Raw genomic sequence first — 57,671 nt, 5'->3', positions numbered from 1 at the left:
CGGCGCGGCGACCACCAGCACAAGGTGGTCATCGGCAAGGATACGCGCCTTTCAGGCTACATGTTTGAATCTGCGCTCACTTCCGGCCTGTGCGCCGCCGGCATGCACGTGATCATGACCGGCCCGCTGCCCACTCCGGCCATATCCTTCCTTACCCGCAGCATGCGGGCCGACCTTGGGGTGGTTATTTCCGCCTCGCACAACCCCTTTCACGACAACGGCATCAAGTTCTTTGATGCCGATGGCTACAAGCTGCCCGACCTGACCGAAGACGAGATATCGGCCATGGTGCTGGATTCGGACTTTAAATGGCCCTATCCGGAAGCGCGCGGCGTGGGCCGCGCCACCAAGATTGAAGACGCAGGGGGCCGCTATATTGTTTACACAAAAAGCTGCTTCCCCCCCCAGTTGACGCTTTCGGGCCTGCGCATTGTGATTGACTGCGCCAACGGCGCCAGCTACAAGGTTGCCCCGCTGGCTCTTGAAGAACTGGGAGCCGAAGTTTTCCGCATCGGCACAAGCCCTGACGGCACCAACATCAACGAGCACTGCGGCTCGCTCTATCCCGAAGTGGTGGCGGCCAAGGTGCGCGAGGTGCGGGCCGACGTGGGCCTTGCGCTGGACGGCGATGCTGACCGCCTCATTGTTGTGGACGAACACGGCGACATCATTGACGGCGACCAGCTTATGGCCATGTGCGCCCAGGCCATGATGGCCCGGGGCGAACTGCCGGGCAATCTGCTTGTGGCAACCGCCATGAGCAACATGGCCCTGGAAATTTTTATGAAGGATCACGGCGGTTCGCTGCTGCGCACCAAGGTGGGCGACCGCTACGTTATGGAAGCCATGCGGCGCGAAGGCGCCATGCTGGGCGGCGAGCAGTCGGGCCATCTTATTTTCCACAAGTACAGCACCACTGGCGATGGCCTGCTGGCGGCCCTGCAAATTCTGCGCATCATGCGCGAAAAGGACAAGCCTCTCTCCGAACTGGCGGGCAGGCTCAAACCCTTCCCGCAGAAGCTTATCAACGTGCGGGTGGAAAAACGCCTGCCCTTTGAGGAACGCCCCGCAATTGGCGAGGCTGTTGCCAAGGTCGAGGCGGAACTGGCAGGGCGCGGGCGTGTGCTCTTGCGTTATTCCGGCACGGAATCTCTTTGCCGCGTCATGGTGGAAGGCGAAAACCCCGAAAAGGTCAAAACTTTCGCCGAAGATCTGGCCGTTGTGGTTGAGCGCGAACTGCGCTGATTTGACTGTTGCACATCGTGGCGGCGCTCCCGGATCGGGCAGGAACTGCTTGCAGTATGGCCGCTATCCGTTTATTGCTTGCATCGGTTTGCCGCTAATAAAAATTGTTTTGTCTACCCCCCTTGGAGGCATGCATGAAGGATATTCGTAAAGTCGTCATTCCTGTGGCCGGATGGGGCACCCGTTCCTTGCCTGCAACAAAGAATATTCCCAAGGAAATGCTGCCCATCTACAACAAGCCCGTCATCCAGTATGTGGTTGAAGAAGCGCAGCGCGCCAATATTGAAGATGTAATTTTCGTCACCAACCGCGACAAAACGGTTATTGAAGATCACTTCGACTACAACCTCCAGCTTGAGGGCGTGCTTGAACGCGCTGGCAAGCTCGACAAACTGGCTGAAGTGCGCAAGGTGGCCGAGATGGTCAACATCATGTCCGTACGGCAAAAGCGCCAGCTTGGCCTTGGGCATGCGGTGCTTTGCGCGCGCGAACTTGTGCGTGATGATCCCTTTGCCATCATGGTGGGCGATGACCTCATGTTTGGCGGCGCTCCCGGCATCGGCCAGCTCATTGAAGTGGCCATGGCCGAAAAAATGCCGGTCATCGGCGTGATGGAAGTACCGTGGGAGAAGGTCAGCCGCTACGGCATCATTGATGGCGATGAAGTGACCCCCGGCGTGTTCCGCGTCAAAAACATGGTGGAAAAACCCGCCCGTGAAGACGCGCCCTCGCGCATGGCTATTGTTGGCCGTTATGTGCTCACACCTGATATTTTTGACTATCTTGAAAAGGTCGAGCCAGGTCACGGCGGCGAAATCCAGCTTACCGACGCACTGCAGGCCATGGCTCAGGAAAGGGGCATGATGGCTGTGCGTATGTCCGGTATGCGCTTTGACGCTGGCGACTGGGCGGAATTTCTCACCGCCAACATCTACTTTGCCCTTCAGGACGAAGAACTGCGCTACGATCTGCTCAAGCTGCTCAAGAATTTTGTGCAGTTCCATTAAAACCCGCTGCACATACGTATTGCCCCAAGCCTCCTCTGGTTCGCCAGAGGAGGCTTGCCATTGGGGCCGTATTACGTAACTCTGCCCCACATGTACGCCACAGTCGCCCTGCTCACTCCGCCCTACGCCAGCCTTACCTACACGCTGCCGCCCGAATTTCCCGCCGATTTCTGGCAGCCCGGCTTGCGCGTGGCCGTGCCGCTGGGCCGGGGCGAGCGCACCGCCCTGCGCGCCGCAGTGCTTTTGCGCGTCAGCCCCACCGCCGACGTGCCGGAAGGCGTTGACTGCAAAAGCCTTGGCTGGCCGCTGGAAAACGCCCCCCTGCTCCCCGCTGTACTGCTGGAACTGGCTGAAGATCTGGCCCGCCGTCAGGGGCTGCACCCCGGTCATATTCTGGGGCATGTGCTGCCACAGGGTTTGCGCCTTGCACGGGTGCGGCTGCGCAATATTGAATCGGGCAAGGCTGTGGCCTGGACTCTGGCCCGCATCCGTGAAGCCCTGCCTGAACAGCGTCAGGCGCTCGCCGAGTCCCTTTGCAAAGGCACGGCCCGCATGCTGCCCCCCGGCACAGACGCCGCCAGCGAAGAATTTTGCCTGCTGCGCGTTGACCCGCCCTGGCCTGTGCGGCCCTCGGCCAAACGCCAGATTGAGGTTCTGGACTATCTGCACCAGCACGGCAGCGTGAGCCGCAGGCGGCTTGTGCAATCCCTCGGGCAGGCCGTAACCCCAGCCCTCCATACCCTGCTGGAAGCTGGGCACGTCAACCTAGCGCGAGACAACGGCGTTGACGATGATGACGCTCTGGACGCCACAGAGCAAAGCCTGTTGCCGCCCCCGCCTGCCCCCTTTGTCCTTAACGATGAGCAGGCACGTGCGCTTGAAAGCATGCTGGAGGCACTGCGGGCAGAGGAGGCTTCCTCCCGCCTGCTCTTTGGCGTGACCGGCAGCGGCAAAACAGCAGTATACCTTGAACTTGCCAAGGCCTGCCTGGCGGCGGGCAAAAGCGTCATGCTGCTCGCACCCGAGGTGGCTCTGGCCCACAAACTGCGGCGCGATGCCACCTGCGCGCTGCCCGATGCTCCGTTATTTTTCTACCACGGCTACCAGTCGCCCGCACGGCGGGAAGCGACCTTTCGCCAGATGGCGCAAAGCGACACCCCCTGCATCGTCGTGGGTACGCGTTCGGCATTGTTTCTGCCAGTGCCGCATCTGAACTGCATTGTGCTTGACGAAGAGCACGACGGCTCTTTCAAGCAGGACGAAAGCCTGGCCTATCAGGCCAAGGAAGTGGCATGGTTCCGTGTTGCCCAGGCAAAGGGGCTGCTGGTGCTTGGTTCTGCCACGCCAGACCTCAAGACCTTTTATGCTGCTGAAAACGGCCACCTGCCCATCCTGCGGCTGCCGCACCGCGTGGGCGGACGCGAGCTGCCGCCGGTGGAACTGGTGGACATCAGCTCCCTCGCGCCCGGCTCAACCAGCATGGACGGGCTGCTGGCCCCGCAGAGCGAGGCCGCACTGCGCGAGACCATTGAGCGCGGCGAGCAGGCCGTGGTGCTGCTCAACAGGCGCGGCTACGCCCCCCTGATGTACTGCCTTGACTGCAACCGCACCCTGCGCTGCCCGCACTGCGAAATTGGGCTCACCTACCACAAGGGACTGGAAAAACTCGTCTGCCACTATTGCGGCTATAGCCGCCCCTTTCCCTCGCCCTGCCCAGAGTGTGGCGGCATGAACTTTTTGCCCATGGGCGAAGGTACAGAACGCCTGGCCGAGCGCCTGAGCGTACTGGCCGGGGGGCCTGTGCTGCGGCTGGACAGGGACAGCACCCGCAGGCCCGGACGCATGGAAGAAATCCTGGCGGCCTTTTCCCGGCAGGAGGCCCCCATACTGGTGGGTACGCAAATGCTCTCCAAGGGGCATCACTTTCCGCTGGTGACGCTGGCCGTCATCGCGGATGCGGACCTTGGTCTGAATCTGCCGGACTACCGCGCCGCCGAGCGCACATTTCAACTGCTGGTGCAGTCTGCCGGGCGCGCTGGCAGGGGCGACAAGCCGGGCCGGGTGCTTATCCAGACGCGTGATGTGGAGCACTACTGCTGGCAGTACGTGCGCACCGCAGACTATGAGGGTTTTTATCAGGCGGAGCTTGCCAAACGGCGGCTGCGCCGTTACCCGCCCTTTGTGCGTCTGGCGCTCATTCGCATATCCTACGCGCTGAACGAACAGGGCGGCCCCCCTGCTCTCAACGATCTGGCTCTGGCCCTGCGCGGCAAGGCTGCGGAACTTGGCGTGCAGCTCCTTGGCCCCGCTCCCGCCCCACTGGCCCTGCTTCGTGGGCGTAAACGCTTTACATGTTTGATAAAAGGTCAGGACTGGCAGGCTCTGCGCTCGCTCTATTTCTTTGCTTTGTCACAAAAAGCTTCAAGACACTTGCGACTTTTCCTTGACCTTGATCCGATAAATATGTTGTGACAGCCCATTACTGTTGTCGAGGGCGGCCATACAGCCGCGTCCGTTTCTGCGACATCACAACCGTACCAGCGTGCTAAGGTATGCCGGGATGGGCTGTTGTGCGCTTTTTTTGCATCTTAGTGGAGGGGTGATGAAGGTTTTTCGTGCTGTATGTCTGGCGCTGGCTCTGGTGGCCTGCTGCGCGCCCGTAGCCTGGGGCGAAGGTTTCTCCCTGAATGAATGGAGCGCCAGAGGTGTTTCCCTGGCTGGCGGCATGGTGGGCCGCGCTGATGATGTTTCGGCCATTGCCTATAATGCCGCAGGCATTACGCAACTGCCCGGCACCCGCACGATGGGCGGCTTTGCCCTCATCAGCCCCTCTGGTGGTATTTCCACCAGTTATGGCGGCCGCGAAACCTCGACCTACACGAAGCCCGCCCTCTGGAATGCTCCGCACGCCTATCTGAGCCACCAGCTCAGCGACAACGCATGGGTCGGTCTGGGCGTTTTTTCGCGTTTCGGCCTTGGCAACAGCTATTCGGGTGACTGGGCGGGCAGGTACAATGTCTATGACATCGGCGTACAGACTATTTCCTTCGTGCCTACCCTTGCCATCAAGCTCAATGATACGGTCTCCTTTTCTGTAGGCGTGGAAGCCATGAACGCCCACATGTACATGGGCAACAAAATTCTGACCTACAACAACGGCAAAAAATTTGACAACGACATGCAGCTCGAGGGGAACGGATGGGGTTATGGCGCACACCTTGGCCTGCACATGCATCTCAACGACCAGTGGTCGGTTGGCCTGTCCTACAAGAGTCAGGTGACCATGAACATCAATGGCGACGTGGAATTCGCCTATCAGGGCAACAACGCCATCAGCAAGGCCAAACACCTGCCCGAGGCCAGAAACTGCGGCGCAAACACCGTGCTTCAGCTGCCCGATTCGGCAGCCCTGGGCGTTACCTACAAGCCGCTGGACAATCTGAGTTTTGAAGTGGGCACGGTCTGGACCCGCTGGTCCACCTACAATGCCCTGAACATCTATATGGACAGCGGCTACAATTCCATCAACAACAAGGAATGGCGCGACGGCTGGAACTTCAACGGCAGCGTGGAATACAAGCCCCTTGACTGGTGGACCCTGCGCGCAGGTTTTTCTTATGAGACGCCCGTGGTCAATGAAAGCCACGCCGACTTCATGATCCCCACCAATGGCCGCAAAACGCTCAGCGTGGGTACTGGCTTCAACTGGAATAACTGGACCGTGGACCTCGCCTACGCCCACCTGTGGATCAATTCGCTTGACTACGGCGGCACCGATGCCAAGGGCATATCGCCCGAGGTAGGCATTACTGGCGGCAATTCCAAGGATGTTTCCGCAAACATCTATATGCTTTCAGTGGGTTACACGTTCTAAAAAAACAAGCTGGCCAGACGCGCCCCGCTGATGTTGTGAAGACGGCGGGCGCTTATGGCGCAATAGCATATGAACCCGGTTGTTAAAAAACAGCCGGGTTTTTCTTTTTTGTACAGAATACATTTTGTTTCCAGTTGAATCAAAGCGTTGCAGCATACTGTTTTGCATGGTCAACACAGTAAATATACGTCATCACCGCTTCCAATATAGAAAAAATATTGACATTTTCTAATGTTTGTTTCAACTTTAAAGCTGCCTTCATTTTTTTGGAGGAAAGTACCTAGGAGGACTGTCATGAAACGCTTTATTCTTGCGTTGGCGCTGGTGCTGAGTCTGGCACTGCCCAACATTGCCGCTGCTGAAGGCAACGGCATGTATCTGGCCCCCAAATTCTTGATGAGCTTTCAAAATACCGGCCAAATTGAACGCTCCCGCGCCCTGGCTGGCTCAGGCGTAGACCAGTACAGCCAGTTCACCCTTGGTGGCGCCATGGCCCTGGGCTATGACTTCTGGCCCCAGCAGATGCTGCCCCTGCGTGCCGAACTTGAATTCGCCATGCGCGGCAACAATGAAAAGACCTGGAGCGATGGCGGCGCGGCGATCAAGCAGGTCAAGGGCACCTGGAACTCCTCGACCCTGTTTGCAAACCTGTTCTGGGATTTCCACAACGACAGCATCATGACCCCTTATGTGGGTGGTGGTCTTGGCATGGCCTTCAACTACGCTGGCTATGACTTTACCGCCAACAACGGCGACAAGTTCAGCGGCGATCAGCGCACCACCAACTTTGCCTGGAACCTGGGCGCTGGTGTTGCCTTCAACATCAACGAGCACTTCGCCATTGATGCTGGCTACCGCTTTGTGAGCCTTGGCTACAACGATGTGAGCGTCACCTCTGCTGGCAACAAGTACAACGTTGGCAACCGCCCCTACGAAAACGAGTTCATGCTCGGCCTGCGCTACGGCTTCTAGCCGTAGATAAGCACAGCGGCCTCCCAGGAGGCACAGCAACGTGCTGTGGACGGTAGATTCAGCGCTGGCCCTGCTTGCGCTGTCCGTCCCTCAGGAACAAAACCCCGGCTCAGGCCGGGGTTTTTTGCATTCTGGCGTCAGGCGTATTCATCTGCTGCCCGCATGCTCCGGGCAAGCCTGGATATTTTCTTAACTTTCTTTAATATCAACAGTTTTTATATAATTTTCGTGGAAATTCCGGTCCAGTTATGCGGCATGAAACCACCGAAAATTTCTTTTTCCCCCTTGACAATCTGCCTTGCCTTACGGTGCGCATAGTTTGCTGATGCCTAGTTAAAAAGTGAAGTATACATAAGAAAAACAGAGAAAAAACAAATTATAATTGTGTAAAACTTTTTGACCCTATGTTTAAATCTCCAACATACCCCATGAAAGCCTTGCGCTCAAAGGATATCCCATCATAGGGACTACAGGCCGAGTAACTAAAAAATATTAAAATTCAGGCCTATTAGATATAAACAAAGTTGGGGATAAGAAATTGGCCCCATGTCTCAAACAGCTCGGAATCATCAATTGCCCCCAAATCTGATTTTGGGCTACAAGGCGGCATGCGCGAACAATGGTCGGAAATTTCTGAAAATCTCAAGAAAATGCTGCATTCCGGCGTTTTCAAGGTCTGGATTGCACCCTTGCAGGCACAAGTGCACGCGGGGGGGCTTTTGCTTACCGCGCCCAATGCTTTTGTGGCCAGCTGGCTCGAAGGCAAGATGCTCTCCACCCTGCGTGAAGCAGCAGCCCCGGTGCTGGGACTTGACCCAGCTTCTGTTGACGTGCGCATTACCGCTGCAGGCGATACCGCCCACAGCAGCAAGCCTGCGGCTAACCTGCCAGCCAGCGACAACCGAAATAACTCGGCCTTTGCGGCCAGCCCTGCGCAGCAGCCCGCTTCTTTTGCCCTGCCCCATAATGCAGAAGCCCCCGCCAAACAGGCTGACACGGCAGAGCAGTTCGCGCACTCATCTTCCATACTGAACGCGACCTTTTCCGGCTTGGCGGCCAACGCCACGGAGGCTGCCAGCCGTCAGGACACTGCTGCCCAGCAGATGGCGCGCCCGCAGTTGCAGGCCACCCTGCCCATCAGCAGCACCCCGGCCTACCGTCTGGCGACCAACTGGCGCTATTCTTTTGCGGACTTTGTGGTTGGCCCCACCAATAATATGGCTGTTGCGGCAGCTCAGGATGTCAGCCGTAGCAGCGGCTGCGTACGCACCCTGTTCATGAACTCTGCCCCTGGCCTTGGCAAAACCCACCTGGCTCAGGCCGTTGGACGCGCCATTGCAGAAGAACGCAGCGGCGCGCGCGTGGGCTACCTGACGGCAGAAGATTTTGCCTCGCGCTTTGTGGCTGCCCTGCGCACCCACGACATCGAAAATTTCAAGACCCGTTTCCGCGACCTTGACGTGCTGCTGCTTGAAGACGTGCATTTTCTCCAGGGTAAGGAAAAAATGCAGGACATGGCACTGGCCGTGGTGAAAAGCCTTCAGGCCAAAGGCGGACGAGTCATTTTTACCTCATCGTTTTCGCCTCGCGAACTGCAACGCGTAGACAGCCAGCTTGTGTCGCATTTCTGCTCGGGCATCCTCACCGATATTGGCCGCCCCACAGAAGACATGCGCCGCCACATTCTTGAGCGCAAGGCCAAGAGTTTTCAGGTGCTGCTGCCCGACTCCGTTTGCGAGCTGCTGGCCTGCCGCCTCGACGGCGATGTGCGCCAGATGGAATCGTGCCTGAACAGCCTCATCTTCAAGGCGCGTCTGCTCAATTGCGGGCTGAACCTTGATCTGGCCATGGAAGTGCTCAGCCAGTATGCAGAGATCAGCTGCGGGCCGGATATGCCCACCATCGTGCGTCTGGTCTGTGAAAGTTACGGCCTCAACGAGCGCCAGCTCAGCTCCCGCTCACGCCGCAAGGAATGCGTGCTGGGCCGCAACACAGTGTATTATCTCGCGCGCAAGCACACGGAACTGACTCTTGAAGAAATCGGCGAAAAATTCAACCGCCGCCATTCCACGGTTATCAAGGGCATTACCAGCGTGGAACGTGAACTCTCCAAAGAAACCAGCCTTGGCCGCCAGATTGCCAGAGCCGTCAAACTTATCGAACGCAATGCGGGCATGGGCGCGTAAGCGCCCTTGACCCTGCTGACGCCCCTTGCCTCCTGCCCTGTCTGGGGGCCACAGAGCCTGCCTTCCATCCTTTTTTTCGCTTTGCATGCTTGCCTGAGGTGAGGCCCTTAGCCTTGTAGGCCTCTAGCTGTGTACCATGCAGCAAACGCACAAGCCTGCTCCGCTTCATCCCTCAGGGCATGCAGACTGCCCCTGCGACCGTGCCCAGACATTCACGCTTATAATCTAAACCGTGTATTTATTGATACATGGCTTCACTCTCCGTATGGTCTTAACGTTCGCTGGATATGACCCAACTGGCCGCACAAGGCGTCCGGTCATGTCCACCCCGCATTCAGGACAGGCCATGCTGCACGTAGATATCCATAAAAAACACGGCGAGTTTGAACTGCAACTTGCATTTACGCTTGCGGAGTGCGGCATTGCTGTCATCTTTGGCCCTTCCGGTTCCGGAAAAACAAGCCTTATCAATTGTATTGCAGGGCTGGAAACGCCCGATGCAGGGCAGATACTCTGTCACGGCATCACCTGCTTCAACGCGGAACAAGGCATAAACCTGCCGCCAGAAGGCAGACGCCTGGGCTATGTTTTTCAGGACGCCCGCCTGTTTCCACACCTTTCTGTCCGCGAGAACCTGCGTTTCGGCCTACGGTTTCATGCCGCCCACGCCAGCAAGGATGCGCCCGCCCTTGGTGACGTTGCCGATCTGCTCGATATTGCCCCGCTGCTGCACAGACGCCCGGCCCATCTTTCCGGCGGAGAAAAGCAGCGCGTTGCCATTGGGCGTGCCTTGCTCTGCCGCCCGCGCCTTCTTCTCATGGACGAACCCCTTTCATCGCTGGACATGAGCCTCAAGGATGGCCTTATGACCTACATTGCGCGCATTCCGCAGCAGTGGAACGTGCCAGTGCTGTATGTCACCCATTCGCCCGACGAGGCCTTGGCCCTTGGCAACAGCATGCTGCTGTTGCGCCATGGCCGCCTTGAAGCGCAAGGCTTGGTTGAGGTTACCCTTCGCAAGGCGCACGGTTTGGGCCTGTTGCCGTACCCCACCTTCTATTTGTCAGGAGCCGCACATGAAGCCTCTGGTATTGCCTGAACGTTTTCGCCTTTTGCTGATACTGACCGCATGCATCCTTGTTGTTGCGCAATCGGCCCATGCTGACGGGCCATCCATCACCACCGGGCTTGGATACAAGCCCATGGTGCAGCAGTTGTGCGCGGCCTATGCGCAGCAATCGGGCGTAAAACCCACAGAAATGTACAGCGGCAACATCGGGCAGATAATCGAACAGGCCAAGGCGGGGAGCGGCGTCAGCATTATTGTTTCAGAAAAAGGCACGTTGCAGGATTCCGGCCTGGCCTTTGCCGCCTATGAACCGCTTGGCGAAGCCGTGCTCGTGCTGGCGTGGCGTAAAGGGCTGCACCTTGCCTCGGCGCAGGATCTCACCAAACCGGAATTTGCCAAAATCGGCTATCCCGATGCCAAGGCGGCCATTTACGGCAGAGCGGCAGTGGCCTTCATGAAGGGCAACAACTTGCTGGAGCCGCTCAAGGCAAAGCTTTCCATGCTTTCCACTGTGCCCCAGGTCTTTTCCTACCTTGTTTCCGGTGATCTTGACGCCGCCTTTGTGAACGAGGCCATTGCCCGCAAGCAGGGCGACAGCGTTGGCGGCTGGATGGAAGTGCGCGAGGGCTATACGCCCATGCTGCTGGTGGCGGGTGTCGTGGCCGGGCAGGAGAACAAGGCCGAAGTGCGCTCGTTCATGCAGTTTCTGAAAACCCCTGAAGCGCAGCGCATCCTTGCGGGCAACGGCCTGCGCCTGTAGCCATGCAGCTTCATGAACTGTGGCGCGCCCTGTGTGCGCCTGAAGTCAGCTTTTCCGTGCTGCTGACCCTGCGGGTCTGTAGCGCCTGCCTGATCTTGCACGCGCTGACGGCCATTCCTCTTGCCCGGCTGGGCATGGCTAAAAATCCGCATCTGCGGCGGGTGATCAACTTTATCATCACCCTGCCGCTGGTTTTTCCGCCTATGGCCCTGGGCTTTTTGCTGCTCATGCTCTTTGGCCGCAACGGCTGGGGAGGCATTGCCCTGCGGGAGACACTGGGCGTCAGCCTGGTGTTTTCGCAGGGGGGCATCATTCTTGCCGCATGGCTGGCAGGGCTGCCCCTTGTGGTCAAGCCCGTGCAAACCGCGCTGAACAATCCCGATCTGCTGCGCTTTGAGCAGGCGGCGCGGGTGTGCGGCGCCTCACCCCGCAAGTGTTTTTTTCTTGTGACCTTGCCGCTCATCCGGCATGGCCTTGCCGCCGGGCTGCTGCTGGGCATCACGCGGGCCATGGGCGAGGTGGGCATCAGCCTCATGCTCGGCGGCAACATTGCAGGGCGCACCAATACACTCTCGCTGGAAGTGTTCAACGCCGTATCCACAGGCGAATTTCAGCGGGCAGCCCTGCTCTGCGCCATACTGGCGATAATCAGTCTTTTGCTGTACCTTGGCATTGACTGGTGTCAAAAAAGGTCATTCTAGAGCATTATCACTCCGCTGCTTCAGCGCAAATACACGATTCTGCGCCGTTGACGGAACATTCTCAACCGACATTGCTCTAGCCTGTATAGTGTTCTGCATTTACAAGGAGCATGTCATGCACTTTCCCTGTTCCGATACATGGCTGGAGGGCCTGCTGGCAGACGACTGCCCCGGCCTTGACCTTACGGTAGAACTGCTCGGCATTGCCGCGGCTTCTGGCGTCATGCGCTTTGCGCCCAAGGCGGATTGCACCATCAGCGGCGTGGAAGAAGCCGGATTGCTTCTGCGCAAATGCGGTCTTTCTGTCAGCCGCACCGCCGCCAACGGCGACAGGCTTGCAGCGGGCCGGCAATGTCTGGAGGCCACAGGCCCCGCCGCCGCCCTGCACCGTGGCTGGAAGCTGGCCCAGACCCTGATGGAATACATGACAGGCATTGCCACGCGCGCGGCGCACATGGTGGAGCAGGCCCACACCGCAAACCCCGCCGTGCGCGTTGCCGTGACACGCAAAAACTTTCCCGGCGCCAAGACCATCTGCCTGGAGGCCGCCATGAACGGCGGGGCCATTATTCATCGGCAAAACCTCTCGGACAGTATCCTCATTTTTGACCAGCACCGCGTTTTTCTGCCCGGCGAGCAGCAGACCTCGTTGCGCAGCGTGGCAGCAATGATGGATAAATTGCGAGCGAAAGCGCCTGAGCGCAAGGTCAGCGCAGAGGTGGACACCTTTGACGATGCCCTGCTGGTGGCGGAGGCAGGCATTGATATTGTTCAGTGCGAAAAATTCGATTGCGAGACCCTTGCCGCAACCGTGGGCGCTGTGCGCGCCCTGCGCGATGACATCGTCATTCTGGCCGCTGGCGGCGTCAACGGCGGCAACGCCGCCCAGTACGCGGCCACTGGCGTTGACGTGCTTGTCACAAGCTGGCCCTACTTTGGCAAACCGGCAGACATCAAGGTTGTGATGGAAAAAGCCCCCTAGGGCAATAATTGCGGAGGTACAGATGCCTTTTGTAAATATTAAGGTAACAGGTGGTGCAGAAGCCCCCACTGCGGAACAGAAAGCAGAACTTATCAGCGGCGTCACGGAGCTGCTGCAAAGGGTGCTGAACAAAAATCCCGCGACTACCGTGGTTCTTATTGAAGAACTCTCCACGGATAACTGGGGCATCGGCGGCGAAAGCGTTACCGTGCGCCGCCGCAAACAGTAGCAGCCATCAAATAAGCAAGGCGGCAGCCCGGACATGAAGCCCGGGTCGCCGCCTTTATTTTTTACTACAAAGATAAAGCCTTACAGCCAGGTGACATCCAGCGCCTTGCGCGGCGGCCTGAAGTGGGGGGCAAGCAGGGGAAAGCCCATCATCTGTGCGGCATAGACCTGCTCATCGTCCTTAACGCCTACAAAGGCCCGCAGAGCGTGGGCAGAGGGATGCCCCATGGCAAAGCATACGTAGCCGCCCCAGCAACAGCCCACCTTGTGCCCGTGAGCCAGCAGCTCCAGATAAGCGGCGGCAATGGAGGCATCCGCAGGCCCCCAATGCCCCTTGGGGGCAACAATCAGGGCAATCTGCGGAGCAGTGCGGGTGATGACGTCATACCCAGCTTCCCATGCCCGCACGAGGCTTTCGGCATGTACATCCTTGGCGGTGGCAGGGTCAATTTCCGGCAGGGCGCGCAACCAGTCAATGACCAGGGCTGCCAGCTTTTCCGTCCGCTCGCGGGTTTCCAAAACAATCCAGCGCAACTCCTGCGTGTTTTTGGCCGTAGGTGCAAAGCGCGCGCCGTCAAGAATCCTGTGCAACAGTTCGCGCGGAACAGGTTTGTTTTTGAAATTCCGCACCGAGCGGCGCGAAAATACGAGTTCTTCAACCTGCTCGGCCGAAGGTAGCTGATCACGCCGCAAGGGACGGCTGTCTTGCGAAGAAAGCCCCGGCGCGGAACAGGCATTGGCCGGGCAAAAGGCCATGCACTGCCCGCAACCAATACATACCCTGACCTTATGCAAAGACATGGAGGGGTATTCACCAACATTGCCATCAATAATCTGAATGGGGCACACTTTGGCGCAAATTCCGTCCTTGCGGCACAATTCTGTATCTACTATAAAAGAATTCATAGACTCCCTGGCGTTATAACGCATGGTCAAAAATGCAAAATGCCGCCTTTGCAGGCATGAGCCTGCTCAGGGGCTTGTATCCTGCACATAAAAGCGGCGGTTTACAGGCTGCCGTGGTACGAATACTACGGTAATGCCTGCCAAAAGGCAAAAATCCGCCAGCACACCCACGGCCCGGCCCTCAGCGGCAGGCGCCAGCAGAACCTCGGCCGCAGCTGCCGCCTCTGTTTTTTCAGCAATCCGCTGCCACCAGTTGCAGTGCCCTTCGACTATCAGTTTCCTGCTTTCAGATTTCCACTCTCATTTTTCCAAAAAAATGATCCCGCAAAATTATCGGAATGGCAATTTTGAGAATAATTTCCCATTATTAAACAATATCATCTTGGAACTTGTTTTTTTCACACTGCTATGGTATCATTTCTGCTTGTGTTCTGAACAAATATACTCCGCCTTATACTATTTGTTAGCAAATAGTGGCGCTTGAATCTATGCCTTGTTACACAACCTGTCACAAACCTAAAGTTTTTTCACAAGCAAGCGATAGTATTTTAAACTATTGCATATGGAGAACTTTGATGCAATTACGAGCAAAAGTCTGCATCCCCATAGCTGGTATTACACTTGCTATCGGCATTTGTTGTTATTTTGTCATTCAAAAGCAATTTGAAAGACTTAACGAAACAAATATACAGACTTTGGTCGAAGCCCGCTCCTCGCAGATGAAACAGGCCATTGAACTGTGCAGCGAACAGGCCATGCGCATGGCCGCGCTGGTGAGCAGGCTGCCCGAAGTTGAGGCCGCTTACAGAACAGCCATGGAAGGCGACATTAACGATGAAAACAGCGCCACCGCCCAAAGGGGACGGGAAATGTTGCGCGCTTCCCTCGCTCCCATGCTGGACGGATTCAAGGCGGTTATCGGCGAAAAACCCCAGATCCACTACCACTTCCCCCCGGCCCGGAGCTTTGCGCGCCTGTGGCGCGACAAACAGACCAAGCGGGGCGACAAGTGGGTTGATATTTCAGACGATCTTTCGACCTTCCGCCCCACTGTGCTTGAGGTAAACAAGAACGGCAAAGCCCTGTGCGGGGTCGAAATCGGCAGCGGCGGCTTTGAAATCCGGGGCCTTGCGCCTGTCACAAGCCTTTCTGGCAGCCAGTTGGGTTCTGTTGAAGTGCTGGTGAGCTTTACGCACGTACTGAGCGGCCTGAGCTCTGGCGAGGGAGAATCCTCGCTGCTGTACATGAATGCCGAGCACCTTAAGGTTGCCACGGGCCTGCAAAACAAGGAAAAGCATCCGATCGTTGCCGATTCATATATTCTTGTGAGCGGCACCAAGGACGGCAAGGTTGAGGGATTGCTGGACAAGAGCTTCCTGGATGCAACCCGTAAGGGATCGACAACCCGAATTGTCGGCTCCACCCTGCTTTCCGGCATGCCCATTACAGATTTCAAGGACAAGCAGATCGGCGTGCTCGTGTTCAGCACTGATCTGTCTGAACAGCAGGGCATCATGAGCCGCGCGGGGATCATCCTTGCGGCGGCCTTCCTTACCCTGCTTGTAGTGCCGCTGGTCATGACGTTCTTTGTGCTCAGCATAACAGTGCTGCGGCCAGTTCAGAGCATCCGTCAGACCATCCAGGAGATCGCAGAAGACAGGGCAGTGCTGGCCCATCGCCTGAAGTATTCCTCCGAGGACGAAATCGGCGCGCTGGCCTCATGGTTCAACCGGCTGCTGGACAAGATTGAAAGCATGCTCACAGAGGTGCAGGGATACAGAAACCTGCTGGATTCCGTGCCCGATCCTATCTTTGGCGTAGATGACGACTACCGCATTATCATCGCCAACAAAGCCACAGAAACCTTGCTCGAGAAAGACATTACAAAGCTTCGCGGGCAATTCTGCCACGACAACTTCAATACCGAAGTGTGCCAGAGCGACGACTGCCCCATTGCGCAGTCCAAGTGCAGCGGCAAGTCTGTGGTGGCGCGCATACTTGATATCGGCACTGCGGAAAATCCGCATTATATTCAGCCGTTCAGTGATGTGCTGCGCGACAACCAGGGTAATAAAATCGGCTATGTGGAAATTGCGCGCGATGTGACCACCCTGGTGCTAAAAGAACGCGAGATTGAAGCCACCATGAAGCATATGCAGGAAGTGAATACCTCCATAAGCGCAGCGGCTGACAGCCTGACAGAAGCTGTGGGCCTGATGAATGACCGCTTCCAGCAGGTTTCGGATGGTGCGGATGCGCAAAACGGCCGCGCGCAGGAGACCGCCACCGCCATGGAAGAAATGACTTCCACCGTGCGCGAGGTGGCGCAAAATGCTTCTTCCGCCGCTGACCAGACAGAAGACGCACGGCAAAAGGCACGGCATGGCGCGGAAATTGTTGACGAAGCTGTTTCTGCCATTGCAGAGGTCAACAGCCACACTGGCGCTCTGCTCAAGGAAATGGAATCCCTTGAAACCCATACCGAGGGCATTGGCAGAATCATGGGAGTTATCTCGGATATTGCCGATCAGACAAATCTGCTGGCCCTTAACGCTGCTATCGAAGCTGCCCGCGCGGGCGATGCCGGGCGCGGTTTTGCCGTAGTGGCGGACGAAGTGCGCAAACTCGCGGAAAAGACCATGCAGGCCACCAAGGAAGTCACAGAGGCCATCACAACCATTCAATCTGTGGCAAAGGGCAATATGCAGGAAATGCGCGATACTGCCGACACTGTCAGCAGAGCTACAGAAATGGCCAACCAGAGCGGCGCCGCGCTTTCCCAGATAGTGGAAATTGTCGCCAGTGCCAGTAACAGCGTGCAATCCATCGCCACGGCAGCGGAACAGCAATCCGCCACGAGCGAAGAAATCAACCGCGCCATTACAGATGTGAAGCATGTTGCAGAAACCACCAATGCCCTGACGCGTGAACTGCACGGCACCGTTGCCGAACTTTCACGCCTTGCCGCGCAGTTGAAGGCGCTGTCGCAAGGATAAGTTCCCGTAGATTCCGAACAGGCGCAGATATCACAGGGCCCGCATCAGTCATACTGTTTGCGGGCCCTGTAGCCTCTTCTTGACGTTTGACACAAGATGCCCTACCCACAGGCTATGTAGCGTTGAGTCAAGGGCTTGTTCAAGCGCCAGCACTGATCGCGGCAGCTCAGGCGGCAGGCACCAGAGCTGACCAGGCAAACTGCCTGCCCTACAGTCCAAAGTAAAAAGCCATAACCCGATTGCAAACAATCAGGCAGCCCCCCTTGCCGACAGTGGTGCAATACCAAGGTCTCACAAATTTCGCTCCCAAAAATCCCGCAACTACACACGCCCTAACCCAACAGGTTCATTGAGGTTATTTGATGAAGAACGTTGAACGCTTGCTTCAGGGGAATGAATTTTTTCAAAAAAACTATTTCTGCAAGCATGAAAATGAGCTTCTGGAACTGGTTTCCAGCGGCCAGCACCCCAAGGTACTCTATATCGGCTGCGCCGACTCAAGGGTTATTCCATCGCTTATCACCAACACACCTCCCGGCCAGCTCTTTGTGCTGCGCAACGTGGGCAACTTTGTAGCCCCTTACAAACCGGACGAAGACTATCACGCCATGGCCGCAGGCATTGAATATGCCGTAACAGCTTTGAATGTTGAAGAAATCATCATTTGCGGCCACACCTATTGCGGCGCCATCGCAGCCCTGTACAAGGACATTCATGACGAGGCCTTTGTGCACACGCAAAAATGGCTTTCGCTGGGCAAAAAAGCCAAGGAACTCGCCACGCTGGCACTTGGCAAGGAAGTTGGACAGGATAAACTGCTGCGCCTGACAGAGAAACTCTCCATCATTTTTCAGATAGAAAACCTCATGACATACCCGTGCGTGCGCGACAGAGTAAAATCGGGCGACCTGCACGTTCACGGCTGGCTCTACTATATTGAATCTGGCGAAATCAAATATTACGACCCGGACGAGCACGATTTTCTGGCCCTGAAAAAATAACGTTCCAGAGCGCAGGCCAACGCGCTTGTTTTTGTTGCGACATGCAGTGACAGCGGATTTTCCAGCCTTGGAAAATCCGCTGTTTTTTATACTCGTTCTAGCATTTCGCATTCTGTGGTGTGAATACAGGCATTGATGCCATTTGCCAAATACGTGCACGCATGCTCGCAAGACATCTGTAAACTGCTTTGAAGGCTCACTACTGTGGGCCTTTTACCATTCAGGCGTGCCTAGCAACCATCGCAGCCATATACTTATAAATTCATAACGATACAAAGATATTGCTTTATAAGAAAAATTCACATTTACACCAGATAAATTTTATATTTAACTAATTTGAAATACATTCCAAGCTAGTCAGCCTCAAGCAAGGGACTACTTCCATGAACAAAAATCTGACAGATCAATTCATGAAGTGGAATGGTTCAACAAATATTGCATGCTGTCTTTTAACTCGGATTGCAGGTAATACATTTTCCATTAGTGCCGCCAATACAAGATTTACTGAACGCCTAAAAATCACTGACTTTGAAAGCTTAGAAAAAATTATCGAAAACAGGGATCACCTGAACAAGTCGCTCTCCCATGATGCTGCGGAAGAATGGACAGTATTTTGCGAAACCATGCATTGCTTCCTTGATTGCCGCTGCCAGCGCATTGAAGACAACGTTTGCGTACTGTGGATTTCTGCAGCAGAACAGCAGCCGATTGATGTTCTGTCTGATATTCCGATCGGCATCATCCGCATGAAGGTCGCGCAAGGGCCTGCCAAACTTCACTGCACCTACATGAACAGCGAGGCGCTGGCCATGACAGGCACATCGGGCAATGAGGCGAGCAAGTGTTTCCACGCCAGCGATCTCATGCATGTTCACAGTGCCGACGCGTGCAGGATAGAACACATGCTGGCAATGTTCATCTCCGGCAAGGCCATGCAACCCCTGGAGTGCAGGCTGCGCCCGCAAGATGGGCACGTCAGATGGATTCGCGTCAGTCTCTCCTGGGTTATTCCCCAAAAAGTGCTGCAACTGGCATTTGTCAACATTTCTACTGAAAAAGAGACCCTGGCGCACAACCGGCAAAACCAGGTTCTGCTGCAAAAAATTCTGGATACTACGCAGGCTGCAATCTTCTGGAAAGACGCTGAAAGGCGTTTCACCGGCGTAAACAAGGCATTTCTGGAATATTACGGCTTTGATTCCGAGCAGGTGCTTTTGGGTAAGAATGATGAAGACATGGGCTGGCACAGCGACCCCGACCCGTACAAAAATGATGAACTGCGAGTGTTGCAGGGCGAGAGCACCACACGGGTTCCTGGCATGTGCTTTTGCAAGGGCGAAAACCGCCACATTGTAGCCAGCAAAAGCCCGCTTTATGAAGACGGAAAAATTGTAGGCCTTGTGGGCAGCTTTGAAGATGTCACAAGTGAATACATGTTGCGCAAAGACGTAGTGGATCTCAATGCCAAGCTGCACACAGCGCTGAAGAAAGAACGCCAGGCCAACCGCGCAAAGTCGGACTTTCTCTTGCGTATGAGCCACGACATGCGCACTCCCCTTGCCACCATTGTCGGCTTATCAGACCTTGAGCTGAAAAAGCACAGGGAACCTGACCTCACCAAGGCCTTCTCCACCATAAAGGCGTGTTCAAATTTTCTGCTTGCCATTCTTTCTGACATTCTTGACCTGCAGAAACTCTCTAACGGAAAAATAGACGTTACACCAACAATTTGCACTGGCGCACATAGCGCAAAAAACATTGAGTCCATCATCAGGCCCCAGGCCGAGGCAAAAAACATCACATTCATAACGCAATTCAACTGCACAGCAACCAACTGCCATGCGCAGATCGATACGCGCAAGGTTCAGCAGATCATTGTCAACCTCTTGAACAATGCCGTCAAATACACGCAACCCGGCGGCACCATAACATGGCGCAATGATATCAGCGGTGAAAATGCCGACAGTATTGTTGTGACCCACGTCATTTCTGATAACGGGCCGGGAATCAGCAAAAAATTTCAGGCCAGAATGTACTCCCCGTTCACGCAGGAAGATCATGTTTCCAGCGCAGGCAGCGGGCTTGGGCTGGCCATTGTAAAAAATCTGGTGGACATTCTTGGGGGCAACATCACCTGCAAGTCTGCGCCCGGCCAGGGAACGACCTTTACTGTGATTTTGCCCCACAAAAAAGCTACCGCAGCAGATATCACCGCATTCCACAAAAAAAATCGCACTCAGCACGCCGCCGTCCCACTTGAGGGAAGAAAGATCCTCATCTGCGAAGACAACGCCATCAACAGTGAAATCCTGAAAGAAATGCTTGAGAGTGAAGGAGCGCTGTGCGAACAGGCGTTCAATGGCAGAGAAGGTGTGGAAAAGGCCAGAGGCCGTAATTACGACATTGTCATGATGGACATTCGCATGCCTGTGATGGACGGCTATCAGGCCACCCGCGAAATACGGGAGTTTGATGTGGACACCCCCATTGTGGCACTTTCCGCCAATGTTTTTGCCGATGAAATACAGAACGCCTTTGAATCCGGTATGGATGAGTTTCTGGAAAAACCGGTAGTTATGAGCAAGATGTTTTCAGTTCTTGGCCAGCTTCTTTCCACCACGTCTGACGCGCCCTTGCACGGTCCGGATTAAAAACTCGCCAGCCCGCAAGCTCGCTTTTCAGAAAAAAGCCTTCATCCCTTCCTGCCAGCTTGCGTCTGAACTGTTTTGCACGCACAGTGCAAGCATAACTCACCTTGTTGTAAATATCACAACCACGCGGGGCGTATTATACAGATGCAACCTTTCCAAGCAGGCCTTGCACCTCCCGGAAACATGATTACCTGAAAAGAACTTAAGGTAGTCAACTACTATATTTCCCCCTCTTGCTGCTTTGCAGTCTGCCCATAGTGAGGTATTATGTACAGGACTGCACCATATGCGGCAAGCCACAGATACGGCTATGAACGGCTCTTCATACCCTTCCAACCGGAGGCTATCCCCCGAAGGAGGCCATGATGACAACTATTAAGAGCATCAGCGCGCAAGCCCTGCGGCAAAAAGACCTCAAGCAGGCGCTCATTGTGGATGTGCGCACCCCCATGGAATTTGCGGAAAAACGCCTCGTCCTTCCGACCACGCTGGCCCCGGTGACGGAGCTTGATCCTCACATGGTTGCCCTGCGCAGCGGGGCATTGGCAGATACCCCCATTTATACCCTTTGCGCCAGCGGCAGACGTGCGCAAACGGCGGCGGCCAAATTTGCCGAAGCCGGATTTACGGACATAACCGTTATTGAAGGCGGCCTTGCAGCCTGCAAGGAAGCTGGCTTCCCCACTGCGGGGCAGGCGCTGCCCAAAACAGGCGAAACCTCACCCACGCTGGACAGGCAGGTGCGCCTTGTGGCCGGGGCGCTCACGGCCCTGTTCGTTTTGCTGGGGCTTTTTGTGCACAAGGCTTTTCTGCTCGGCGCGCTCTTTATTGGCTGCGGGCAGGTATTTTCCGGCCTTACCAACTGGTGCGGCCTGGCCCTTCTGCTCACGCGCGCACCCTGGAACAAAAAGGGCTGCTCTGGCGGCGCTTGCCCCATTGGAGCTGGCAAAAGCCCCGGCGCAAGCTGCCAGTAATGCGCCTTCCCTTGATGCCGGAACTTTCACCCTAGCTTTTTTGCAAAGGAGTTCGCCATGTCTGCACCCAACGTGCGCGGATTTTTTGATCCCGTTACCGCTACCTGGACATATGTGGTCTGGTCTGCAACCGATGCCCAGAAGCGTTGCGCCATTATAGACAGCGTGCTGGATTTTGACCTCCACGCCTGCCGCACATCCACTGTTTCTGCCGATGCCGTTATTGATTTTGTCCGTCAGCAGGGCTTTGTGGTGGAGTGGATTCTTGAAACCCACATCCATGCCGATCACGTCACCGCAGCCAGCTATATCAAGGAAAAAATGGGCGGGAAAATAGCCATCAGCAAACACATGCTGGATATCATTTCCACCTGGACCCCCATTTTCCAAACGCAGGAGGACACACCCGCAGACGGCTCGGCCTTTGACCATCTGTTTGAAAATGATGAAGAGTTCACCATTGCCGACATGCCCGCAAAAATCATCCACACGCCGGGGCATACCCCCGCAGACACCACCTATATTGTGGGCAATGCGGCCTTTGTGGGCGACACCATCTTTTTGCCCGATGTGGGTTCAGGCCGGTGCGACTTCCCTGGCGGCAGCGCCGAGGATTCGTATGATTCCTCCCGCAAGCTCTTTGCCCTGCCCGACGACCTGCGCATCTATGTGGGGCATGACTACCCGCCTGAGGGTGTGCGGGGCCCGCAGTGCATGGCAACCGTTGGCGAGCAGAAAACCGCCAACGTGCGGCTGAACCTGCAAGTGGGCAAGGCCGAATTTGTGGCAAAACGCAAGGCGGACGATAACGGCAAGGCTGTGCCGCCGCTCATATTGCCCTCCCTTCAGGCCAACATGCGCACAGGAAAATTCGGCAAGGCCGTCAATGGCCTGCAATTTGTAAAACTGCCCCTAAACCGCATGTAAGTAAGACCAAGGACAAATATCCAGCATACAGACAAAGCCCCTTCTTCCACTGGCATGCCGCAATGGACGAAGGGGCTTTGAGAATGCGCGTGACCAAGGCCGGAGCGTCAGAAAAGAGGGAGGCTTGCGACAGGGCATGGGCCTTGTAATTTTGGCTACTTTTTGCCGTACACGGCCCTTGCAAGGTCAACCGCAAACGGCCCAGCCATACCCGTAGGCGTGGTATTGGTAAGCGCCACAAAGGATATGCCGTTGGCGCGATCCATGAAAAAATGGCTTCCGTATGCGCCGCTCCAGCTCCAGGTGTTCTGGCCCGCGGGGTATTCCGCCTTTTCAGGGTGCAGCAGCACTGCGCCGCCAAAACCAAATCCCCAGCCCGGTGCAACAACTTCGTTGGTTTTACCTGCGGTTACACTCAGCCTTTGCGACAATATGGGGCAGACCTGATCGGCAGTCATGGCCTTCGCGGTATCCGGTTTGAGGATGGAGCCGCCGTTTTCGCGCACGGCCTCGAGAAATTTCAGGTAGTCTGCCGCTGTTCCAACCATCCCTGCCCCGGCGGAGGGAAAGGCCTGTTCGTCCAGCGCCCTCCCCGGCTGAAAGCGCGTGGCGGAAACAGCATTGGGTACAATTTCAGTTTCCGCCATGCGATGGGCCTTGCCATTGGCCCACACATAGGGTGCGGCAAGCAGATCAGGATCATCTGCCATAAAGCCCGTGTGCGTCATGCCCAGCGGCCCGGTTACAAGCTCCTGCACCACGTTGGGCAGCTTGTCCCCGCCAGCCCGCGATACGATTTGGCCAAGCACATCAATGGCAAGGGAGTATTTCCAGTCTGTACCCGGCTCATAATAAAGCGGCACCGTGGCAAGCCGCCAGATGTTTTCTTCCAGCGTGATGGGCGGGTCATCCAGTCCATCGGAAACTTCGGCCAGCGCCATGGGGCCATCGGGCGGCTCCGAAAATCCATAAGAAAGCCCGGCAGTGTGCGTGAGCAGGTGCCGCACGGTAATGACCGGATCCGCCTTGCCCGCGAGCGCAGGGGTAAAGGAGGGGATCCAGCGGGTAACGGGATCGTCCAGAGCGATCATGCCCTTATCCGCCAGGGCAAGGGCTGCGGCGCTCGCAATGGGTTTGCTCATGGAGGCCAGCCGAAAGCGCGTATCCGGACTCATGGAGGTGCCTTTTTCCGCATCGGCCATGCCGACAGCCCGCGCATAGACCACCTGCCCTTGACGGGCAACCATGACCACAGCCCCCACTATGCGCCCCTCGGCCACAGCCTTGTTCAACACGGCATCAAGCCGCTGGGCCAAAGCCGCATCGGCTGGCTTTTCGGCGCTGGCGGCGCTGCCGTCAGCCGGAACCAAGGCGCAAAGGGCAACAATCAGCAGGGCAACAAACCGGGACGCCAGTTTGCCCGCGAGCAACCCCATTATTTTTTTCTGTTTCTGCACGCATCCTCCCCGCAGGCAAAACTGCCCTGCCCTATTTCTGCTGATAGAGCCATTTTTGGGCACATATGTAAATACCGGGCACGCTTTTCACAAGCATTGGGCGCTTAACAAAGAAAAAGCATTCCGCTAGGATTAAAACCAAGCAGGAGGACACCATGAATCCACTCTTTTCTCCCATCAAACTCAAAGGGCTGACACTGCCCAACCGGATAGTCGTCCCCCCCATGGATCAATACTCGGCAGACGAGGGCCGCCCCGTGCAATGGCATGCCATGCACTACGGCACTCTTGCCGTTTCCGGCGCCGGGCTGCTCATCGTGGAAGCTACGGCAGTGGAAGCGCCAGGGCGCATATCCCCGCAGGATCTCGGCCTGTGGAATGAGGAACAGGAAGCCGCCCACAAGGCCATGCTTGATTCCATCCGCTCCTATTCTTCCACGCCCATCGGCATCCAGCTTGGGCATGCCGGACGCAAGGGCGCTACCGGGCGTCCGTGGGAAGGCGGCAAGCCGCTCATGCCCGCTGATGGCGGGTGGGAAATATGCGCCCCCTCCGCCCTGCCCTATGCGCCGGGCCATCAAAAACCGACAGAACTCACGGCGGCAGACATTGCCCGCCTTACAGAATCCTTTGTTACTGCGGCAAAGCGCGCTGTGCGCGCCGGGTATGACGCCATTGAACTGCACGCGGCCCACGGCTACCTGATGCACGAATTCCTGTCGCCGCTCAGCAATGCCCGCACCGATGCCTACGGCGGCAGCCTCGAAAACAGGATGCGCTTTCCGCTGGAAGTGCTGGCAGCAGTGCGCGCCGTTGTTCCTGGCAACTATCCGGTGGGTGTGCGCGTTTCAGGTACCGACTTTGCCGAGGGCGGCTGGAATGTGGAAGAATGCGTTGTCTTTGCCAGGGCAGTTGAAAAAGCAGGTGGCGCATACATACACGTTTCCGGCGGCGGGCTTTCGCCCGACCAGAAGATTACCCTTGCGCCCGGCTATCAGGTGGCGCTGGCTGCGGCGGTCAAGGCCGCAGTGAGCGAGCTTCCTGTTATTGCCGTGGGCCTCATCACAGAGCCGGAACTGGCCTCAAGCATCGTGGTCACAGGGCAGGCCGACATGGTGGCCATTGGCCGCGCCATGCTGTACGACCCGCGCTGGCCCTGGCATGCCGCTGCCGTTCTTGGGCAGACCATTGCCGGGCCGTCGCCCTACCTGCGCAGCAAGCCGCATAACGTAAAGGATCTTTTTGTGTAAGGCTGATTCCACAGCCACACGCTTAAATGCAGAAGGCCCCGCTATTCTTATTTGATGCGGGGCCTTCTGCATTGACCAGCCAGATCAATGCCGCGTGGGGATTGCTCCCGGCGCAGGATCTCGGAACATATCCGACTAGGGAGCGTCCACCTTGTGGGCCTGTGCTTGCGGCTGGGCCTGGAGTTCTGCTCCGGCATTGGCCTCGGTGCTGTTTACGGTCTGGTTTTCCAGCGGGGCCGCCCCGCTGCGCAACTGCCAGCGCGTGATGGTCTTGGTGCTGAACATCCGCAGCGGTATATAAAAAAGAATGAACCAGAAGACCATGCTCGGCTGATTGCCAAAGAGCGGCAAAGAAAAAGGCAGCTCCGGGCTGATTGTGCCAAAGCGCAACTGCATCCAGGCAAGCATGATGGGAACAGGCCACAGCGAAGCCACAAACAGGGCGTTGCTAAGCGAAAAATAATAGCCAAAAGCCTCATGCCCCTGGCGGTTCACGGCCTTGAAGGCTTCCTTGCCGGAGTTCTGCAAGGCAGATTCGCTCAGTTCATGGTAGTGCCGCATGTCATCCTGCAATTTTTTCAGGCGCTTGCGGTGCATGCGCTGGGCCATGCGCAGGGTGGCAATGCCTATGAGGCCCGCCACCAGCGCAAGAACTGCTGTTCCCAAAAAGTAGGCCGCCTCGGGCTGCGGCACCATGCGGTACGGCAGCACAAAAAAAGGATCAAGCCAGACCAGAAGTTGTTCCATATCTCAGAGGCTCCGTATTTCGCGCCGGGGCGATTCTACGCCCTTGCGCACGGGCAGATTACCATTCTGTCGTAAAAAGGAAACACTGCATCCCCGCGGGCAGGCCAGGGGGATGCAGTGTTTTTCATGTTTTCAGCATGTTCCGGACATAGCCGGAAATACTAGCCGAACATCTTGATGTTGAAGAAGCCGCGCAGGATGTAGTCGGTACCAACGTACAGGGCCAGCACGATGAACAGGCGCTTCAACCAGATATCGGAGAAGAAACGCGAGGTGTAGGGGCCAACGATGGAACCAACAGCAATACCGGCCAGTTCAAGACCAACCAGATTCCAGTCCACCAGCGCGCCGTGCAGCATGAGGGTGGTGATGCCGGTGATCATGCTGAGCAGCACGGCCAGAGCGGAGGTACCGGCAGCCAGGTACATGGGGAGCTGGGTCACGCTGGTGATGAAAGGCACCAGCAGGAAGCCGCCGCCCACGCCCAGGAAGGCCGCGATGCTGGCGATAACCACGCCGCCGCAGAAGGGCAGCAGGGGATTGAAAGAGAATTCCACGCCGCAGAAGGTGAACTGGCAGGTGGTGAAGGTGAACTTGATGAGCTTCACGCCCGTGGGGGCAGCAACGCCTTCGCCCTTGGCCTTGGCGGCAGCTTCAAAAGCCTTGGCGGCTTCCTTGGCTTTGGCCTTGGAACGCTGACCGGCGGGGGAGGTTTCCCACATCAGGTACAGGCCCAGCAACAGCACGAAAAGACCAAAATAGCCCTGGTAGGACGAGAAGTTCAGCTTGCCGGCAGTCAGCGAAACAGCACTGAAAGCGCCCACGATGGAGCCGAGGCCAAGGGCGAAGCCCAGGGGCAGCACAAGGCGCTTCATGCGGTAGTAGCTGAACGTGCTGATAACAGCGGAAAGACCGGCGAGCATCTGGTTGGAGGCGCGCACGGAGTCGGTGACGGACTTGTTAAGGGGCGTCTTGCCAAAAGATTTGGCATACGCGCCAAGACCATGCACGGTCATGTGGCCCACGCCAGCCATAACGCCGCCAAAAGCGCCCACGGTGGAGAAAATCCAGCCCACCCACAGGGCCCAGCCAAAGGCCAGAATCATGTTGACCTTGGGGCCGCCGGGGATGCCGAGATAGCCGGGTTCAGCCTGCATATTGATGGTATTGGGGGCCGTTTCCACCTGTTTGGCGATGGCATTGGCAAGCACACTGCCGTCAGCGGCAAGGGCGACACTGGCGGTCAACACCAGAAGTGAAGCCACCACGCCGAAAAGTACCCACTTGTTTCTCATTCCAACTCCTCCCGATCAACGTCGCTCAAGCGAACGGATAATAATGCCTGAAAGCAGCCCGTTGAGGCGGCTTCCTAAAAAAACACATGCACCCACGAAAGCAGCGTCTGCGGGAACACGCCCCACAACACCACACCTGTCAGACAGCACAGAAGTACAGCCCTCACGCCCGCACCGCCCGAAGCTGCCTGTATGGGTGCGGGGTGATTTGCCGGGGCCTCCTGCATGTACATGCGTCGTGCCACTCCAAGATAATACCAGGCGGAAATGGTGCTGCTGATCACAGCCACAAGCACCGTTACCGTATACCCTGCCGAAAAGGCTTCTTTAAAGAGCATGAATTTGCCCATAAAGCCCGCAGTCGGCGGAATGCCCGTCAGGGAAAAAAGAAAAACCAGCATGGCTGCAGCAAGGGCCGGATGTCGTGCGGCAAGGCCCGAGTAATCATCCAGGTCTTCACCCGCATCAGCCAGAGGATTATTTCCCTGTTTTTTCCCGTACACGGCAAGGTAGCCCATGATGGCAAAGGCCCCCATGTTCATGCACAGGTAAATGGTCAAATACGCCGCCGTGGCGCGCAGACCGTCGGCTGTGCACGCGGCAAGCCCCAAGAGGGCATAGCCCGCGTGGGCTATGGCCGAGTACGCCAACATGCGTTTAAGGCTTGTCTGCATTACGGCAGCGATATTGCCCAGAAGCATTGTCAATGTGGCCATCAAGGCCAACGCCCCGCTCCACTGAGCGCCCAGTTGCGGCAAGGCCATGACCAGTACGCGCGCAAGCACGGCGAAACTGGCCGTTTTGGCCGCCACAGACATAAAGGCGGTCACGGTTGTGGGCGCGCCTTCATACACATCAGGCACCCACACGTGGAAGGGCGCGGCAGCTACCTTGAACCCCATGCCTGCCAGCATGAGCGCCAAAGCAACTACCAGGGCGGGCAAGGTCTGCCCGGTTGCGGCAACAGGCAGTGCCGCAGCGATCTGCGCAAGCTCGGTATGCCCGGTAAGCCCGTACAACAGGGACATGCCAAAAAGCAAAAGAGCCGAAGCGAAACTGCCCATCAAAAAATATTTGATGGCCGATTCGCTGCTGCGCGGATCGCCAGTGCGCAGGGCCGCCATCGCGTAAATGGGCAGGGCCATGAGCTCAAGCCCCAGATAGAGCACAATGAGATCACCAGCCGAGGCCATTACGCACATGCCCAGTGTTGAACATACTGCAAGGCAGTAATATTCGCCCTGACGCATTTGGGCATGTGAAAAAAAACTTTCGCTCATTAACGCCGTAAAAGCAAGTGCTACTACGCAAATGGCTTTAAAGAGCGCTCCAAAACCGTCAGCGCGGAACATTCCGTCAAAAGAAACACTCCCGCCGCCTGCAGAAACTGCTACAATTGCTGTAAAAGCTGTTATTGCACCAACGACAGTCAGCCATTGCAGAAAAGCCCGCGCTCTTGGAAAAAACATGTCGGCGCACAGCAGGCCAATGGCCGTGACCAAGAGCGTCAGTTCCGGCAGCAGGGCCGGAAGTTCTTTCAGCAATGGCAGGGCCGAAAGAGGCGCTACGGATATGGCTGTCATGATAGCTCCTATGGTGTTGCCCTTGTGCCGCAAGGCACGTTGACCGCCAGATGTATGGGCAAAGCGCTGGCCTGTGGCGGGGGCGCAAACATTTATTCCTGTGAGCGGGCCGGAACTCTTTCTAGTTTGCGGCAAAAAACGCAAAGGCCTGCTGGGTATCTGCCACCAGATGTTCCACCGTTACGTGCATGTATTCCAGCAGCACGTTGGGGAAGATGCCGATGCCCAGTATAAGCAGGCTCATGGTCAGCAAAATGGCTATCTCGCGCCCATCAAGCTTTTCCCCAACCAGACCGCGCACGGTTTCTGACACCTGACGGAAAAACACGCGCTGATACAGCCAGAGCATGTACCACGCGCCCAGTATCAGGCCGGAAGACGCCACCACCGCGGCCCAGGGCGCGCGTTCAAAACCGCCGAGCAGAATCAGGAATTCACCCACAAAACCGTTGGTGCCGGGCAAACCCACCGCCGCGAGGGTAAAGACCATAAAAAAGCCTGCCAGCACGGGCATGACCGAGGCCAGCCCGCCGTAGACCTTGATCTCGCGCGTATGGGTGCGGTCATAGAGCATGCCCACGCCCAGAAAAAGCGCACCCGTCACTATGCCGTGGTTGATCATCTGCAAAATGGAACCTTCCACGCCCTTTTGGGTCAGCGCAAAAAGCCCCAGAGTCACAAAGCCCATGTGGCTGACGGAACTGTAGGCGATCAGCCGCTTTACGTCCGTCTGCGCGAGGCAGACCAGCGCGCCATACACAATGGCGATGACGGAAAGCACCAGCATGGGCTTGAGCAGCACCCATGCGGCATAGGGAAACAGCGGCAGCGAGAAGCGCAAAAAGCCGTATGCCCCCATTTTGATCAGCACGCCAGCCAGAATGACCGAGGCCGCCGTGGGCGCTTCGGTATGCGCGTCTGGCAGCCACGTGTGCACGGGCCACATGGGCACCTTGACCGCAAAGGCGGCAAAAAAGGCCCAAAACAGCAGCAGTTGCAGCCGGGGATCAAAGTCGTTGCGCGCCAGCGCCATGATGTCGAAGGTATGCCCGCCCTTGAGGTACAGCAGGATGATGCCCAACAGCATCAGCAAACTGCCCAGCAGGGTGTACAGAAAGAACTTCACCGTGGCGTAAATGCGGCGAGGCCCGCCCCACACGCCGATGAGCAGGAACATGGGAATGAGCATGGCTTCCCAGAAAATGTAAAACAGCATGAGGTCGGTGGCGCAAAACACGCCCACCATGGCGCTTTCAAGTAGCAGCAGGCTGATGAAAAACTCCTTGGCCTTGACCTTGATACTTTTGTACGACACCGCCACGCCCATCAGGGTTATGAGGGCCGTCAGCGGCAGAAACAGCACGCTTATGCCGTCCACGCCCAGAGCGTAATTGATGTTCAGGCTCTCAATCCACGCGCAATTTTCCACCAGTTGCATCTGCCACAGGCTTTTATCAAAGCGGCCCAGGGCCACAAAGCTCAGGCACAGCTCAAGCAGGCATACGGCAAGCGCGCCCAGCTTGATGGTTTCTTCGTTGCGGCGCGCAACAGCCAGCAGGGAAAGCCCACCCGCCAGAGGCACAAAGATGAGCAAGGAAAGAACAGGAACAGACATGCGATCTCCCCGCTGTTGTTAGGAAAAAAAGCCCAGTTGCAATACCAGCAAGAGCGCTGCCGCGCCCCCGGCCAGCCATGTCAGATAGTGCGCCACCTGCCCGTCCTGAAGCCTGCGCAGGCTTGTGGACAATCTGCCGATGGCGCGTGGCACGCCGTTGACCACGCCTTCAATACCGCGCGTGTCCACCACGCCCAGCAGCAGGTTATCCGCCAGCCACAGCGTGGGCCGCACAAGACAGGCCACATAGATTTCGTCCACCCAGTACTTGCGCGAAAACAGTCGGTACAGGCCGGGAAAAGCGCCCGCCACCTTGCCCGGCAGTTCCGGGCTGCGGCAATACATGAGCCAGGCCAGGCCGATGCCCGCAAAGCCAGCAGCTACGGAAACAGCCATCAGCCCAAGCTCCACCGCGCCCGAAACATGCACGTGCGGGTGCCCCGTCACCGGCGCGAGAAACTCCGCCCAGTGGTTGGAGCCGCCCAGAACATGCGGAATGCCCAGCCAACCAGAGGCCACGGCCCCCACGGCCAGCACCAGCAAGGGAACAGTGACCACGCGCGGCGATTCGTGCAGATGCTCACGTTGGTGTTCCGTCCCCCTGAACTGCCCCGTGAACACGCTGAAATACAGGCGGAAGGAGTAAAAAGCCGTCATAAAGGCCACCAGCACGCCCACGCCCCAGGCCAGATAGCCCGTGAACGTGCCCGCGTTGTAGGCCATGAGCAGAATTTCATCCTTGCTGAAAAAGCCAGCCAGCCCCGGCACTCCGGCGATGGAGAGCGAGGCCAGCAAAAAGGTGGCGCTGGTAATGGGCATGTACCTGCCAAGCCCGCCCATGGAGCGCATGTCCTGCTCGTGGTGCATGCCCAGAATCACCGAACCGCAGCCAAGGAAGAGCAAGGCCTTGAAAAAGGCATGCGTAAACAGATGGAACACGCCAGCGCCGTAGGCTCCCACGCCGCAGGCAATGAACATGTAGGCCAGTTGGCTGATGGTCGAATAGGCCACCACCCTCTTGATGTCGGTCTGCGTGAGCGCGATGGTGGCGGCAAAGAGCGTTGTGACCGCGCCTACTACCGTAATGACCGCCAGCGCCGTGGGCGACAGGGCAAACAGGGCATTGCAACGCGCCAGCATAAACACGCCCGCCGTCACCATGGTAGCCGCGTGGATAAGCGCGCTCACCGGGGTGGGGCCTTCCATGGCGTCAGGCAGCCACACATGCAAAGGAAGCTGGGCCGACTTGCCCACCGCGCCGCAGAACAGCAGCAGGCAGACAAGCGTTGGCGCGCTGACCGTATAACCGCACAGGGTAAAGGTCATGCCCTCAAGCCTTCCAGCCTGGGGCAACACGTCCGCATAATGCAGGCTGCCAAAAATGGTGAAGATGCAGAGCAGCCCGAGCAGGAAGCCAAAGTCGCCAAACCTGTTGACGATAAAGGCCTTTTTGCCCGCGTCCGAAGCGGAATCCTTTTCATAATAAAAGCCGATGAGCAGGTAGGACGAAAGCCCCACAGCCTCCCAGCCAAAAAAGAGCTGTAAAAAGTTGTTGCCCATGACCAGCATGAGCATGGAAAAGGAAAACAGGCCAAGATAGGCGAAAAAGCGGTAATAGCCTTTTTCACCCCGCATGTAGCCCACGGAATAAATGTGAACCAGGGTGCTGACGCTGGTAACCACCACCAGCATGACAGCCGTGAGCTGATCCACCAGAAAGCCAAAGGTCACGCGCAGGTTGCCGGAGGCTATCCAGGTATGCACATCGGCATTGACGATATTTCCAGCCAGCACATCCCGCAGGGCAAGCAAGGCGCAGACAAGTGAGACGCCAATGGCCGCAATGGGCAGCCAGTGGGCGCGCTCGCCCCATTGGCGGCCGCAGATCAGGGTGAGCACAAAGGCCAGCAACGGACACAGAGGAATAAGCAGCAAATATATTGGCATGTTTACCCCCGCATCGTTGTTATGTCTTCGTTGCGCACGCTTTTGTGGCTACGGAACAGACAGATGACAATGCCAAGCCCCACTGCGGCCTCGCAGGCGGCAACGGTGATGATAAAGATGGTAAAAGCCTGCCCGCGCAGCGCGTCCATGAAATAGCTCATGGCCACCAGATTGAGGTTGACGCCGTTGAGCATCAGTTCAAGCGAGAGCAGCATCACAATGATGTTGCGGCGCGTCAGAAACCCGGCCACGCCTATGCAAAAAAGCACCGCTGCCAGCGCCATATACCAGGAAAGGGGAATCACGCCGCGCCTCCTTGGTCTTTGTTGCCGCTCGCGCAGGGGCGGGCCTTGTTTTCGGCCTGCGCAGTGGCGGGTGTGCACATGGGCTGCCTGCGCGCAAGGGTCAGGGCAGCTACCAGAGCCACCAGCAGCAACACGCCCGCAATTTCCAGCGAAAGAAAATGGTTGGTGAACAGCTCGCGGCTCAAGGCCTTGGTGTGCGTGACCTCGCGCAGGGCTTCAAGGGGCCATTGGCCCTTGCCGCCCGGCACAAAGCCAGCCACGCCCCAGAGCATGCCGCCGCACAGGGCAGCGGCCAGCGCGTAACCCACAATGGGTTTTGGGGTCAGGGCCGGCAGCCGCAACTCGCGTTGCAGATTCACCAGAAAGAGCACAAAAAGGTACATGACCAAAATGGCCCCGGCATAGACGATGATCTGTATGGCTGCCAGAAATTCGGCCTGCAAGGTCAGGTAGACCGCCGCCATGTGGAAGAACAGCAGCAGCACCAGCAGCACGCAATGAATGGGATTGCGCAGGCTGATAGCCAGCACGCCGCACACGGTTATGACAAAGGCGCAGTATAGAAAGAATATTTCACCAAACACCGTTCCACCTCCGCAGTGGACTTGCGCTCTGTTCCGGGATGCCTCGGCAAGGAGGCCTGTCATCCACGTTCTCCGCCAGTTCTGCCGTGCATGCCTTTTCCGCTACGGGCAGGGAGGCCTGCAACGCACGGGCATTGCCGCAGCTCAACACAGATTTCTGGCCGGTCATTGCGCAGCACCGTCCTGATTCGTCTGACCGTGGCCGGGCGCGCTTGGGGTCGGCTCCGCACATTGCGTGCGAACCTGCGCAGCAAGGTGATTCTTGCCCACCCACTGCTCCGCTCCGCTCCATTCCGCATCCACCGCAACCCGCTTGGCATGCGCCAGCGCACCTTCGGGCATGTTGCGTGGGCGGCACAGGGGGTTCACATAGCCTTGCATATCGCCCTTCTGCGCTGCAAAGTCGTCCCAGTTGTCCAGCAGTGCCTGCTTGTCAAACTTGAAGGCCGAACGCCCGTTGGCCGCGTAGGCATAGACTTCTGTCAGCACTATGGCGTTCACCGGGCAGACCTCTGCGCAGTAGCCGCAAAAAATGCAGCGCAGGGCGTCGATGTTGTAGGCATCCACCACGCGGCTGTTATCTGCGGCGCGGCTCCAGCGGATGCGTATGCAGTGCGAGGGGCATACCCGCGCGCAGCGCATACAGGCAACGCAGCGGCTCTCGCCAGTTGCGGCATCGCGCACCAGAGCGTGCCGCCCGCGAAAACCCGCGGCGACCACTGGTTTTTCTTCCGGATACTGCCGCGTTATGGGGCGGTTGAACATGCGCCGCAAGGTCAGGGCCATGCCCTGGGCTATTTCTGTCTGCAACAGGGTTTGCAGCCAGTTGCGGGGCGCTTTGTACTGAATCTGCATGTCTGCTCTCCTCATCAAGAGGCTAGGGCCTTGCCCAGGGCGGTAATCACAATATTGAAGAGCGCCAGGGGGATAAGCACCTTCCAGCCAAGGGCCATGAGCTGGTCGTAGCGGTAACGCGGCAGCGTGGCCCGCACCCAGAAAAAGAAAAACATGACGCCATACACCTTGAGCACCAGCCAGAACGGCGGGAAAAAGCCCACCTCAACCGGGCCGCGCCAGCCGCCCAGAAAGCAGACCACGCCCACCGTGGCCATCACAAACATGGATGTGTATTCGGCCATGAAAAACAGGGCGTAACGCATGCCGCTGTATTCCGTGCAGTATCCAGAAACAAGCTCGCTTTCCGCCTCGGGCAGATCAAAGGGCACGCGGTTGGTTTCCGCCAGCATGGCAACGCAAAAGATAAAAAAGCCAATGCACTGGCGGAAGGCGAACATGCCAAAAAACGAATCACCCTGCGCGGCCACGATGTCGCCCAGATTGAGCGAACCGGAGAGCAGCATCACGCCCACAAGGCTGAGGCCCATGGCGATTTCATAACTGATCACCTGTGCCGAGGCCCGCAGCCCGCCAAGAAAGCTGAACTTGGAGTTTGAGGCCCAGCCCGCCAGCACGACCCCGTAGCCGCCAAGGGAGCTCATGGCGAACACAAAAAGCAGGCCGATATTGATGTTGGACAAGGCCCAGCCCTCGGCCCACGGCAGTATTGCCAGCGAGGCAAAGGCGGGCACCAGACAGATGATGGGAGCAAGCATGAAGATGGGCTTGTCTGCCGCGGATGGGATGATGTCTTCCTTGAAAAAGCTCTTGATGCCGTCCGCGATGGGTTGCAGCAGGCCGAGCCAGCCCACGCGGGTGGGGCCCATGCGCATCTGCATATGGCCGATGACCTTGCGCTCAAAGTATGTGGCATAGGCCACATGCAGCAGCACGACCACCAGAAGCACAACAAGTTGCAGCACAATTACCAGAACATTCATGGTTTCCCTGCCAGATTGGTTGTAGCCGTAAACCCGGTTTGCCCTGCGCAGCCTACAGGCCTTGCAGTCTGCTCCCAGGTTTACCGGTCAGATTCTCCCAGCACCACGTCCATGCTGCCGATATTGGCGATAAGGTCGGCAATAAGCCCGCCCGGGGCAATGCTTGCCAGCGCGCCGATATGGATAAACGACGGGCCGCGCACATGCATGCGGTAAGGCCTGCTGCTGCCGTCGCTCACAAAGTAGAAGCCAAGCTCGCCCTTGGGAGCCTCCGTGGCTACGTACACATCGCCGGGCATGTAGATATTGTTGTCGTGCATGACCTGCCGCAGGCTGCCGCCAAAAAGCGCTGTTTCAGCCTCGCTACGCCACGCCCTGTAGGGCATGAGCAGGTCGGGGGCGTCTGCCGCGAGGGTCGCGCCGGGGGGGAGCTGATCCACGCACTGTTGCAGAATGCGCACAGACTGGCGCATTTCTTCCATGCGGCAGCGGTAGCGGGCGTAAATATCGCCATCGCTGCCCAGCGGCACTTCAAAATCCACCAGGTCATAGGCATCGTAGGGTTCGTGCTTGCGCACATCGTAATCCACGCCCGAGCCGCGCAGGCAGGCCCCGGTGAGGCCCAGGGCCAGGGCTTCCTTGCCGTTCAGCACGCCAACGCCCACCGTGCGCTGCAACCAGATACGGTTGGTATCAAGCAGGGTTTCGTACTCAAGTATGCGCTTGGGGAAGATATTGAGAAAATCCTGCAAGCCGTCCATGAAGCGCCCTGTCACGTCCTGCCGCACACCGCCAATGCGCGGATACGTCAGGGTGAGGCGCGCGCCGCAGAGGTCTTCAAAAAGATCCAGCAGCATTTCGCGCTCGCGGAAGCAGTACAGAAAGACGGTCATGGCCCCGATATCCAGCGCGTGGGTGGCAAGCCAGAGCAGATGCGAACACAGGCGCGACATCTCGCAGGCGATGGTGCGGATGTAACGCGCCCGCAGCGGAACCTGCACGCCCAGCAGCTTTTCCACCGCAAGGCAGTAACCAGTGTTGTTGGACATGGCGGCGATGTAGTCCAGCCGGTCGGTGAGGGTGAGGGCCTGCGCGTAGGTGAAGGTTTCGGCCATTTTTTCAAAGCCGCGGTGCAGATACCCCACCTGCGGGTCGCAGCTCAAAATGGTTTCACCCTCAAGCTCAAGGTCGAGGCGCAACACGCCGTGCGTGGCGGGATGCTGCGGCCCGAGGCGCAGGCTGGTGCGATCCTCGTCGCTTTCGTCAAAGCAGTCAAAGTCGTCAGCGTCTTCTGGCAGTTCCCTGCCCAGCAGTTCCTGCATGTTCTGACGCCCCACAGGCTGACCGTGACGCACAGGGCATTCAATGCTCTGCTTGCGGATTTCACTCATGCTTTTCTCCCCCCTGCCAGCTCAGGGCGTCCGCCGCCCTGGCGTGTTCGCGCAGTTCGGTCAGACCAGACCACTCAGGCACGCCACGCGAGGGGATGCGCACAGGATAGGCCTTGCGCAGGGGGTGCCCCTGCCAGTCATCCGGCAGCAGAATGCGGCGCAGGTCAGGGTGCCCCTTGAAGTGTATGCCCATGAGGTCAAAGACTTCGCGCTCAAGCCAGTTGGCCACAGGCCACAAGGGCACTGCGGAATCAATGCCCGCATCGGGATCGTCCAGTTGGACGCGCAGACGCAGGGCAATGCGCTGATTCACGGAATACAGGTTGTAGACGACCTCAAACGCGCCAAGGCCCTCCTGCTTGCGGCGGCTGTTGTCCACCCCGCAGAGCGAGCGCAGGTGCATCATGTCAAAATGCTCCCTGGCGTAGACCAGCACATCAAGGATGCGACCGTGACGCAGCAGCACTGCCGCCTGCCCGCGAAACTCCTGTATGTCGAGCACTTCCTGCGGAAAAGCCTCACGCAGCAGACGCGCTATCTCCAGGGACTCCATCGAAATTGCTCCTTGTTAATTTTCTCCTGCAACTTGATAAAGCCGTCAAAAAGCGCTTCCGGCCTGGGAGGGCAACCCGGCACATAGACGTCTACCGGGATAATCTGATCCACGCCCTGCGCTACGGCATACGACTGAAAAAGCCCGCCGCTGCAAGCGCAACTGCCCATGGCGAGCACGTAGCGCGGCTCGGGCATCTGGTCATAAACCCTGCGCAACACCGGGGCCATTTTTTTGCTCAGGGTTCCGGCCACCACCATGCAGTCTGCCTGCCGGGGGCTGGCGCGAAAGATGATGCCAAAGCGGTCAAGATCGTGCGTTGACGCGCCTGTGGCCATCATTTCAATGGCGCAGCAGGCAAGGCCAAAGGTCACCGGCCAGATGGAGCCGCAACGGCCCCAGTTGACCAGAGCGTTGAGCGGCCCGAGCACGGCGTTGGCGCCGGGGAAAAACCGCAGGCCGTCCTTGTGCACCACAAGAGGCTGGCCATCGCGCGCAACGGTATGAGTTTCTACTTCACCCATTCAAAGGCCCCCTTTTTCCAGGCATAGGCGTAGGCCAGCACCAGCAGGGTCATGAAGGTCAGCATTTCCGCCAGCCCAAGGCTGCCCAGACGCACAAACTCCACTGCCCAGGTGTAGAGGAAGATGGCTTCCACATCGATGATGACAAAAAGAATGGCAACGTAATAAAATTTGATGGAAAAACGCGTGCGCGGCTCGGCGGTTGGCTCGTTGCCGGATTCATAGGGCATGAGCTTTTCACGGTAGGGCCGACGCATGCGGAAAAACCGCCCGAAAAACAACGTAAGAACGCCAAAAAGCAGCGCAATAATGAGCAGCAGCAGTATGGCAAGATACTCTTCTCCGGCAACCGTAGGCACCATAAAAAGCCACCTTGTTGAATGTCTTCGTCATATTCCGGGCAGGCAGGGCCGAACAATCGCGCGGCCCTGCCCCGCCGTCGGCGTCTCCTGCCAGAGCCGCCGCCAATCAACCTGAACATTCTGCCGCAGGCCCTGTAAGGCACCGCAGAGAACAAAACACGTTCTAGCGGACAACAGGCCTGTTGCGCTGCATCTGCTCGGCAAATTCCTGCCGCTTTTCCTGACTGGCCGCATCCGGCGTGGAGAATTGCAGGCAGCTCATGGCGCAGGTGGTTACACAGGCAGGCTTGAGGCCCTGATCAATGCGGTCGCGGCACAGGTCGCACTTATCCACCTTGCCGGTCTGGGCGTTCCACTGGGGCGCGGCCCAGGGGCAGGCGGTGATGCAGGCCTTGCAGCCCACGCAGGCCGAGGTTTCCACATAGACAATGCCATCGTCCCTGCGGCGCATGGCCCCTGTAGGGCAGGCCTTGACGCACCAGGGATTTTCACAGTGAAAGCACGAGGTGTACACAAAACCCAGGGCGGGCTTGGGTTCGGTCTGCTCCACGGAAAGAACGCGGCAGAAAAAAGCCCCCGGCCCGCCGTTGTGCAGGCTGCGGCACTGAACCTCGCAGGCCTTGCAGCCTATGCAATCCGCCGAATTGTGCATGACAATATATTTGCTCATAACCATCCTCCCACGCGGCTCGGTGGGTTGTTCCCGTAAATTTCCTTGCAGTATCAGGCCATGCCTTTGACAATATCCGAGGCAGAGTCCGCCTAGGCAGCGCCGGAACCGGCCACCTTCTCCAGCGTGACAAAATGCTCCTGCATGGACAGACCGCCGCCGCCCATATCCTGCAAATCCAGGCCGCCGCGCAGGCACTTGCTGTCAGAAATGCCCTTGTGGAAGGCCCGGCTTTCGCAAGGCAGGTCGTGACCGAAGCCATGCACCACAAAGATGGCCTCAGGATGGATGGCAGAGGTGATCTTGACCCCGGCCTCGCCCATGGATTTGCCTGCGGCATCCCGCACGCGCACCCGGTCGCCGGGGTTGATGCCCGCAGCATTGGCCTTCTTGCTGTTGATCCACACGGTATTCTCAGGAACCTGCTCAAGCAGCAGCGGATTATTGATGGTATGGCCCTGGGTGTGCACGGCCACCCGTCCAAAGGTAATGCGGTAGGCCCCCTCCGGCGGCGCAACGGGCGGCGTGTAGGGGGGCAGCATGTTTTGGCCGCAGCCCTTGCCGTAACCCTCGCTGGTCAGTTCCACCTTGCCCGAGGCAGTGGGGAAGGAATAATCTGCCAGATCCACGTACAGGGGATCGCTGGTGAGCGAGACAAAGCCTTTTTCGGTAAAGTCCGCGCTGGTGAGGCCTGTTCCTTCAAGCTGAAAACGCCATACATCCTTCGCGCTTTCAAAAACCAGCGGATCAAGCCCGAGACGCTTTGCCAGACCGCTGATGATTTCCCAGTCGGCCTTGGTGTCGTAGCGCGGCGGGATGACGCGGTTGCGCACAAAGAACTGCGGTTTGAGGCCGTTCTTTGTGGCAATGATGCTCTCGCGTGAAAGGTAGGTGGAAAGCGGCAGCACCACGTCTGAATACCATGCAGTGTCTGACCAGGAGAACGTGACGCTCACAAGCAGGTCAAGGCCGTCAAAGCGTTTGCGCAGCGCATCGGGATCGGGATAGCCCTGCAACGGATCGTGCCGCCAGCACATATAAGCCTTGACCGGAGCGGCCCCCTGCGGAGGATTGCTGATGGCTTCAAAAGCCTTGTGCAGCAGGCCCTTGCCTGGGTCGAAAGCCTTGTTGTCAACGCCAAGGCCATCGGCGCGCAACCCCTTGGGCGCGGGGAAGATATCCGTAAACTTCTTGAGTCCGGCCTTGCCGCATTCCTTGGGGGTGCGTCCCGGCACTATGCCGCCCTTGACGCCCACGCCGCCCAGCAGGGCCGTAATGACCAGAGCCGTGCGCGCAACCTGAAAAGAATCCCCATAACGCGAGGTCATCCAGCCGGGATGCCAGATCACATGAGGGGCCGCAGCGGCAAGCGATTGCGCAAGGCGCACAATGGCCTGCGCATCGACCTGACACTGCTCAGCCGCCCATTCCGCCGTGTAGGGGGCAACAAATTCGGCCAGTTCGGCAAAACCCGTGGTGTGAGCGTCCACATAATCCTTGTTGTAGAGCTTGCGGGTAATAAGCGTGTTGATGATGCCCAGATTAAAGGCATAGTCCGTACCGGGGCGGACAAGCAGAAAATCATTGGCCTTGGAGGCCGAAACATTGTGGCGGATATCAATGACCGTGAGCTTGCAGCCTTTGCGCAAGGCCTGCATGACGGTTCGGGCCTCGCCAAGGTTGATGGCTTCAAAAATGTTGCGCGTTTGCAGTACAATGTGCTTGCAGTTGGCAAAGTCGTTCACGGCCATGCCGCGGCCGAGGCCCATGACAGCCTTGCTGGCGTGGTGGGTGTTGAGGTCGCACGAGGTGCTGTGCGTACAGACGTTGGGCGAACCGATGCCGCGCATAAAGGCGCGGTACAGGTCGGTAAAGGGGCCATCGCGGTCAGACCACAGCACTGCTTCCTTGCCGTGTTGCTGCTGGACTGCGGCGATTTTTTGCGCAACATAGTCAAAGGCTTCTTCCCACGAAACCTTTTTCCACTTGCCCTCGCCCCGCTCGCCCACACGAATAAGCGGGCTCTGCGGGCACTCCGACTCGCGCTCAAGGGCTTTGCCAGCCACGCCGCGCGCGCACAAGGCACCCTTGAGGGGACTGTGCGGGTTGCCGTAAATCATACCCACGGAACCATCTTTTACTTCTACAGAAATTGGACACCTTGCGGTGCACATTCCGCATACACTCTGAACCAACTGCATACTGCCCATAGTGCTTCTCTCGTGCGAGTAAGTGATATTGTCATCTGCCGTGTCACGTCGGGCCAACCCCAAAATCAGCCTGGAGTGAAAAAAAGGCTCTTCAGATGTGCCGCTGCAAACGTTTCCAAGCCACCGTAACTGTACCAATCTTGTCTGGTAATTTAATTAGGAAGCATTGTCGCTAGCATAGTTTTTTTTTAATTTCCAGCCAGGTTCCTGTTTTCACACACTTTCTTTAAACCCTAATTTAATTGTAGTTTTTATAACTTGAGTGCATACTCAATTTTTTTTATTTATAATTTCAGTATATTGGAAATCACATTTTTTATACGAGAGTGATAAGATATTAATTTCACATTAATGCAGAGCTACCAATCAAATTGAGAACTGACGCAAAAAGAAATTTTGAACAATCCAATCAGTTAGTTGCAAAAACGGCGCGTTTTATCCCTTTACTCCTAAAATTTTGAAGTGTTATATTATTGTAGTGAAAATCAACGCAAATGCCTGCCAAAGGATCCACCAGCATGCCTGCGGAACGGATACCTATAGCAAACCTGAAGCCGGGAATGTATGTGCTCAATCCGGGCATTTCCTGGATCAATGCCCCGCTGCTTTACATGCGCGAGGGTCTTGTGGCCGATCAGGCAGAAATTGACGGGATCATCCAGCAGGGCTTTACCGAAGTAATTCACGATCCGGAGCGCGCCGTTCCCACGTATGAACCGGGCGGCGCGCTGCGGCGCGTGTTTTCACGCCACATTGCCCAGGCGCAAAGAGCGCACGCTGCCGCCTACGCCCATGTAAAAGCCGCCATGACTTCCGGCGTGTGCGACAGCGCCGACATTGCAGGGGCGGAACCCTGCGTTAAGTCCATCATCCTTGCCCTCAAGCGTAATGCCAACGCCATGCTGACCCTTGCCAACCTGAAAGGACGTGACGAATACACATACAGGCACAGCGTCAACGTGGCCATTTTCGCCGTAGCCTTTGCCCGGCATCTGGGCCTCACGGATCAGCAGCAGCAACTAGCCGGTATGGCCGGGCTGTTTCATGATTACGGCAAGGCTCTGGTGCCGAGAGAAATCCTCAACGCGCCGCGCACACTTTCCCCTCCTGAATTTGCCGTCATGCGGTCGCACGTGCTGCTCGGCTATGACGCCTTGCGCAAGATACCCAATATCGCACCAGAAATTCTGGAGGGCACAGCCCAGCATCACGAAATGCACGATGGCCTGGGGTATCCTTACGGCCTCAAAGGCTCAGCCATCGGCCTTTTTGGGCGTATCATCTCTATCTGCGATGTGTATGACGCGCTTTCATCCAGGCGCGTATATAAAGAGGCCCTTTGCCCCAGCCATGCGCTGGCAATCATGTACAAAATGAACGGAACGGCATGGCCGCTCGGTTTTGCGGATTCTTTCATAAGAATGGTGGGGGTCTTCCCGCTAGGAACGGCGGTTAAGCTTTCAGACGGGCGCATGGGCCTCATAAGTAGCTGCGATCCCGATTTTCCAACCCGGCCAACGGTGATCATTGTCAGAAAATCCAGAGGGGTAGCCTATATGGAAGACAGGCTTGACCTGTCGGCGGAAAGCAAGATTTGCGTGAGCCGCGCGCTTTCATTCAATGAGACGGAAGACTGGGATATTCCACGCCTTTTGGGCATAACGGAGTGAGCGGAATGAGAGCGGACGGAAGCAGCCAGCTTGCAGGCTGAGCAGGCAGGAAATGGGGAAAAAGAAGAATGGGGAGAAGAAGGAGGCGGAGAAAGAAAAGAACAGAATCAAACTGTGCGCTTGAGCGCGGTGATTTCTTCAATCTGGCTTGGTGCAAGCTCTTGCAGGGCAAATTCCGGCCTTGCCAGATAAAAGCCCTGCGCAAGATCAAAACCCAGAGCAACCACGCTGGCAAGTTCCTCGCGGGTTTCCACTCCCTCCGCCACGGTGAGAATGCCCTTTGAACGGCAATATACAAGAATATTTGAAAGAAATTCCCTCTTGGATGCGGGGGCCTTGTGGATGGCGCGGATAAAAAAACTGTCGATTTTGAGAATTTCGGGCGAAATATTCAAAAGCCGCAGCGCATTTGAATGGGCGCAGCCAAAATCGTCAATGGCGATAAAGGCCGCCAGCTCCGTGCGCAGCTCGCGCACCTTTTGGGCAAGGCCCTCCTCGCTGCTGGCGGTTTCTATGATTTCAAACACCATGTTGCGGCATATGTCTTCGTAGCGCGGGTGCATGGTGCGCAGCTCCCGAGCATCCAGATACTGGGCGGAAATGGCGTTGAAAAATATCTTTCTGGCGCCGAGCGAAGGGAAGTTTTTGCCCATCCAGTCAAAAATCATCCTGAACGTCAGATACTCCAGCTGGGGCAGTTTTGACTGCGCCTCTGCCAGTTGCAGCACATCAAGCGGCGAGGCAAAATGCGGCGTTGTGGAGCGCATGAGCGCCTCATAGCCGTAAATGGCGCCATCTTTCAGGCTCACGATGGGCTGAAAGGCAAAGCGGATCAACTGGCCTTCAAGCAATTCGTCCAGGCGTTCCTGCCGACTCAGGATATTGGCCTTGGCCCGGTAAACTTCAGGATTGAACCGCATGAGCGTGCCGCGATTGAAGTTCTGCACTTCAAACATGGCGTGGCTGGCGTAATTCATGAGCACATCGCCGGTCATGGCATCGCTGGGATACACGGCCACCCCGAGCGAGGCGCGTATACGCACTATCTCGTTGGGCAGTTCAATGGTGGTGTTCAGCAGGGTCTTGCGGTTATCCTGCGCAAAGCGCAAGGCGCTTTCTTCATTATCAAAACCGTGGGCAAACACTGCAAATTCGCTGCCTGCCGTGCGAACCAGCAACACTGCGTCATTTTCGCACATCTGCAAGGCTTCGACCACCTTGCTTATGTACAGATCGCCCCCATCGTATCCATGCGACTCATTTACGTACTTGAGATTATCCAGACCGCACGAAAGCAGCACGCCAAATTTGCCGGGCTGCATCTGCAAGGCTTCGCGCACGCCGCGAACAAAGGCCCGGCGGTTCATGAGGCCGGTTTCCACATCGTGATTCTGGTCGTGCTCGACCTGCTTTTTGCAGGTCTGCGCCTGATTGATAAGAAAGGTCAGTCCGTCAGAGAGGTCACCCATATCGTCAACCGCAGGCATGGGGTACCCCGCGCTGAATATGAGCAGTTGCCGCGCCAGACGCTTGAGCTTGGCGTGCAGGCTTTCAAGGTGCGTGGAAAAGTGACGGCAGGATTTGGGCGGGCGGACAGACAGATCCCCCTCTGCCAGTGCTGCTGCGTAGGCAGAAAGATCAGCGCAGGCCCGCGTGAGCTCGCACAGTTTCTCTGCTGTGGGCTGCTGCCCGCAGCCTTCAAATTCAGCCAGCGCAGCGTCGAATTGCCCGCGCAGCAAATTATCAAGGCCGGTTTCAATATCCATGTGCGCGCCTCAAGTGTGAGCCTCAAGAAAAGTTGAAAAAAACAGATGCGGCATCAGGCCCACGCACGGGCTATGCATCAAGCTCAGCAAAACCGGTTTCCTGTATTCTGACCATACTTTCAAGCACAGCCGCGCTCACGGCATCAAGATCACACCCCTCGGGCAGGTGTTCGCCCGCCTTGCTCCTCAGTATGAGCGCATCGTGGCTGCAATGCGCCAGGGCGTTGGCCGCAGCAAGCAGGCGCGCCTCCATTTTGTACGTTGTGGCAAGCTCGGGCGAGTGGTGCAGGTTTATGGGTTCGGTAAGCACCAGAGGCAGCTTCCACTGGTGCATCACTGCCGCCCCAATAAGCCCGTGGTCCATGCCAAGCTGCGCGGTTTCAGCCTCGGAACTGCCGCAATTTTCGGCCTGTTCCATTTCTGCCGTCTTTTCCCAGAGGTCTGGGCGTGCGGCAGCAAAAAAAATCTTGCCCACATCGTGCAGCAAGCCAGCTATATATGCCTCGTCCGGCACCATAACCAGGCGCTCGCCAGCGCAGGCAGAGGCTCCGCATACGCCGTTATCTCCGCCAAGCACATCCGCCAGGGTTCGGGCAATGGTTGCCACAAAAAGCAGGTGTTTCCAGAATGCAGCAGTATCAAAACTCTTGGGAAGCTGGGCCTCGCGTATAAACGACGACATGCCCACCATGAGCACAAGCAGGCGCACTTCGCGCAGGCCCATGATGCTGATGGCTCTTTGCAGGGTAGAAACCTTGAATTCAAGCCCATATGCAGCCGAATTGGCCACTGTGAGCACACGTGTTGCGAGCCGTGGGCTTTTTTCAATCAGTGCAACGACCGAGCGCACCGAGGCATTGGAGCCTTCCTGGGTAACCGCAAACAGCAGGGGAAGCAGCTTGGGTTCAAACGGAAGCGTCGGCGGATTTTGCAAAAGCTTTTGCAAAAACAGCCTGGACTCTTTTTGAGATTGCATGGCAAAATCCTGAGCTAGGGTTTGCACTGCCCCTGCGCACGGTAACACAACTTGCCCAGGCAGATGCCTGAACTCAAAGCCTCTCATATACGAAAACCCGGAACAAAGACAATAGCCTGTAATCTTTAATAACTAATACCAAATGAACCTTAAAATCGGCGCAGCTTAATATAAAAGTAGATATTTATTTATTGGCAACAAGAAGGTATCAATACGAGACCACACTCCTTAATGCCATATCCTGCAATAATCAGACAAAAGAACTGAATAAAAATAAGAGCCTTGATGCAAAATAAAAGGCAAACCCCACAACACACATAAAACGATTATATGAATACTGTTGTGCAAGAATAAACAATTACAATTACGCACCAATATATACAAGCACAACTTCAACGCTGCACATGTACCAGCAAAGCAAGTCCCCAATGCGCACTTAGCAAAAGGGGGGGCGAAAAAACACATCAGCACAATTCTGCTTGCCTGACAGGCTGTTGCCTTAACAGACATTTTGAGTTCAAGGGGCAACTTCTGCGCATGGCCGCACGCCATCCATACCAAGAGGGCGACAAAATAAAAAAAATACCGGAAAAAAACAGCCTTGCAAGCGTAAGGACGACTGTTTCATTCCGGAACATAAAATTCAAGCAAAAACTTTAGGGGAAAATGAAAAAAAACTTTCGCTGAATCAGAAAAAGCATTTCTTGGCACAAATGACGTGCAAAAGCACTTTGTAAAACGGGCGTCACACTTGCTCTAAATAAAAACAACTCTCATTTTTAACCGACAACAGTTTTACAACATTGTTAAGAAATTCTCCAGGACGATATCTAGACTTTTTATAGAAAATATTTCAGACTATTTTTCACATTCAAGATATTCCAGTATGAGCTGGGCCACATTTGCGGCAAGGCCAGCAGAAAGCATGGTTTCATGGGTGCCTTGCGTCCAGCGCAGCGAGATATTTTCCTTTTTCAAAAAGCGGCCCCAACCCTGATAGTCGTCATTCATTATTATCTGCGGGTTGCTTGCAAAATCCAGCGCGCGCACCAGCAACAGCTTGCAATCGGAAGGGCTTGGCCGCTCATAGCGTGCAGCCGCCAGGGTATTGCCGCGATAGGTCAGCAGCAGGTTGTCCATCTGCACGGCGCTGAACCCGGCAGGTAACAATCCGCTTTTCTCCCCGCACTCCACAAGATAGCCCAGTTGCTGCTCACGCGGCATGGCGCGCAGCTTTACGGGGTCAAAGGCCATACCTTGCTGCAAAATGAGCTGCAAGAGTTCGATGTCATCCTTGGCCGCCATCTGTTTTGCGCGGGTATTGTCGGCCACGGTATCGAGAATGATGACAGGCTCGCTGCGGTTGCCCAGCGCCGCATACCGCCGGGAGCATTCATAGGCCAGCAGGCCGCCGAAACTCCAGCCGCCCCAGATGATATCCCGGCTCTCGACCTTGAGCATTTCGTCCAGATAATACTCCGACAGACTTTCAACCGTGTGCAGCTCTGTGGTAAGCGATGTGCGGCGCTGACTGAATCCCGCCGCCTCAACAGCGTAGACCGTATATTTGCCGCCAAGCAGGCGCGCGAGGTCGCTGTAGCAGAACACGCTGCCGCCAACAGGGTGAAACAGCACAAGGTTCTTGCCGCCCTCGCAGTGTTGCAGTTGGATAACAGGGCTTTCGCGCTTTTCGGTCTTTCCGGCCAGCAGGGCCGCAAGCTGCGCGATGCTTGAATGCGTGACCAGCTCGTTCACAGCCACATGCACGCCCATTTCCTTTTCGATCATGGCAATAAGCCTGATGGAAAGAATGCTGTGACCTCCCAGACTGAAAAAGCCAGCATCGGCATCGGTAATATCAACGCCCAGCAGACGCTTCCATATCTCGGCCAGTTTTTCTTCCACAGGCCCGGCAGGCATGCGCCCACGCTGAATTTCCACCCCGCCCAGGGGTGACGGCAGAGCCTTTTTGTCTATCTTGCGGTTGAGCGAAAACGGCAGTTCCATCATGGGGACAAAATAGGCGGGCACGCAGTACGGCGGCAGGTGTTGCTCAAGATACCCGCGCAGCACGGCCATATCGATAGTGCCCACCACATAGGCCGCAAGGGTCTTTTCCTCCCCGGCGCGAAAGGTATCCGCCACCACCGCCACCTGACGCACGCCGGGAAAACCCGCAACGGCTTTTTCCACCTCGCCAAGCTCCACCCGGTTGCCGCGTATCTTCACCTGCTGGTCTTCACGCCCACGGTAAAAAACAAGGCCATTTTGCACATAACCGTTATCACCCGTGCGATAGCAGGGCTGGCCGTCTTTTTCCACAAACGCACCGGGGCTGGCGTTGTTCAGGTAGCCGCGCGACACGCCATCGCCAAAAATCCACAGTTCGCCAGTGACTGAATCGGGCAACTCCTGACAATTTTTGTCCATCGCGCAGATGCGCACGCCTTCAAGAGGCCTGCCAATGGGATAGGCGGTAAAATCCTGATGGTTGCCCACATCTATGCGAAAGGCGCTGCTGTCCACCGTGCATTCCGTGGGGCCGTACACATTGAACAGCACCACGCCCTCGTTGCCGGGGATGGCGTAAAATTTGCGGATCACATCGGGCCGCAGCACCTCGCCCGCCAGCAGCAACGCCTTGAGCGGCAACGGCTGGCGCTGCCCGGCAAGCCAGTCTGTGAGCACATTGAAAAACGCGGGTGTCATGTCGCACAAGTCAAGCCCGCGCTCATGCGCGCAGGCGCAAAAAAGCGAGGGGTTCTTGCGTTCTTCGTCCGACAGCACATGCAGGCTCTTGCCGCTGAAGACAGACACGGCCAACTGTTGCACAGAAGCGTCAAACGACAGGGGCGCAACCAGCCCCACCCTCTCGCAGCCCGCCGCATAGGGCCGCAGGGCGCGCAAAATGTGCATGAGGTTGCGGTGCTCTACCACCACCCCCTTGGGAGTGCCCGCTGAACCGCTGGTAAAGACGATATAGGCAGCCTGAGCGGGATCGCATGGGGGCAGGGCTTGCCCGCCCGCAGGCGGCAGATACTGCGCGCCAAAACGCGAAAGCGAAACCGGAACCTGAGGACGGCTGCCGCCGGGGCGGATGACCACATCATAGCGGAAGGCCTGCACTCCATGCTGGCTTTCGCTCTCCGGGCAGGTCTGCCCCGCGCTCTGGCCAGAGTTTTGCCCCAGACCGCAGGGGGAGAACGTCACTTCCACCGGCACAGGGCAGCGCGCCGCCCACTCCATAAAAAACTGCCGGGGAACAAACAGCTCGGCAGAGGCATCAAGCCGCAGCAGGCCGGTTTGATCGCCGGTGGCAAGGGCATGGGCCTGCAAGGCTGCCCGCAGATCATTGCGGCAATCCAGATCGCGCACAGCACCCACAAAAACCAGACCTTCTTGCGTGAGCATCTGTACGGCGTGATTCAGCACCCTGCGCAGATAATTGTAGCCGGGGAAATTTTCCACCACGCCGTTCATGACCACCACGTCAAAGGTCTGGCCTTCAAGAAAATGTATGTCCGCAGCCTCCATACGATACGGCGTCACTCTGGCGGGAACGTCAAAACCGGCAAGGCGGCTGAGTTCATTACGGGCCAGATCCACGGCCGCATATTCCTGCGCGGCCCCGGCAAGCGCCTGCGCCACGCAGCCAGACCCGCTGCCCACATCCAGCACCTTGCGGCCTGCGCGGGGCTCCTCCGTGCTGGGAGCCTCTGCATTGCGAGCCAGCCCGCATTTTTCAAGCACGGCAGCAGCCATGGCCGCGAGTTCGCTTTGCGGGCAGAGGGCGGCGTCAAAATCGCTCTTCCAGCCCATGTCGCTGCCCGCCTGAGCCACCTGCTCCCAGTACTCGGTGCTTACAAGGCCTGAGCCTTTTTCGGCGGCATCGTCATAGTCTTGCGCATCAAGGCAGAGTACGTGCCGGATGCCGGGATTCCTGTAATGAAAATACTCGGCCTCGCGCAGGCAGGCGCTGTCGGCAATAATCAGGCTTGCGGGCCGCAGCATGGCCTCTTTGCGGCTTTGCGGCTGCTCGCGCTCCACGGGCAGATACACCGCCCCGGCCCGCATGACGCCAAGGGCCGCAGCCAGATACACCGCGCCGCGCGCGCACAGCACGCCCACCACAGCCTCGTGCCCATACCCCTGCGCAAGGATGAAACGGGCAATACGTTCCGAAAGAACGTCCAGTTCCCTGAAGGTCAGCCCCAGGCCGCCCCCGGTCAGGGCTTGGGCCTCTGGCCTTGCGTCGGCAATGCTGCGGAACAGGTGCTCAAGGCTGACAAAATCCTGCTCTGCCTGCGTGGTGCCCGCTGTCTGCGGGCCAGAACCTGAAATACCGGCAGATTCAGGCCTTGCAGATTTTTTTTCTGGAGCGGCAAAGGAAAAATCCGATAGCTTCATCATGCCGCCCCTTCAATTATGCCTTCAAGAAAATTCCCGTAATAGGTCAGCCAGTCCTGAGCTGTTTCCGCGCCAACCTGCTGCGGATCATACGCAAAATAAAGGGCCAGACCTTCCTCCTGTTCCCGAACCGAGCAGAACAGGCCGTAACCCTTGCCCTGCGCAGGTGTGGAGATACTCCCCTCTGCAAAGGCAAAGCCCAAACGCAGGCCGCTTTGCATGGCGGGCATGTCAGTATCGGCAGGGCCAGAATCACCGTGGTCAGCCCCCCCCATACCAGCCTTTTCCGTCAGCCTCTTTTGCGTGAAGGCCAGCAGTTCATCAAACTCCATATTGTCGTCGATGCTGAACCTGATGGCGCGCTCTGGCGGCACTTCCACCACAAACTGTTCCTGCTGGGTTACCCGGCCCATCAGCACGGCAAACACCGCCAGCAGCAGAGCCTCGGCAGATGCGCCCTTGCCCGCCGCCACGGCCTCAATGCCCTGCCGCACGCCTGCCGGGGCCAAGGCCTCGCACGTTTCAAGGCTCACCACGCCGCCAACGGCGCACGGCAAATCCGTGGGCATAAAGTGCAGCGGCGCGTCCGCAGGCGCGGAGGTCATGAGTTCAAGAATGCGCACATAATCGCGGGCCATGCGCAGCACATCGGCCTCGCTGAACAGGTCTGCGTAGTATTCAAGGGCAATGCTTATGCTCTCGCCAATATCGCTCACAAAGATGGAAAGATCCGTCTTGCTGGAGAATTTGCTGAAACGCAGGGATTCAAACAGGCCCTGCCCTTCGGCGGCAAATTCAAAGTTCATGTATGAGAGGATGATCTCCGACAGTGGCGATCTGTCCGGCCATGCGGTCTGCCTGAGGTCAGCCAGCAGATTGTTGAGAATGTAGGCGCGGTGGCGCATGCCCTCGTTGCTGACCTGCCGTGTGGCGCGCAGCAGGGCGGAAAGCGGCTGGTCGGGGTCTACGCTGAACCGCAGTGGCAGCACTGAGGCCAGCATGCCCGCAGTGTTGAGATGTTCGCCGCGCGCGTCCATTGAAACTGCGACCACGATATCCTGCGAGCCGGTGTAGGCCTGCGCCAGCAGGCTCCAGGCGCAGAGCGAAACCTGATAGTTGGTCAGCCCTTCCCTGCGGGCCAGGCTCTTGATGGCCTGTACAAGCTCCGGTGCGAGATCAAATTCATACGTGCCGCCCCTGCCGGTATGAACCCGGGGGCGGGGATGCGATGCGGGCAGGTCCAGCCGGGGCAATTCGCCCTTGTAAATATTCTGCCAGTAGGCTGCGGCTTCGGGATCGGGATGCATGACCTGCCGCCAGGCGATATCCTTCATCTGCGCGGTCACAGGCGCAAGCTCCAGCCCGTGATACAGGCGGTACAGCTCCACATTGAGCAGCGACATGGTTCTGCCGTCCCCAAGGGCGTGGTGCAGATCAATGAACAACACCTTTTCACCCGCATCGGTCACAAGCAGACAGGCGCGAAAGCCCGTTTCGTTGCGCAGGTTAAAGGGCCGGATAATGTCATCCTTGTGCGCAAGATCGGGGATGCGCCTTTCTTCAAGGGTAAATCCCGTAAAGGGATGAATAATCATGGCCGGACGCTCGGCCTCAAAATCGCAGAAGCTCGTGCGCAACGCCTCGTGCCGTTCCACAATCTGGGCAAGGGCCTTTTCAAGCCGCGCCGCGTCCGCATCAGGCGGCATCACAAGGAATGCTGGCAGGTTGAAACCCAGATCACCCTCGCTGACCATGTCGGCATACAGGATGGCAAGCTGCTCGTTGCCCACGGGGTACTTATCCAGAACTGGCGTTGTTTCCTCGTTCTTTTGCAGCGGCTGCGCTGGCTTGCGCGAGGCAAGGGCGCAGTCGACAATATCGCCGAGGGTGTCGCTTTCCAGCAGATCCGCCACAGCGAGGGCAAGCCCCGCCTCCTTGTCCAGCCGGTTCACAATACGCGTTGCGGCAATGGAATCGCCACCCAGATCAAAAAAGTCGTCCTCTCTGGTCAGCGGTCTGTCATATCCAAGGCAATCGCGGATAATCTCAAGCAGGGCCGCCCCATCAAGACTGTCGGCATTAACGCCGGGTTGCGCCTGCGTGGCATTGCCCTTCGCTGCACTGCTGCTGATTGACGCGCTGCCCAACATGCTGCCGGGCAACTCGCTCCCGGGCAGGCCGTTAAGGGCAAAATCCTCTACGCTTTCGCCCGTCATGCCCACAGCCACAAGTTCCTCACCGCTGGCAAGTGCGGCTTCAAGCACGGCAAGGGCCTGCTGCGGCGCAAGCATGTTTGCGGCCTCCGGCCCGTTGCCAAGCCCCTCGCGAACGGCCATGCCCACGCCCGACCATGTGTTCCAGTTGATGGAAAGCCCGGGCAGCCCAAGGCTGCGGCGATACCGGGCAAAGGCGTTCAGAAAGGCATTGGCGGCGGTGTAATCGCTCTGCCCCGGCGCGCCCACAAGGGCCGTGCGCGATGAAGCCAGCACAAAAAAGGCCAGATCATCACCAAGGGTTGCCTTGTGCAGGTTCCAGGCGCCAGCCACCTTGGGGGCCAGCACGGATTCGTATCCCTGCCTGTCGCTGGTCAGCAGGTAACCCCTGCCAGCCGCGCCAGCCGTATGAATGACGCCTTGCACAGGGCCGACCTCGCGCCGGATTTTTGCAAAAACCTCTTCAACCTGCGCGGCATCCGTAACGTCGCAACGGAAGGCGGCAAAGGGCACGCCCTCCAGCGCATGGGGCGGCAACTGGCTGCTTCTGTGCAGCAAAACCACGTGCGCGCCATAACGCTCATAAATCTGACGCGCCAGCGTCTGGCCCATGCCCCCGAGGCCACCGGTAATCACGACGCAACCGTTCTTTGTGATGGCAGGCGTGGCAGTTGCAGGCGCAGGCGGCAGCTTGACCAGCTCACGCACACGCACCGTGCCGTTGCATGCCGCCACATACGGCCCGTCAACCAGCCCGAGGCTGGCCACAAAGGCCGCTACGGAAGCTGCGTTCTGCTCCTCAAGCTCCACATAGGCGCAGGAAATCCTGGGTTCTTCCCACGGCAGGCAGAGCAGCGGCCCCATGTACAACGCGCCCTGCGGCAAACATGCCTGATGCGGTTCATGGGCGGAAGTATCCGGCACAAAGGCCCCGCTGCCCACAACTGTGACGCGCAGGGGGCGGCGCAGGCCGCCGCTGCAAATCTCTTGCAGCAGGGCGCAAAGCGGCCATGTGTCGTTTTGCCCGCCATGCTGTCCAGCAGACTGTGATGCAGGCAGCCAGAGCAAATGATCTGTGGGGCCAGCAAGGATTTCACGCGCCAGAGTGCGGATTTCATCCGCCTGCAAGGGCAGGGGACGGTGCGCGTGAGCAAGCGGCTCCAGAGCCTCACCCAGAATGCCACCCTGCCCGCCAACCAGCATGATGTTTTGCGGCCCGACAGCACGGCCTTTCAGATCGGCCTGCTTCCAGCCAATGGCGTACAGTTCCGGCTGCGGCAGATCACCATGCAAAGGATGCATCTGCGGCGTATCCGGGCCGGATTTGCCAGCGGTTTGGCCCTTGCGAAGGGCCATAAAAGTCATTCCTTCAAGCTCCGCAACAATCTGGCCCGAGGCGTCCGTCACCGTGCAGTCGGCCACAATCATGCCCTGCTGACGGTCAGTGATACGCACCAGCGCAAAGGCCTGCGCGGTCAGGGGGCTGTGGAGCCGCACCATGCGGCAGCCAGCGGGCACAAAACCGTAAGCGCCGCGCAGGGCAAGGCTTGCGGCAATATCCATCATGGCCGGATGCCAGCGGAAGGTATTGAAATCCGCACGATAGGCCTCGGGCAGGCACAGCTCTGCCAGCAGGGTATTGCCGTCCTCCGCCACCCAGAGCGCCTTGCGGCACTGCCAGCGCCCGCTGACCATGAGCGGCGAACCTTCCGGCGTATCTTGCTGCGCCATTTCGCGCAGGCTTTCGCGCGCTGTAGCCAGATTCAACGCCGCAGGGCGGGCAGTCCCGCCGCGCACAAGGCCGCTGGCGGCCACGCTCCACGTGCCTGTGGTCTGTCCTGTAGTGGAAACCCCGCCAACATTGTGGGTGGCAGGCTCAAAATGGTGCAGTTCCACGGCAAGGGCATCGCCCTGCTCCTGCGCCAGCAGCACCACGCGGCGTCCTGGGCCGCAGGTTACTGGCTTGCGCCAGCGCAGGTCGTGCAGGCTCAGGGGGGCGGCTCCGCCGATCCATCCAAGACAATCCAGCAGGCTCATGCCCACCAGCAAGGGGGTGCCCTCAAGCCTGTGCTCCGCCGCAGGCCAGAAATCCGGCCTGTCCACGGCAAGGGCAAAGGCCTTTCCGGCAGGCGTTATGACGGGTTCGGAAAGAAAGTGCGCTGCAAAACGCGGCCACAATGTAGCGGCGGCGAGGGGGGCTGCGGGCAGATGCACCCTGTAGACGGGCTTTTCTGCGGGCCACGCAATCCTTGCCCCGGCAAGATAGGCGCTGGCAGCTGCCTGCGCCGCTTCCTGCGAGGCAAAGAATGCGCCGGGGAGCGGATTTTCCATACTGCTCCGGCTGTCATGGCGTGCCGCATTGCCCGCGGCAACGCCCGTGAGCCCGGCCTCAAGCTGCTCAAGCAGCTCCTGCCGGGAACGCGCCACAAGAGCCGCGCGCACAGGCAGGGCATCCCGCCCTGTCATGAGGGTGGCGGCAAGGGCATGCAGGGGCCAGCCCTCATTGCGCGCCACAGCCGCCGCGACCGCCCTGGCGTAGTCCTGCAACGAGGTTTCGTCCGGGGCGGAAAACACAACGCACTGCCAGTGCCCGTCGTCCTGCGGCAAAGGCTGCGCCTGATGCTCCGCCACAATCACATGGGTATTTACGCCGCTGAGGCCAAAGGAACTGACGCCGCAACGCCAGGGCCGCTCCTGCGGGGGCAGCGGCTCAAGCATCTGCGCCACGCGCACGGGCGCGGCCTCAAAATCAATATGGGGATTGGGCCGCTCAAAATGCGGCTGCGGCGGCACAAGGCCGTTTTCAAGGCAGAGCACGGCCTTGGCGAGGCCGGCAGCGCCAGCGGCGGCATCCAGATGCCCCAGATTGCCCTTGACCGAACCGATAAGCGCCTTTTGCTCCCGATGCGCGCCCTGCCGCGCAAAGGCCCTGCGCAGGCCCTCGATTTCCACCGGGTCGCCCAGAACAGTAGCCGTGCCGTGGGCCTCAAAAAACTGGATGTCCGCCAGTGAGACGCCCGCGTTCCGTGCAGCGCGGTCAATGACCTCGGCCTGCGCCTCGGGATTGGGCGCGGCCATACTGGAGGACTTGCCGTCCTGATTGACGGCGCTGCCGGGGATCACTGCATGTATGGCATCGTGATCGCGCAGTGCGGCATCCAGCGGCTTGAGCAGAAATACCGCCGCCCCTTCGCCCGCGCCAACGCCTTCGGCCCCGGCGTCAAAGGTTCTTGTACGGCCAGAGACAGACTCGATGGCAAAGGCCGCATCGGCCTTTACAGGCAGATCAATAACATGCGCGCCGCCCACAAGGGCCACGGCGCACTCGCCCTCGTGCAGGCTGCGGCAGGCCTGATGCAGGGCCGCCAGCACAGACGAACAGGCCGTATCGACGCTGGCCGCAGGGCCGTGCCAGTTTTTCATGTAGCTCAGACGGGCCAGCACGTTGGAAGGCACATTGAGCAGGTAGGTCTGCTCCGCCAGATCGGGAAAGACCCGCGTCACGGCAGTCTGGAACAGGCGCACCGGGCTTGCGCCCACAAAAACGCCCACATCGGCGTTTTCAAGGGAGCTGCCGCCGTAGCCCGCATCGTCCAGAGCACGCAGGGCTGTTTCAAGAAACACGCGTTGGGCCGGGTCAAGAAGGCTGGCATCGTTGGGCGAAAGCCCGAACCGCCGGTAATCAAAGGAGGAAATGTCCGAAAGATAGGCGGCCTCGCGCAGGCGGGCCTTGTCAAAGGCAAGGCCCACGGCATCAAATATCTGCCGCGTTTCGCCGCGCCTTTTTTCGGGCATGGGAATATTCTTGTCCGCGCCTCTGGCAAGATCGCGCCAGAAGCTCTGCACATCGGCATAATCGCCAAGGCGCACGGCCATACCGATAATGGCTATGGGCGCTGTGGTTGCACGGCAGACAGCAACGGTGCTGCCAACCTGCTGCGTCCGCGCAATAAAGGCGGCCTGCGCGCGGATGGTGCTTTCTGAAAAAAGCCCGGCCAGCGTGAATACTCCCGGCCACTGCTTGTCCAGCAGGGTGTGCAGCCGCACCAGCAGGAGCGAATTGCCGCCCGCGTCAAAAAATCCCAGATCAGGCCCGGCCTGCACCTCTGGCATGACCTGCCGCCACACTTCGCGCACGGCTTCAATCAGTGCGGGAGAGATGCCGGATTCCAGATCAGACTGAGGGCCAGACTGCAATGCATCCGGGGCATGCTCAGGGACGGCGCTCCTTTCTCCACCCGCCAGCAGGGGCTGACCCTGCAAGCGCTTGCGGTCGGCCTTGCCCGAGGGACTCAGCGGGATGTCTTGCACCACAAAAAAGCGGGACGGACACATGTAGTTGGGCAGCAGGGCCGCAAGCTCCGCGCGGATGCCTGCCAGATCAAGCCGCGCGCCGCCCTGCGGCAGCAAAAAGGCCTCAAGCGCCGCGTATTCGCCAATGCGCCCCATCCGCACCACCGCTTGTGATACACCCCGGCAGCGCCCAAGCGCCGCCTCGACCTCGCCAAGCTCAATGCGGTAGCCGCGAATTTTCACCTGATCATCGTTGCGCCCGAGATATTCAATGCTGCCATCAGTCAGCCATCGCCCCAGATCACCCGTGCGATACATGCGGCTGCCGGGGGCAAAAGGATCATCCATAAAACGCTGGGCCGTGAGGTCGGGCCTATTCAGATAACCTCTGGCAACCTGTATGCCCGAGATATAAATCTCACCCGTTACGCCCAGAGGCACAGGGTGCTTGCAGGCATCCAGCACGTACAGCCGGGTATTGCTGACCGGGCGGCCAATGGGCACCGCATGGGGCGGCGTGTTCAGGCAGGGCTGCCAAGAGACGTCCACGGTAGCCTCAGTGGGTCCGTAGAGATTGTGCAGCTCCACCTGCAACTGATCCGCATGCGTCAGGGCATTCCACCGCGCCACCAGTTCGCGGGGCAAGGCCTCGCCGCTGGTGAACACATAGCGTAATGACCGCAGTCTGCGTACATCGCCGGGATGCGCCTCAAGATGATCCAGAAAAGCCCGCAGCATGGACGGCACAAAATGCAGCACCGTGACCCGGCGGCTCTCTATGGCCTGCACAATAAGGGCAGGATTTTTCTCCGCATTCGGTTCCAGCAGGGCAATGCCAGCGCCCTGCCACGACCACCAGAACAGCTCCCATACCGACACGTCAAAGGTGATGGTGGTTTTTTGCAGCACCACATCGCCCTGCCCGATGGGAAAACGCGACTGCATCCACAACAGGCGGTTGGCAACGCTGGCGTGTTCGATAGACACGCCCTTGGGCCGCCCGGTGGAACCGGAAGTAAAGATCACGTAGGCCGGGGAATCCGGCGGCAAGGGGTCCGCTTCATAATGAGGAACAGCGCCCGGCATCAGCGCGCCAGCGGCCAGCGCCTCAAAATCAGGCGTGAGTATACGCTGCCCGCACTGCCCATTCTGTCCATTCTGGCAGAAGGCTTCCGCAAAGCGCGCCTCGCACAGCACCACGCACTGCCCGAGGTCTTCAAACACAGACCGCATGCGCTCGGCGGGCAAAGTGGCGGCAAGCGGCACATAGACTGCCCCAAGCCGCAAAACTGCAAAAATGCAGGCCAGCATAGCGGGCGAGCGTTCAAAACACATGCACACATACTGCCCGCGCTCCACGCCCTGCCCTTGCAGCCATGCGCACACGGCATCCACCTGCGCGTTGAACTGCGTATAGGAAACAGCCGTGCCTGCGGCGTCCAGCACTGCCGGAGCATGGGGAGTGCGGGCAGCCTGAGCGCGAAAACGGCTGTCCATGTCGGCGGCGACATCCAGCGGTTCCGCCGTATCATTAAA

The 57,671-nt window shown here is 57.9% G+C and carries 40 protein-coding genes (2 of these 40 only partly in view); 18 read left to right on the top strand and 22 right to left on the bottom strand.

The features are described 5' to 3' along the window. The 11 genes from glmM to ACUZ9Q_RS04565 all read left to right on the top strand — a co-directional run. Positions 1-1,245: the 3' portion of a phosphoglucosamine mutase gene (glmM, locus tag ACUZ9Q_RS04615; RefSeq protein ID WP_192111350.1), read on the top strand. Its footprint begins 108 nt before the window's first position; 1,245 of the gene's 1,353 nt are visible here — the last part of the coding sequence; the start codon falls outside the window, past its left edge; it ends in the stop codon at positions 1,243-1,245. 134 nt (positions 1,246-1,379) lie between these two features. Next, on the top strand, positions 1,380-2,252 hold the full coding sequence (gene galU, locus ACUZ9Q_RS04610) for a UTP--glucose-1-phosphate uridylyltransferase GalU (RefSeq protein ID WP_192111349.1): 873 nt from the start codon (positions 1,380-1,382) through the stop codon (positions 2,250-2,252). Between the two features lie 90 nt (positions 2,253-2,342). Further along, positions 2,343-4,724: a replication restart helicase PriA gene (gene priA / locus ACUZ9Q_RS04605; protein WP_215647202.1), complete on the top strand. Its 2,382-nt coding sequence runs from the start codon at positions 2,343-2,345 to the stop codon at positions 4,722-4,724. Between the two features lie 130 nt (positions 4,725-4,854). Then, the gene (locus tag ACUZ9Q_RS04600; RefSeq protein ID WP_449247417.1) at positions 4,855-6,126 is read left to right on the top strand and encodes an OmpP1/FadL family transporter; all 1,272 of its coding nucleotides are present in this window, start codon (positions 4,855-4,857) and stop codon (positions 6,124-6,126) included. 294 nt (positions 6,127-6,420) lie between these two features. Further along, positions 6,421-7,098, top strand: coding sequence for an outer membrane protein (locus tag ACUZ9Q_RS04595; protein ID WP_192111347.1), 678 nt, complete (start codon positions 6,421-6,423; stop codon positions 7,096-7,098). Between the two features lie 608 nt (positions 7,099-7,706). Further along, entirely contained in the window at positions 7,707-9,284 is a 1,578-nt protein-coding gene (locus tag ACUZ9Q_RS04590; protein WP_300553464.1) for a DnaA ATPase domain-containing protein, read from the top strand. Between the two features lie 319 nt (positions 9,285-9,603). Beyond that, positions 9,604-10,383, top strand: a complete 780-nt coding sequence (locus ACUZ9Q_RS04585; protein WP_233482677.1) for a molybdenum ABC transporter ATP-binding protein — start codon at positions 9,604-9,606, stop codon at positions 10,381-10,383. Then, on the top strand, positions 10,361-11,113 hold the full coding sequence (modA, locus tag ACUZ9Q_RS04580) for a molybdate ABC transporter substrate-binding protein (protein ID WP_215647046.1): 753 nt from the start codon (positions 10,361-10,363) through the stop codon (positions 11,111-11,113). The genes ACUZ9Q_RS04585 and modA overlap by 23 nt, the downstream gene beginning before the upstream one ends. Positions 11,114-11,115: 2 nt before the next feature. Then, a complete protein-coding gene (locus ACUZ9Q_RS04575; RefSeq protein ID WP_192111343.1) occupies positions 11,116-11,814 on the top strand; it encodes a molybdate ABC transporter permease subunit in 699 nt (232 codons plus the stop codon). A gap of 115 nt (positions 11,815-11,929) precedes the next feature. Then, the gene (gene modD / locus ACUZ9Q_RS04570) at positions 11,930-12,796 is read left to right on the top strand and encodes a ModD protein (RefSeq protein ID WP_192111342.1); all 867 of its coding nucleotides are present in this window, start codon (positions 11,930-11,932) and stop codon (positions 12,794-12,796) included. Between the two features lie 22 nt (positions 12,797-12,818). Beyond that, positions 12,819-13,025, top strand: a complete 207-nt coding sequence (locus ACUZ9Q_RS04565) for a tautomerase family protein (protein ID WP_192111341.1) — start codon at positions 12,819-12,821, stop codon at positions 13,023-13,025. A gap of 80 nt (positions 13,026-13,105) precedes the next feature. Here ACUZ9Q_RS04565 and ACUZ9Q_RS04560 read toward each other — a convergent pair whose 3' ends face one another. Continuing rightward, on the bottom strand, positions 13,106-13,930 hold the full coding sequence (locus tag ACUZ9Q_RS04560) for a nitroreductase family protein (protein ID WP_300553471.1): 825 nt from the start codon (positions 13,928-13,930) through the stop codon (positions 13,106-13,108). Between the two features lie 719 nt (positions 13,931-14,649). On the opposite strand from ACUZ9Q_RS04560, the gene ACUZ9Q_RS04555 reads away from it, so the two are divergent. Next, the gene (locus ACUZ9Q_RS04555; RefSeq protein ID WP_449247416.1) at positions 14,650-16,926 is read left to right on the top strand and encodes a methyl-accepting chemotaxis protein; all 2,277 of its coding nucleotides are present in this window, start codon (positions 14,650-14,652) and stop codon (positions 16,924-16,926) included. A gap of 362 nt (positions 16,927-17,288) precedes the next feature. Further along, positions 17,289-17,927: a carbonic anhydrase gene (locus ACUZ9Q_RS04550; protein WP_192111338.1), complete on the top strand. Its 639-nt coding sequence runs from the start codon at positions 17,289-17,291 to the stop codon at positions 17,925-17,927. Positions 17,928-18,463: 536 nt separating this feature from the next. On the opposite strand, the gene ACUZ9Q_RS04545 is transcribed toward ACUZ9Q_RS04550, so the two are convergent. After that, positions 18,464-18,778: a hypothetical protein gene (locus ACUZ9Q_RS04545; RefSeq protein ID WP_323390784.1), complete on the bottom strand. Its 315-nt coding sequence runs from the start codon at positions 18,776-18,778 to the stop codon at positions 18,464-18,466. A 51-nt stretch (positions 18,779-18,829) separates the two neighbouring features. Here ACUZ9Q_RS04545 and ACUZ9Q_RS04540 point away from each other — a divergent pair, with 51 nt between their 5' ends. The 3 genes from ACUZ9Q_RS04540 (at position 18,830) to ACUZ9Q_RS04530 (ending at position 22,479) form a co-directional block, all read left to right on the top strand. Beyond that, positions 18,830-20,578 carry an ATP-binding protein gene (locus ACUZ9Q_RS04540; RefSeq protein ID WP_449247415.1) on the top strand — a complete coding sequence of 583 codons (1,749 nt, stop codon included), beginning with the start codon at positions 18,830-18,832 and terminating at the stop codon, positions 20,576-20,578. A 365-nt stretch (positions 20,579-20,943) separates the two neighbouring features. After that, positions 20,944-21,552, top strand: a complete 609-nt coding sequence (locus tag ACUZ9Q_RS04535; RefSeq protein WP_192111335.1) for a rhodanese-like domain-containing protein — start codon at positions 20,944-20,946, stop codon at positions 21,550-21,552. A gap of 57 nt (positions 21,553-21,609) precedes the next feature. Further along, the gene (locus tag ACUZ9Q_RS04530; RefSeq protein ID WP_192111334.1) at positions 21,610-22,479 is read left to right on the top strand and encodes an MBL fold metallo-hydrolase; all 870 of its coding nucleotides are present in this window, start codon (positions 21,610-21,612) and stop codon (positions 22,477-22,479) included. A gap of 155 nt (positions 22,480-22,634) precedes the next feature. Here the strand turns inward: ACUZ9Q_RS04530 and ACUZ9Q_RS04525 are convergent, their stop codons facing one another. Then, the gene (locus tag ACUZ9Q_RS04525) at positions 22,635-23,936 is read right to left on the bottom strand and encodes a serine hydrolase domain-containing protein (protein WP_323390782.1); all 1,302 of its coding nucleotides are present in this window, start codon (positions 23,934-23,936) and stop codon (positions 22,635-22,637) included. A 155-nt stretch (positions 23,937-24,091) separates the two neighbouring features. Between ACUZ9Q_RS04525 and ACUZ9Q_RS04520 the strand changes: the two genes are divergently transcribed. Further along, complete coding sequence (locus ACUZ9Q_RS04520; RefSeq protein WP_297146553.1) at positions 24,092-25,186, top strand: NADH:flavin oxidoreductase/NADH oxidase; 1,095 nt, start codon at positions 24,092-24,094, stop codon at positions 25,184-25,186. Between the two features lie 135 nt (positions 25,187-25,321). Here the strand turns inward: ACUZ9Q_RS04520 and ACUZ9Q_RS04515 are convergent, their stop codons facing one another. From ACUZ9Q_RS04515 to ACUZ9Q_RS04445, 15 genes are all read right to left on the bottom strand, one after another. Continuing rightward, the gene (locus ACUZ9Q_RS04515; RefSeq protein ID WP_449247414.1) at positions 25,322-25,933 is read right to left on the bottom strand and encodes a hypothetical protein; all 612 of its coding nucleotides are present in this window, start codon (positions 25,931-25,933) and stop codon (positions 25,322-25,324) included. Between the two features lie 161 nt (positions 25,934-26,094). Beyond that, positions 26,095-27,228, bottom strand: a complete 1,134-nt coding sequence (locus ACUZ9Q_RS04510) for a sulfite exporter TauE/SafE family protein (RefSeq protein ID WP_192111331.1) — start codon at positions 27,226-27,228, stop codon at positions 26,095-26,097. Positions 27,229-27,302: 74 nt separating this feature from the next. Beyond that, positions 27,303-28,811, bottom strand: a complete 1,509-nt coding sequence (locus ACUZ9Q_RS04505; RefSeq protein ID WP_449247413.1) for an NADH-quinone oxidoreductase subunit N — start codon at positions 28,809-28,811, stop codon at positions 27,303-27,305. Positions 28,812-28,932: 121 nt separating this feature from the next. Continuing rightward, positions 28,933-30,426, bottom strand: a complete 1,494-nt coding sequence (locus ACUZ9Q_RS04500; RefSeq protein WP_215647053.1) for an NADH-quinone oxidoreductase subunit M — start codon at positions 30,424-30,426, stop codon at positions 28,933-28,935. 18 nt (positions 30,427-30,444) lie between these two features. Further along, positions 30,445-32,373, bottom strand: coding sequence for an NADH-quinone oxidoreductase subunit L (gene nuoL, locus ACUZ9Q_RS04495; RefSeq protein WP_449247412.1), 1,929 nt, complete (start codon positions 32,371-32,373; stop codon positions 30,445-30,447). Positions 32,374-32,375: 2 nt separating this feature from the next. After that, positions 32,376-32,678 carry an NADH-quinone oxidoreductase subunit NuoK gene (gene nuoK / locus ACUZ9Q_RS04490; RefSeq protein ID WP_022658373.1) on the bottom strand — a complete coding sequence of 101 codons (303 nt, stop codon included), beginning with the start codon at positions 32,676-32,678 and terminating at the stop codon, positions 32,376-32,378. Beyond that, the gene (locus ACUZ9Q_RS04485) at positions 32,675-33,262 is read right to left on the bottom strand and encodes an NADH-quinone oxidoreductase subunit J family protein (RefSeq protein ID WP_449247411.1); all 588 of its coding nucleotides are present in this window, start codon (positions 33,260-33,262) and stop codon (positions 32,675-32,677) included. Before ACUZ9Q_RS04485 ends, nuoK begins: the two co-directional genes overlap by 4 nt. 165 nt (positions 33,263-33,427) lie before the next feature. Continuing rightward, entirely contained in the window at positions 33,428-34,117 is a 690-nt protein-coding gene (gene nuoI / locus ACUZ9Q_RS04480; RefSeq protein WP_215647055.1) for an NADH-quinone oxidoreductase subunit NuoI, read from the bottom strand. A 14-nt stretch (positions 34,118-34,131) separates the two neighbouring features. Further along, positions 34,132-35,100 carry an NADH-quinone oxidoreductase subunit NuoH gene (gene nuoH, locus ACUZ9Q_RS04475; protein WP_308585223.1) on the bottom strand — a complete coding sequence of 323 codons (969 nt, stop codon included), beginning with the start codon at positions 35,098-35,100 and terminating at the stop codon, positions 34,132-34,134. Between the two features lie 80 nt (positions 35,101-35,180). Beyond that, positions 35,181-36,491, bottom strand: coding sequence for an NADH dehydrogenase (quinone) subunit D (gene nuoD, locus ACUZ9Q_RS04470; protein WP_449247410.1), 1,311 nt, complete (start codon positions 36,489-36,491; stop codon positions 35,181-35,183). Continuing rightward, a complete protein-coding gene (locus ACUZ9Q_RS04465; protein ID WP_192111323.1) occupies positions 36,484-37,044 on the bottom strand; it encodes an NADH-quinone oxidoreductase subunit C in 561 nt (186 codons plus the stop codon). Before ACUZ9Q_RS04465 ends, nuoD begins: the two co-directional genes overlap by 8 nt. Continuing rightward, entirely contained in the window at positions 37,026-37,568 is a 543-nt protein-coding gene (locus ACUZ9Q_RS04460) for an NADH-quinone oxidoreductase subunit B (RefSeq protein WP_449247409.1), read from the bottom strand. Before ACUZ9Q_RS04460 ends, ACUZ9Q_RS04465 begins: the two co-directional genes overlap by 19 nt. Beyond that, positions 37,556-37,930, bottom strand: coding sequence for an NADH-quinone oxidoreductase subunit A (locus tag ACUZ9Q_RS04455; RefSeq protein ID WP_192111321.1), 375 nt, complete (start codon positions 37,928-37,930; stop codon positions 37,556-37,558). The genes ACUZ9Q_RS04460 and ACUZ9Q_RS04455 overlap by 13 nt, the downstream gene beginning before the upstream one ends. A gap of 163 nt (positions 37,931-38,093) precedes the next feature. Then, complete coding sequence (locus ACUZ9Q_RS04450; protein ID WP_192111320.1) at positions 38,094-38,600, bottom strand: 4Fe-4S dicluster domain-containing protein; 507 nt, start codon at positions 38,598-38,600, stop codon at positions 38,094-38,096. 92 nt (positions 38,601-38,692) lie between these two features. After that, on the bottom strand, positions 38,693-40,810 hold the full coding sequence (locus ACUZ9Q_RS04445) for a molybdopterin-dependent oxidoreductase (protein WP_449247408.1): 2,118 nt from the start codon (positions 40,808-40,810) through the stop codon (positions 38,693-38,695). Between the two features lie 518 nt (positions 40,811-41,328). Here ACUZ9Q_RS04445 and ACUZ9Q_RS04440 point away from each other — a divergent pair. After that, positions 41,329-42,480 (top strand): HD-GYP domain-containing protein, encoded by a 1,152-nt coding sequence (locus ACUZ9Q_RS04440; RefSeq protein ID WP_449247407.1) that lies wholly within the window; start codon positions 41,329-41,331, stop codon positions 42,478-42,480. A 107-nt stretch (positions 42,481-42,587) separates the two neighbouring features. Here the strand turns inward: ACUZ9Q_RS04440 and ACUZ9Q_RS04435 are convergent, their stop codons facing one another. The 4 genes from ACUZ9Q_RS04435 to ACUZ9Q_RS04420 form a co-directional block, all read right to left on the bottom strand. After that, entirely contained in the window at positions 42,588-44,246 is a 1,659-nt protein-coding gene (locus ACUZ9Q_RS04435; RefSeq protein ID WP_449247406.1) for an EAL domain-containing protein, read from the bottom strand. A 70-nt stretch (positions 44,247-44,316) separates the two neighbouring features. Next, positions 44,317-45,222 carry an HDOD domain-containing protein gene (locus tag ACUZ9Q_RS04430; protein ID WP_192111316.1) on the bottom strand — a complete coding sequence of 302 codons (906 nt, stop codon included), beginning with the start codon at positions 45,220-45,222 and terminating at the stop codon, positions 44,317-44,319. Positions 45,223-46,080: 858 nt separating this feature from the next. Beyond that, a complete protein-coding gene (locus ACUZ9Q_RS04425) occupies positions 46,081-49,632 on the bottom strand; it encodes an alpha/beta fold hydrolase (protein ID WP_449247405.1) in 3,552 nt (1,183 codons plus the stop codon). Continuing rightward, positions 49,629-57,671: the end of an amino acid adenylation domain-containing protein gene (locus tag ACUZ9Q_RS04420; RefSeq protein WP_449247404.1), read on the bottom strand. The gene runs 8,781 nt beyond the window's last position; the window shows 8,043 of its 16,824 coding nt (coding positions 8,782-16,824); its start codon lies beyond the right edge, outside the window; it ends in the stop codon at positions 49,629-49,631. The genes ACUZ9Q_RS04425 and ACUZ9Q_RS04420 overlap by 4 nt, the downstream gene beginning before the upstream one ends.

The sequence above is a fragment of the Desulfovibrio desulfopostgatei genome, from assembly GCF_053570645.1.
Note: the sequence above shows the minus strand (reverse complement) of the source record. Positions and strands in the feature narration are given on the sequence as shown.

Excerpts from the sequence above, each read along its gene's own strand:
- ACUZ9Q_RS04450 (WP_192111320.1), bottom strand. The coding sequence starts at position 38,600 with ATGAGCAAATATATTGTCATGCACAATTCGGCGGATTGCATAGGCTGC.
- nuoH (WP_308585223.1), bottom strand. The coding sequence starts at position 35,100 with ATGAATGTTCTGGTAATTGTGCTGCAACTTGTTGTGCTTCTGGTGGTC.
- ACUZ9Q_RS04600 (WP_449247417.1), top strand. The coding sequence starts at position 4,855 with ATGAAGGTTTTTCGTGCTGTATGTCTGGCGCTGGCTCTGGTGGCCTGC.
- ACUZ9Q_RS04440 (WP_449247407.1), top strand. The coding sequence starts at position 41,329 with ATGCCTGCGGAACGGATACCTATAGCAAACCTGAAGCCGGGAATGTAT.
- ACUZ9Q_RS04520 (WP_297146553.1), top strand. The coding sequence starts at position 24,092 with ATGAATCCACTCTTTTCTCCCATCAAACTCAAAGGGCTGACACTGCCC.
- nuoD (WP_449247410.1), bottom strand. The coding sequence starts at position 36,491 with ATGAGTGAAATCCGCAAGCAGAGCATTGAATGCCCTGTGCGTCACGGT.
- ACUZ9Q_RS04465 (WP_192111323.1), bottom strand. The coding sequence starts at position 37,044 with ATGGAGTCCCTGGAGATAGCGCGTCTGCTGCGTGAGGCTTTTCCGCAG.
- ACUZ9Q_RS04550 (WP_192111338.1), top strand. The coding sequence starts at position 17,289 with ATGAAGAACGTTGAACGCTTGCTTCAGGGGAATGAATTTTTTCAAAAA.
- ACUZ9Q_RS04595 (WP_192111347.1), top strand. The coding sequence starts at position 6,421 with ATGAAACGCTTTATTCTTGCGTTGGCGCTGGTGCTGAGTCTGGCACTG.
- ACUZ9Q_RS04425 (WP_449247405.1), bottom strand. The coding sequence starts at position 49,632 with ATGATGAAGCTATCGGATTTTTCCTTTGCCGCTCCAGAAAAAAAATCT.
- ACUZ9Q_RS04460 (WP_449247409.1), bottom strand. The coding sequence starts at position 37,568 with ATGGGTGAAGTAGAAACTCATACCGTTGCGCGCGATGGCCAGCCTCTT.
- modD (WP_192111342.1), top strand. The coding sequence starts at position 11,930 with ATGCACTTTCCCTGTTCCGATACATGGCTGGAGGGCCTGCTGGCAGAC.
- ACUZ9Q_RS04510 (WP_192111331.1), bottom strand. The coding sequence starts at position 27,228 with ATGAGAAACAAGTGGGTACTTTTCGGCGTGGTGGCTTCACTTCTGGTG.
- ACUZ9Q_RS04575 (WP_192111343.1), top strand. The coding sequence starts at position 11,116 with ATGCAGCTTCATGAACTGTGGCGCGCCCTGTGTGCGCCTGAAGTCAGC.
- ACUZ9Q_RS04455 (WP_192111321.1), bottom strand. The coding sequence starts at position 37,930 with ATGGTGCCTACGGTTGCCGGAGAAGAGTATCTTGCCATACTGCTGCTG.
- modA (WP_215647046.1), top strand. The coding sequence starts at position 10,361 with ATGAAGCCTCTGGTATTGCCTGAACGTTTTCGCCTTTTGCTGATACTG.
- ACUZ9Q_RS04585 (WP_233482677.1), top strand. The coding sequence starts at position 9,604 with ATGTCCACCCCGCATTCAGGACAGGCCATGCTGCACGTAGATATCCAT.
- ACUZ9Q_RS04515 (WP_449247414.1), bottom strand. The coding sequence starts at position 25,933 with ATGGAACAACTTCTGGTCTGGCTTGATCCTTTTTTTGTGCTGCCGTAC.
- ACUZ9Q_RS04540 (WP_449247415.1), top strand. The coding sequence starts at position 18,830 with ATGCTGGCAATGTTCATCTCCGGCAAGGCCATGCAACCCCTGGAGTGC.
- ACUZ9Q_RS04530 (WP_192111334.1), top strand. The coding sequence starts at position 21,610 with ATGTCTGCACCCAACGTGCGCGGATTTTTTGATCCCGTTACCGCTACC.
- ACUZ9Q_RS04435 (WP_449247406.1), bottom strand. The coding sequence starts at position 44,246 with ATGGATATTGAAACCGGCCTTGATAATTTGCTGCGCGGGCAATTCGAC.
- ACUZ9Q_RS04500 (WP_215647053.1), bottom strand. The coding sequence starts at position 30,426 with ATGTCTGTTCCTGTTCTTTCCTTGCTCATCTTTGTGCCTCTGGCGGGT.
- nuoI (WP_215647055.1), bottom strand. The coding sequence starts at position 34,117 with ATGCAGATTCAGTACAAAGCGCCCCGCAACTGGCTGCAAACCCTGTTG.
- galU (WP_192111349.1), top strand. The coding sequence starts at position 1,380 with ATGAAGGATATTCGTAAAGTCGTCATTCCTGTGGCCGGATGGGGCACC.
- ACUZ9Q_RS04445 (WP_449247408.1), bottom strand. The coding sequence starts at position 40,810 with ATGGGCAGTATGCAGTTGGTTCAGAGTGTATGCGGAATGTGCACCGCA.
- ACUZ9Q_RS04565 (WP_192111341.1), top strand. The coding sequence starts at position 12,819 with ATGCCTTTTGTAAATATTAAGGTAACAGGTGGTGCAGAAGCCCCCACT.
- ACUZ9Q_RS04430 (WP_192111316.1), bottom strand. The coding sequence starts at position 45,222 with ATGCAATCTCAAAAAGAGTCCAGGCTGTTTTTGCAAAAGCTTTTGCAA.
- ACUZ9Q_RS04555 (WP_449247416.1), top strand. The coding sequence starts at position 14,650 with ATGAAACAGGCCATTGAACTGTGCAGCGAACAGGCCATGCGCATGGCC.
- nuoL (WP_449247412.1), bottom strand. The coding sequence starts at position 32,373 with ATGCCAATATATTTGCTGCTTATTCCTCTGTGTCCGTTGCTGGCCTTT.
- ACUZ9Q_RS04505 (WP_449247413.1), bottom strand. The coding sequence starts at position 28,811 with ATGACAGCCATATCCGTAGCGCCTCTTTCGGCCCTGCCATTGCTGAAA.
- ACUZ9Q_RS04560 (WP_300553471.1), bottom strand. The coding sequence starts at position 13,930 with ATGAATTCTTTTATAGTAGATACAGAATTGTGCCGCAAGGACGGAATT.
- priA (WP_215647202.1), top strand. The coding sequence starts at position 2,343 with ATGTACGCCACAGTCGCCCTGCTCACTCCGCCCTACGCCAGCCTTACC.
- ACUZ9Q_RS04590 (WP_300553464.1), top strand. The coding sequence starts at position 7,707 with ATGCGCGAACAATGGTCGGAAATTTCTGAAAATCTCAAGAAAATGCTG.
- ACUZ9Q_RS04535 (WP_192111335.1), top strand. The coding sequence starts at position 20,944 with ATGACAACTATTAAGAGCATCAGCGCGCAAGCCCTGCGGCAAAAAGAC.